Annotated in this window: 51 protein-coding genes, 1 tRNA gene and 1 other RNA gene; 23 read left to right on the top strand and 30 right to left on the bottom strand. The window is 62.8% G+C overall.

Translation table 11 applies throughout. The features are described 5' to 3' along the window. Positions 1-515: 515 nt before the first annotated feature. Together BN1969_RS05860 and BN1969_RS05855 are read left to right on the top strand one after the other, a co-directional pair. Complete coding sequence (locus BN1969_RS05860) at positions 516-1,013, top strand: hypothetical protein (protein ID WP_050623447.1); 498 nt, start codon at positions 516-518, stop codon at positions 1,011-1,013. Positions 1,014-1,085: 72 nt separating this feature from the next. Beyond that, positions 1,086-3,233, top strand: a complete 2,148-nt coding sequence (locus BN1969_RS05855) for a Tex family protein (RefSeq protein WP_050623446.1) — start codon at positions 1,086-1,088, stop codon at positions 3,231-3,233. Positions 3,234-3,277: 44 nt separating this feature from the next. Here BN1969_RS05855 and BN1969_RS05850 read toward each other — a convergent pair whose 3' ends face one another. After that, positions 3,278-3,757, bottom strand: a complete 480-nt coding sequence (locus tag BN1969_RS05850) for a hypothetical protein (protein ID WP_050623445.1) — start codon at positions 3,755-3,757, stop codon at positions 3,278-3,280. A gap of 215 nt (positions 3,758-3,972) precedes the next feature. Here BN1969_RS05850 and BN1969_RS05845 point away from each other — a divergent pair, with 215 nt between their 5' ends. From BN1969_RS05845 to sstT, 11 genes are all read left to right on the top strand, one after another. Next, the gene (locus BN1969_RS05845) at positions 3,973-5,955 is read left to right on the top strand and encodes a DNA gyrase/topoisomerase IV subunit B (RefSeq protein ID WP_050623444.1); all 1,983 of its coding nucleotides are present in this window, start codon (positions 3,973-3,975) and stop codon (positions 5,953-5,955) included. A 32-nt stretch (positions 5,956-5,987) separates the two neighbouring features. Continuing rightward, a complete protein-coding gene (locus tag BN1969_RS05840; protein WP_050623443.1) occupies positions 5,988-6,254 on the top strand; it encodes a hypothetical protein in 267 nt (88 codons plus the stop codon). Positions 6,255-6,277: 23 nt separating this feature from the next. Continuing rightward, positions 6,278-6,955 (top strand): L-serine ammonia-lyase, iron-sulfur-dependent subunit beta, encoded by a 678-nt coding sequence (gene sdaAB, locus BN1969_RS05835; RefSeq protein WP_050623442.1) that lies wholly within the window; start codon positions 6,278-6,280, stop codon positions 6,953-6,955. After that, a complete protein-coding gene (sdaAA, locus tag BN1969_RS05830; RefSeq protein WP_050625404.1) occupies positions 6,955-7,818 on the top strand; it encodes an L-serine ammonia-lyase, iron-sulfur-dependent, subunit alpha in 864 nt (287 codons plus the stop codon). Before sdaAB ends, sdaAA begins: the two co-directional genes overlap by 1 nt. Before the next feature lies 1 nt (position 7,819). Beyond that, entirely contained in the window at positions 7,820-8,197 is a 378-nt protein-coding gene (locus BN1969_RS05825; protein WP_050623441.1) for a hypothetical protein, read from the top strand. A 65-nt stretch (positions 8,198-8,262) separates the two neighbouring features. Next, positions 8,263-10,506, top strand: coding sequence for a DNA gyrase subunit A (locus BN1969_RS05820; protein WP_050623440.1), 2,244 nt, complete (start codon positions 8,263-8,265; stop codon positions 10,504-10,506). Positions 10,507-10,565: 59 nt separating this feature from the next. Beyond that, positions 10,566-11,438, top strand: coding sequence for a YitT family protein (locus tag BN1969_RS05815; protein ID WP_050623439.1), 873 nt, complete (start codon positions 10,566-10,568; stop codon positions 11,436-11,438). Between the two features lie 29 nt (positions 11,439-11,467). Then, on the top strand, positions 11,468-12,058 hold the full coding sequence (locus BN1969_RS05810; RefSeq protein WP_050623438.1) for a lactate utilization protein: 591 nt from the start codon (positions 11,468-11,470) through the stop codon (positions 12,056-12,058). Between the two features lie 31 nt (positions 12,059-12,089). After that, positions 12,090-13,250, top strand: a complete 1,161-nt coding sequence (locus BN1969_RS05805) for a hypothetical protein (protein ID WP_050623437.1) — start codon at positions 12,090-12,092, stop codon at positions 13,248-13,250. A gap of 69 nt (positions 13,251-13,319) precedes the next feature. Further along, positions 13,320-13,395 (top strand) — tRNA-Gly (locus BN1969_RS05800). A gap of 121 nt (positions 13,396-13,516) precedes the next feature. Further along, positions 13,517-14,728 (top strand): serine/threonine transporter SstT, encoded by a 1,212-nt coding sequence (gene sstT, locus BN1969_RS05795; protein ID WP_050623436.1) that lies wholly within the window; start codon positions 13,517-13,519, stop codon positions 14,726-14,728. A 52-nt stretch (positions 14,729-14,780) separates the two neighbouring features. On the opposite strand, the gene BN1969_RS05790 is transcribed toward sstT, so the two are convergent. From BN1969_RS05790 to BN1969_RS05780, 3 genes are all read right to left on the bottom strand, one after another. Further along, positions 14,781-15,599 carry a sugar phosphate isomerase/epimerase family protein gene (locus BN1969_RS05790; RefSeq protein ID WP_050623435.1) on the bottom strand — a complete coding sequence of 273 codons (819 nt, stop codon included), beginning with the start codon at positions 15,597-15,599 and terminating at the stop codon, positions 14,781-14,783. A 163-nt stretch (positions 15,600-15,762) separates the two neighbouring features. After that, entirely contained in the window at positions 15,763-16,881 is a 1,119-nt protein-coding gene (locus tag BN1969_RS05785; RefSeq protein ID WP_050623434.1) for a TRAP transporter substrate-binding protein, read from the bottom strand. A gap of 78 nt (positions 16,882-16,959) precedes the next feature. Beyond that, entirely contained in the window at positions 16,960-17,712 is a 753-nt protein-coding gene (locus tag BN1969_RS05780; protein WP_050623433.1) for an SDR family NAD(P)-dependent oxidoreductase, read from the bottom strand. A 245-nt stretch (positions 17,713-17,957) separates the two neighbouring features. Here BN1969_RS05780 and BN1969_RS05775 point away from each other — a divergent pair, with 245 nt between their 5' ends. Beyond that, on the top strand, positions 17,958-18,866 hold the full coding sequence (locus BN1969_RS05775) for a LysR family transcriptional regulator (RefSeq protein ID WP_050623432.1): 909 nt from the start codon (positions 17,958-17,960) through the stop codon (positions 18,864-18,866). 71 nt (positions 18,867-18,937) lie between these two features. On the opposite strand, the gene BN1969_RS05770 is transcribed toward BN1969_RS05775, so the two are convergent. From BN1969_RS05770 to BN1969_RS05725, 10 genes are all read right to left on the bottom strand, one after another. Then, a complete protein-coding gene (locus BN1969_RS05770; protein ID WP_050623431.1) occupies positions 18,938-19,651 on the bottom strand; it encodes a V-type ATP synthase subunit D in 714 nt (237 codons plus the stop codon). Positions 19,652-19,663: 12 nt separating this feature from the next. Then, positions 19,664-21,040: a V-type ATP synthase subunit B gene (locus BN1969_RS05765; protein ID WP_050623430.1), complete on the bottom strand. Its 1,377-nt coding sequence runs from the start codon at positions 21,038-21,040 to the stop codon at positions 19,664-19,666. Next, positions 21,037-22,812: a V-type ATP synthase subunit A gene (locus tag BN1969_RS05760; protein ID WP_050623429.1), complete on the bottom strand. Its 1,776-nt coding sequence runs from the start codon at positions 22,810-22,812 to the stop codon at positions 21,037-21,039. Before BN1969_RS05760 ends, BN1969_RS05765 begins: the two co-directional genes overlap by 4 nt. Before the next feature lie 44 nt (positions 22,813-22,856). After that, a complete protein-coding gene (locus BN1969_RS05755; RefSeq protein ID WP_050623428.1) occupies positions 22,857-23,369 on the bottom strand; it encodes a GNAT family N-acetyltransferase in 513 nt (170 codons plus the stop codon). Then, a complete protein-coding gene (locus BN1969_RS05750; protein ID WP_050623427.1) occupies positions 23,366-23,674 on the bottom strand; it encodes a V-type ATP synthase subunit F in 309 nt (102 codons plus the stop codon). The genes BN1969_RS05755 and BN1969_RS05750 overlap by 4 nt, the downstream gene beginning before the upstream one ends. 13 nt (positions 23,675-23,687) lie before the next feature. Continuing rightward, positions 23,688-24,686, bottom strand: a complete 999-nt coding sequence (locus BN1969_RS05745) for a V-type ATPase subunit (protein WP_050623426.1) — start codon at positions 24,684-24,686, stop codon at positions 23,688-23,690. 122 nt (positions 24,687-24,808) lie between these two features. Further along, positions 24,809-25,498 carry a V-type ATP synthase subunit E gene (locus BN1969_RS05740; protein ID WP_050623425.1) on the bottom strand — a complete coding sequence of 230 codons (690 nt, stop codon included), beginning with the start codon at positions 25,496-25,498 and terminating at the stop codon, positions 24,809-24,811. 19 nt (positions 25,499-25,517) lie between these two features. Beyond that, positions 25,518-26,042: a V-type ATP synthase subunit K gene (locus tag BN1969_RS05735; RefSeq protein ID WP_413464689.1), complete on the bottom strand. Its 525-nt coding sequence runs from the start codon at positions 26,040-26,042 to the stop codon at positions 25,518-25,520. A gap of 18 nt (positions 26,043-26,060) precedes the next feature. Beyond that, on the bottom strand, positions 26,061-28,001 hold the full coding sequence (locus BN1969_RS05730) for a V-type ATP synthase subunit I (RefSeq protein WP_050623424.1): 1,941 nt from the start codon (positions 27,999-28,001) through the stop codon (positions 26,061-26,063). Next, a complete protein-coding gene (locus BN1969_RS05725; RefSeq protein WP_133248297.1) occupies positions 28,001-28,309 on the bottom strand; it encodes a hypothetical protein in 309 nt (102 codons plus the stop codon). Before BN1969_RS05725 ends, BN1969_RS05730 begins: the two co-directional genes overlap by 1 nt. A gap of 376 nt (positions 28,310-28,685) precedes the next feature. On the opposite strand from BN1969_RS05725, the gene BN1969_RS05720 reads away from it, so the two are divergent. After that, positions 28,686-29,249, top strand: coding sequence for a GNAT family N-acetyltransferase (locus BN1969_RS05720; protein WP_050623422.1), 564 nt, complete (start codon positions 28,686-28,688; stop codon positions 29,247-29,249). A 38-nt stretch (positions 29,250-29,287) separates the two neighbouring features. Next, positions 29,288-30,622, top strand: coding sequence for an MATE family efflux transporter (locus tag BN1969_RS05715; RefSeq protein ID WP_050623421.1), 1,335 nt, complete (start codon positions 29,288-29,290; stop codon positions 30,620-30,622). Positions 30,623-31,024: 402 nt separating this feature from the next. On the opposite strand, the gene BN1969_RS05710 is transcribed toward BN1969_RS05715, so the two are convergent. Next, positions 31,025-31,447 carry an MFS transporter gene (locus BN1969_RS05710; RefSeq protein WP_050623420.1) on the bottom strand — a complete coding sequence of 141 codons (423 nt, stop codon included), beginning with the start codon at positions 31,445-31,447 and terminating at the stop codon, positions 31,025-31,027. 15 nt (positions 31,448-31,462) lie between these two features. Then, positions 31,463-32,794 (bottom strand): MATE family efflux transporter, encoded by a 1,332-nt coding sequence (locus tag BN1969_RS05705; protein ID WP_050623419.1) that lies wholly within the window; start codon positions 32,792-32,794, stop codon positions 31,463-31,465. An 85-nt stretch (positions 32,795-32,879) separates the two neighbouring features. Between BN1969_RS05705 and BN1969_RS05700 the strand changes: the two genes are divergently transcribed. Beyond that, positions 32,880-33,701 carry a MerR family transcriptional regulator gene (locus BN1969_RS05700; protein ID WP_050623418.1) on the top strand — a complete coding sequence of 274 codons (822 nt, stop codon included), beginning with the start codon at positions 32,880-32,882 and terminating at the stop codon, positions 33,699-33,701. A 309-nt stretch (positions 33,702-34,010) separates the two neighbouring features. Here the strand turns inward: BN1969_RS05700 and BN1969_RS05695 are convergent, their stop codons facing one another. The 5 genes from BN1969_RS05695 to BN1969_RS05675 form a co-directional block, all read right to left on the bottom strand. After that, the gene (locus BN1969_RS05695; protein WP_050623417.1) at positions 34,011-34,814 is read right to left on the bottom strand and encodes a hypothetical protein; all 804 of its coding nucleotides are present in this window, start codon (positions 34,812-34,814) and stop codon (positions 34,011-34,013) included. A gap of 289 nt (positions 34,815-35,103) precedes the next feature. Next, entirely contained in the window at positions 35,104-36,330 is a 1,227-nt protein-coding gene (locus BN1969_RS05690) for an aspartate kinase (protein ID WP_050623416.1), read from the bottom strand. A 77-nt stretch (positions 36,331-36,407) separates the two neighbouring features. Beyond that, positions 36,408-37,619 carry a homoserine dehydrogenase gene (locus tag BN1969_RS05685; protein ID WP_050623415.1) on the bottom strand — a complete coding sequence of 404 codons (1,212 nt, stop codon included), beginning with the start codon at positions 37,617-37,619 and terminating at the stop codon, positions 36,408-36,410. Positions 37,620-37,668: 49 nt separating this feature from the next. Next, entirely contained in the window at positions 37,669-38,109 is a 441-nt protein-coding gene (locus BN1969_RS05680; protein WP_077138704.1) for an ACT domain-containing protein, read from the bottom strand. A 248-nt stretch (positions 38,110-38,357) separates the two neighbouring features. After that, positions 38,358-38,528, bottom strand: coding sequence for a 4Fe-4S ferredoxin (locus BN1969_RS05675; RefSeq protein ID WP_050625401.1), 171 nt, complete (start codon positions 38,526-38,528; stop codon positions 38,358-38,360). A 115-nt stretch (positions 38,529-38,643) separates the two neighbouring features. Between BN1969_RS05675 and BN1969_RS05670 the strand changes: the two genes are divergently transcribed. The 3 genes from BN1969_RS05670 (at position 38,644) to BN1969_RS05660 (ending at position 43,778) form a co-directional block, all read left to right on the top strand. After that, entirely contained in the window at positions 38,644-41,076 is a 2,433-nt protein-coding gene (locus BN1969_RS05670) for an ATP-dependent Clp protease ATP-binding subunit (protein ID WP_050623414.1), read from the top strand. A 139-nt stretch (positions 41,077-41,215) separates the two neighbouring features. Next, positions 41,216-42,649, top strand: a complete 1,434-nt coding sequence (gene malQ / locus BN1969_RS05665; protein ID WP_050623413.1) for a 4-alpha-glucanotransferase — start codon at positions 41,216-41,218, stop codon at positions 42,647-42,649. A 115-nt stretch (positions 42,650-42,764) separates the two neighbouring features. After that, positions 42,765-43,778 carry an alpha-hydroxy-acid oxidizing protein gene (locus tag BN1969_RS05660; RefSeq protein WP_050623412.1) on the top strand — a complete coding sequence of 338 codons (1,014 nt, stop codon included), beginning with the start codon at positions 42,765-42,767 and terminating at the stop codon, positions 43,776-43,778. Positions 43,779-43,892: 114 nt separating this feature from the next. Here BN1969_RS05660 and BN1969_RS05655 read toward each other — a convergent pair whose 3' ends face one another. Then, positions 43,893-46,577, bottom strand: coding sequence for a transglycosylase domain-containing protein (locus BN1969_RS05655; protein ID WP_050623411.1), 2,685 nt, complete (start codon positions 46,575-46,577; stop codon positions 43,893-43,895). A gap of 251 nt (positions 46,578-46,828) precedes the next feature. Between BN1969_RS05655 and BN1969_RS05650 the strand changes: the two genes are divergently transcribed. From BN1969_RS05650 to BN1969_RS05645, 3 genes are all read left to right on the top strand, one after another. Beyond that, positions 46,829-47,146, top strand: a complete 318-nt coding sequence (locus BN1969_RS05650; RefSeq protein WP_050623410.1) for a DUF1292 domain-containing protein — start codon at positions 46,829-46,831, stop codon at positions 47,144-47,146. Between the two features lie 8 nt (positions 47,147-47,154). Further along, positions 47,155-47,352, top strand: a non-coding RNA gene (ssrS, locus tag BN1969_RS16980) — 6S RNA. A 214-nt stretch (positions 47,353-47,566) separates the two neighbouring features. Next, on the top strand, positions 47,567-49,129 hold the full coding sequence (locus tag BN1969_RS05645; protein WP_050623409.1) for a peptidylprolyl isomerase: 1,563 nt from the start codon (positions 47,567-47,569) through the stop codon (positions 49,127-49,129). 59 nt (positions 49,130-49,188) lie between these two features. Here the strand turns inward: BN1969_RS05645 and BN1969_RS05640 are convergent, their stop codons facing one another. The 8 genes from BN1969_RS05640 to BN1969_RS05610 form a co-directional block, all read right to left on the bottom strand. Continuing rightward, positions 49,189-50,151: a glycoside hydrolase family 25 protein gene (locus tag BN1969_RS05640; RefSeq protein WP_050623408.1), complete on the bottom strand. Its 963-nt coding sequence runs from the start codon at positions 50,149-50,151 to the stop codon at positions 49,189-49,191. 171 nt (positions 50,152-50,322) lie between these two features. Continuing rightward, complete coding sequence (locus tag BN1969_RS05635; protein WP_050623407.1) at positions 50,323-51,399, bottom strand: alpha/beta fold hydrolase; 1,077 nt, start codon at positions 51,397-51,399, stop codon at positions 50,323-50,325. Positions 51,400-51,546: 147 nt separating this feature from the next. Next, the gene (locus tag BN1969_RS19045) at positions 51,547-52,461 is read right to left on the bottom strand and encodes a cobalamin-dependent protein (protein ID WP_419185501.1); all 915 of its coding nucleotides are present in this window, start codon (positions 52,459-52,461) and stop codon (positions 51,547-51,549) included. Continuing rightward, the gene (locus BN1969_RS19040) at positions 52,458-53,909 is read right to left on the bottom strand and encodes a homocysteine S-methyltransferase family protein (RefSeq protein ID WP_423243657.1); all 1,452 of its coding nucleotides are present in this window, start codon (positions 53,907-53,909) and stop codon (positions 52,458-52,460) included. Before BN1969_RS19040 ends, BN1969_RS19045 begins: the two co-directional genes overlap by 4 nt. Before the next feature lie 73 nt (positions 53,910-53,982). After that, complete coding sequence (locus tag BN1969_RS05625) at positions 53,983-54,660, bottom strand: hypothetical protein (protein ID WP_050623406.1); 678 nt, start codon at positions 54,658-54,660, stop codon at positions 53,983-53,985. A 5-nt stretch (positions 54,661-54,665) separates the two neighbouring features. Further along, the gene (metF, locus tag BN1969_RS05620) at positions 54,666-55,532 is read right to left on the bottom strand and encodes a methylenetetrahydrofolate reductase [NAD(P)H] (protein WP_050623405.1); all 867 of its coding nucleotides are present in this window, start codon (positions 55,530-55,532) and stop codon (positions 54,666-54,668) included. Positions 55,533-55,564: 32 nt separating this feature from the next. Next, positions 55,565-56,080, bottom strand: coding sequence for a hypothetical protein (locus BN1969_RS05615; RefSeq protein WP_050623404.1), 516 nt, complete (start codon positions 56,078-56,080; stop codon positions 55,565-55,567). A gap of 18 nt (positions 56,081-56,098) precedes the next feature. Continuing rightward, a partial coding sequence (locus tag BN1969_RS05610) for a gamma-glutamyltransferase family protein (protein WP_050623403.1) occupies positions 56,099-57,671 on the bottom strand: 1,573 nt, incomplete at its 5' end.

Raw genomic sequence — 57,671 nt, 5'->3', positions numbered from 1 at the left:
CACTCGCGGCAGCAACGCGAACAGGGGGCCGCAACCCCTGCCAGGCCGGAAACACTAGGCGCAAAGCTGGCACAGCGCATGGACCCAAATGACGCAGGGCATCAGCGGCAGCGGCGCAAGGCGCTGGTCAGTGCGAAAGCATTGCCGCGCCGGTCAGGTTTCAGACAACTCCGCTCGGTGGCTCACGTGCCTGGGGGACCGGGGGAAAGCGGACTGTGGGACCCAGGCGGAACGCACGTGGAGCCGTGGTCCCGCCGGGAGTGTCCCCCGGCGATCCTTTGGTTCCTTTCCCATCGCTGGGAAAGGGACCCGCCCCGCAGGGCGGAACCCCTTTCGCCATCCCACGGCTGGGACACGGGAAGGAAGACCCCTCATCCGTCACGGCAAGCGCCGTGACACCTTCCCCCCAGAGGGGGAAGGCTTTGGGGAAAACGGCACGCCGCCCGACAGGGGCACCGGGCTCTGCAGGAGGGCGTGCTTTACAGAAAACTGTTGTCTTTGAGGGAGGAATCCGGATGAAAAAATTCAAGCCCACCAAATTCGACGTTATGGTCCTGGGGCTGACCGCGCTTTTCCTTCTGGTCACCGGCCTGTACTTCGTCGTGTCCAACGGTGCCTTCTGCCCCCTGTGCCAGGACTACTTCATCAGCAACGGCGAGACCTACATCTTGGACACCAGGGGCGGCTATCTGGAGCCCCTGTCCGTCTACCGCCACTGTCACTCCGACGGCGTCTCCATGCTGGACATCAGGACCGGCATGCACAGCGAGTGCTCCTCCACCGCCCGGACGGGCATCGTCCGCTTCGCGGATGACCCGGGCCCCCATCCTCTCTACTGCCTCCGCCACAGGCCGGACCAGTCTCTGGGCCGCTTCCAGATGCTGGACCAGAACCAGGACTACACGGTCGTCTGGGGGCTCCGGGAAGGGGAGGCCGTTCAGGCGGAGGACTGTTTTCTCACTCTCACCTGGGACGGGGAGTGGGACCAGTGGGAGATCCATATCACCTGGTGACCCTTTCCCCCTGGACTTTTTCTTCCAATTCGGTTACACTGGGAGGGATTTCTGAACCAAGGAGACTTTTGCATGGACGCCATCCTTCAAACGCTCGCCCGGGAGCTGGAACGCTCTCCGGAGCATGTACAAAATGTGGTGACCCTCATCGACGAGGGTGCCACCATCCCTTTTATCGCCCGCTACCGCAAGGAGCTCCACGGCTCCATGGACGACCAGCTGCTGCGCCGGCTGGCGGACCGCCTTCAGTACCTGCGGAACCTGGAGGCCCGGAAGGGGGAGGTCGCCGCCGCTATCGAGAACCAGGGCAAGCTCACCCAGGAGCTCTCCGACGCCATCGCTGCGGCCGCCACTCTGGCGGAGGTGGAGGACCTGTACCGCCCCTATAAGCAGAAGCGGCGCACCCGGGCCACCATCGCCCGGGAGAAGGGGCTGGAACCCCTGGCCCGGCTGCTCTCCGCTCAGGGCCCGGCGGTGGACCCCCGTCAGGCGGCCCTGGACTTTCTGGACCCGGACAAGGGGGTGGAGACGGCGGAGGACGCCCTCCAGGGGGCCAGTGACATCCTGGCCGAGGAGATCTCCGACGACGCTGACATCCGCAGGGAGCTGCGGCAGCTGTATCTGCGCCGGGGCATGCTGGCCTCCCGGGCTGCGGCCAAGGAGCCGGAGGACACGGTCTACCGCCTGTACTATGACTTCAAGGTCCCGGTGGGCCGGGCCCAGGGCCACCAGGTGCTGGCCGTCAACCGAGGTGAGCGGGAGGGGGTGCTCAAGGTCACGGTGGAGCTGGACCCGGAGACCGCCCACGTGGCGGTGCGCCGGGCCGTGGTGCCCGGCGCGGCCTGCATGGACTTTGTCCGGGCGGCGGCGGACGACGCCTATGACCGCCTGATCCAGCCCTCCATGGAGCGGGAGATCCGCGCCCACCTCACTGAGCAGGCGGACGAGGGTGCCATCCACAACTTCGCCCTGAACCTGAAGCCCCTGCTGATGCAGCCCCCGGTGAAGGGGCGGGTCACCATGGGGCTGGACCCGGGCTACCGCATGGGCTGCAAGGTGGCGGTGGTGGACGGCACCGGCAAGGTGCTGGACACGGCGGTAGTCTACCCCACCTATGGGGAGCGGCAGAAACAGGAGGCCATCGCCAAGCTGTCCCATCTGGTGAGAAAGCACGGCGTGGAGCACATCGCCATCGGCAACGGCACCGCCAGCCGGGAGACCGAGCAGATGGCGGTGGAGCTGATCCACAGACTGGGGGGCGGCCTGAGCTATATGATCGTCAGCGAGGCCGGGGCCTCGGTCTACTCCGCCTCCAAGCTGGCCGCCGAGGAGTTCCCTGAGTACGATGTGAACCTGCGCTCCGCCGTGTCCATCGCCCGGCGGCTCCAGGACCCTCTGGCTGAGCTGGTGAAGATCGACCCTAAGGCCATCGGCGTGGGCCAGTACCAGCACGACATGCCCCAGGCCCGGCTGGGCGAGGCCCTGGACGGCGTGGTGGAGGACTGCGTCAACGCGGTGGGCGTGGATGTGAACACCGCCTCCCCCTCCCTGCTCCAGCGGGTGTCCGGCCTCACCGCCGCCACTGCCAAAAACCTGGTGAAATACCGGGAGGAGAACGGGGCCTTCACCACCCGCAGGCAGGTCCTGAAGGTGCCCAAGCTGGGCCCCAAGGCCTTTGAGCAGTGCGCCGGCTTCCTGCGGGTGCCGGAGAGCGCCTCCGTTCTGGACAACACCGGTGTCCATCCGGAGAGCTACGCCGCCGCGGAGGCGCTGCTGGCCCAGTGCGGCTACACCCTGTCCGACGTCAGGGCGGGGGCCATGGGGGCCCTGAAGGAGAAGGCGGAGGCCATGGGCCTGGAGGCGCTGGCCCGGGTGTGCGGCGTGGGCGTCCCCACCCTGGCGGACATCATCAAGGAGCTGATGAAGCCCGGCCGGGACCCCCGGGACGAGCTGCCCGCCCCCATCCTGCGCACCGATGTGATGGAGGCCCGGGACCTGAAGCCCGGGATGGAGCTCCAGGGGACGGTGCGCAACGTCATCGACTTCGGGGCATTTGTGGACATCGGGGTCCATCAGGATGGGCTGGTCCACATCAGCAAGCTGCCCCAGCGGGTGAAGCACCCCTCCCAGCTGCTTTCCGTGGGAGATGTGGTCACGGTGTGGGTTCTGGAGGTGGACGAGAAGAAAAAGCGCATCAGCCTGACCATGAAAAAACCGTAACACGGGTGCGGCGGCCGGAGGGGACACCTCCGGCCGCCGGTCTTTCATCCCTTTCCGCCCCTGACCGCCCCGCGGTCCCGGCCCAGCTCCTCCGGGGGCACCCCCAGCAGCAGCAGGGCCCCCGCCGCCGCCAGTACAGACAGGGGAGACATGTGATCCGGCAGGCGGAGGGGCAGCTCCTGCCGCTCCACCACCCGTCCCTCCACCGTCACCAGCTCCCGCTGGATGGCGCACCACAGCTGCCGCCCCTCCCGGCTGGACAGGGTCAGGGTGTCCCTGGGCCCGGTGCCGTAGCTTACCGCCGCCGCGGGGTCCAGCCCGGAGAGCAGCCCCCCCGCTCCGCCGGGCAGAAGCACCGTCCGGCCCCCAGTGGGCAGCTGCCTCCTCCGCTCCGCTGCCCGGGGGGAGACCACCAGCAGCCAGGGTGATCCTCCCGCTGCCGTGCGCCGGTCCCGCTCCCCCAGCTGCCGGCGCACCGCCTCCCCGATGCCCTCGCTCTCCTCGGCTACCCAGAAATTCTCCAAAGATCCCGCCCCTTTCCTCCTCAGTCTGGGGCATTTCCCCTCTTTTTATTCCCGCCCCGTCCATTCTTTCCCTTTTTGTCTGTCTCCCAGCCTCTTTTTTCTGTCCCGGGCCGCTCCGCCCTTTTCTTGACTTTCTCCGCCCAAATGGGGTATTATTATAATTGTTATTTTGCGCGGTCCCGCGCCGCATTGTACTGTGAGGGATCTTTATTACTATGGCTCAGAAGAAACCCAGCTACGGCAACGAATCCATCTCCGCCCTAAAAGGGGCCGACCGGGTCCGCAAGCGCCCCGGCGTCATCTTCGGCTCCGACGGGCTGGAGGGCTGCGAGCATGCCGTGTTTGAGATCATGTCCAACGCCATCGACGAGGCCCGGGAGGGCCACGGCGATCTCATCATCGTCACCCGGTTCGAGGACAAGTCCATCCAGGTGGAGGACTTCGGCCGGGGCTGTCCGGTGGACTGGAACGAAAAGGAGCAGCGCTACAACTGGGAGCTGGTGTTCTGTGAGCTGTACGCCGGCGGCAAGTACGGCGGGGACGGCGACAACTATGAGTATTCCCTGGGCCTCAACGGCCTGGGCTCCTGCGCCACCCAGTACGCCAGCGAGTATTTCGACGCAACCATCTACCGGGACGGCTCCAAATACACCCTCCACTTTGAGAAGGGGGAGAATATCGGCGGGCTCCACAAAGAACCCACTGACCGGGGCAGAAAGACGGGCTCCACCTTCCGCTGGAAGCCCGACCTGGAGGTCTTTACCGACATCGACATCCCCGTGGAGTACTACCTGGACGTGATGAAGCGCCAGGCTGTGGTCAACTCCGGCGTCACCTTCCGCTTCCGCAACCAGACCGGTGGGAAGTTCGAGACCACCGACTTCCGCTATGACAACGGCATCCTGGACTATGTCACTGAACTGGCCGGGGAAAATCCCCTGACCCAGCCGGTGTTTTGGCAGACCGAGCGGAAGGGCCGGGACCGGGAGGACAAGCCGGAGTACAAGGTGAAGCTGTCGGTCTCCTTCTGCTTCTCCAACCGGGTGTCCATCGTGGAGCACTACCACAACTCCTCCTGGCTGGAGCACGGGGGCAGCCCGGAGAAGGCCATGAAATCCGCCCTCGTCTCCGCCATCGACGCCCGGCTCAAGCAGCTGGGCAAGTACCAGAAGTCGGAGGGCAAGATCAGCTTCAACGACATCCAGGACTGCCTGGTGCTGGTCTCCAACAACTTCTCCACCCAGACCAGCTACGAGAACCAGACTAAAAAGGCCATCAACAACAAATTCGTCCAGGAGGCTATGACCGATTTCCTCCGCGCCCAGCTGGAGGTCTATTTCATCGAGAACCCCTTCGACGCAGACAAGATCTGCGAGCAGGTGCTCATCAACAAGCGCAGCCGGGAGACCGCGGAAAAGACCCGCCTGAACATCAAAAAGAAGCTGTCCGGCTCCATGGACATCTCCAACCGGGTGCAGAAGTTCGTGGACTGCCGCACCAAGGACGTGTCCCGCCGGGAGCTCTACATCGTGGAGGGAGACTCCGCCATGGGGGCGGTGAAGCTCAGCCGGGACGCGGAGTACCAGGGCATTATGCCCGTCCGGGGCAAGATCCTCAACTGCCTCAAGGCGGATTACGCCAAGATCTTCAAAAACGAGATCATTACCGACCTGCTCAAGGTCATGGGCTGCGGAGTGGAGGTCCAGGACAAGCACGTGAAGGACCTGGCCTCCTTTGACCTGGACAGCCTGCGCTGGAACAAGGTGGTCATCTGCACCGATGCCGACGTGGACGGCTTCCAGATCCGCACCCTGATCCTCACCATGCTCTACCGTCTAACCCCCACCCTGATCCAGCAGGGCTATGTCTACATCGCGGAGTCCCCCCTGTACGAGATCACCTGTAAGGAAAAGACCTGGTTTGCCTACTCAGACAAGGAAAAAAACGACATCGTCGCCTCTCTGGAGGGAAAAAAGTGCGATGTGCAGCGCTCCAAGGGCCTGGGCGAGAACGAGCCCGATATGATGTGGCTGACCACCATGAACCCTGAGACCCGCCGGCTCATCAAGGTGATGCCGGAGGACGTGGAGCGCACCGCCCAGGTCTTTGACCTGCTGCTGGGGGATGACCTCCAGGGGCGCAAGAGCCACATCGCGGACAACGGCTACAAATATCTGGAGCTGGCGGACATCTCGTAATCATCTCATCACGAGCGGCAGGGAGAGGCCCAATGTCAGACGATTCCATTGTGATGTTTGGATTTTCCATCCTGTGTATCTTCTTTCTCCTGCTGGGCATCATCCTGTACAGGACTGACGCTGCAATTCAGGCCCTCTGCTATTTTAAGAACGGAGGCATCTATCTGGTCAAAAACGGCAGGCGACTTGCCGACGACACGCCGGAGGACCGCCGTCGGCTGGCCAGATGGCTGGGGCGCTTTGTGATCGGCCTTTCCTGCCTGATGTTTCTCTTTCTTTTATTGCTTTACTTCACATGAGATCGCAGCGGAGGAACACACCTATGAACCTGTTCGACATCCTGGGTCCCGTCATGGTGGGGCCCTCCAGCTCCCACACGGCGGGGGCGGTGCGCATCGGCCGCATGGCCCGGGCTCTGCTGGGGCAGGAGCCCGTCCGGGCCCAGCTGCTGCTCCACGGCTCCTTTGCCTCCACCGGAGAGGGCCACGGCACCCACCAGGCCCTGGTGGCCGGGCTGCTGGGCCTCTCCCCGGCCGACGGCCGGGTCCCAGACAGCTTCCGTCTGGCCCGGGAGCGGGGGCTGTCCTTCTCCTTCGGCACCTGCGTCCTGCGGGACGTCCACCCCAACAGCGCCCTCATCCGTCTTGAGGATGCCGGGGGCGGACAGCTGGAGGTGGGGGCCTCCTCCCCTGGGGGCGGGCGCATCCGGGTCTTTCAGGTGGATGGACTGCACACCTCCTTCAGCGGGGAGCTGCCCACCCTGGTGGTCCACAACACCGACCAGCCCGGCTGCGTCAGTCAGGTCACCGGCGTGCTGGCCGGGCGGGGCCTCAACGTGGCCACCCTCCAGCTCAATCGGGGCGGCCGGGGCGGCAGCGCCGTCATGGTCATCGAGTGCGACCAGCCCATCCCCGAGGACGCCGCCCGGGACGTGCGGGCCCTGCCCGGCATCCTGCGGGTCACCCGCTACACCCCGGAAGAACAGGAGGTGCCCCTTTGATCGCCTTTGACTCCATCGCCCAGATGCTCCAGGATACGGAACAGTCCGGCCTGCCCCTCTGGGAAAACATTCTGGAATCCGACTGCCGGCGGCAGGACCTGCCCCGCGCCCGCTCTCTGGAGCGGATGGGGGCCATGCTGGACGCCATGGTGCAGGCGGACGAGAGCTATCAGGCCCAGGACCGCTCCCACAGCGGCCTGTCTGGGGGTGACGGGGCCAAAATGACCCTGTACGCCGCCGGGGACCCCCTGTGCGGCCCCCTTCTCTCCCAGGTGATGGCCGGGGCTCTGCGGATGGGGGAGTGCAACGCCTGCATGAAGCGCATCGTGGCCGCCCCCACGGCGGGGGCCTGCGGCGTGCTGCCCGCGGTGCTCCTCCCCTGCGCCCGGCACTTCTCTCTCTCCAGGGAGCAGCTGGTCCAGGCCCTGTATGTGGCCTCCGGCTTCGGAATGGTCATCGCCGCCCGGGCCTCCATCTCCGGGGCCGAGGGCGGCTGTCAGGCGGAGATCGGCTCTGCCGCCGCCATGGCCGCCCCCGCCCTGGTCCACCTCCGGGGCGGCACTCCCTCCATGATGGCTCACGCCTGCGCCATGGCTGTGAAGAATCTGCTGGGGCTGGTGTGCGATCCTGTGGGCGGGCTGGTGGAGGTCCCCTGCGTCAAGCGCAACGTCATCGGGGCCATGGACGCCCTTTCGGCGGCCCAGATGGCTCTGGCCGGCATCGAGAGCCGGGTCCCCCCAGACCAGGTTCTGGAGGCCATGGCAGAGGTGGGCCGTTCCCTGCCCCCCTCCCTCCGGGAGACGGGAAAGGGCGGCCTGGCCGCAACGCCCTTTGGGATGGCGTACGCACCCAAGGAGGGGTGATATGAAACGGCTCACACATCTCTTTTTTTATACACTGGCATCCATCGCTTTTCTGAATGTCTTCTCACACAGTTTTCCCTCTCTCCCCGCTCTGTACGCCTGCATGACCATTTTCTCTCTGTTATTCGGTGTATCCTTTCTGACGGCCAGCGGAATGCCTTCCGCCTGGACAAGTCGGAAAGTTTCCTCCGCCGTATGGGATTACTGGAAAAAGATCCTCGGAGCTCTGTTTTTGCTCAATGGAACGCTCTGCCCCACAGGTTTTCTTCTGTGGTTTTTTCTGCGGTTCGACCAGGATCTTATTTTATGTACTCAAATCTTTGGATCTTTGAGCATTTGTTTTGCCAGCCTGATCCCTCTATATCGGGCAGATGCGTGATCTCTTTCAGTGTTTGATTGAAAATGTCCCCCTAAGCTGGGGCAGAAGATAGGACGGATATCCCTATGCCAAAGAAGAAAAACCCCGACGAGACCAAACCCAAGGTAACCAACCCCAACGTCATGGGCCTGCGGGCCGAGGTGCTGGAGCAGCCCATCACCGAGACGCTGGAGATCAACTATATGCCCTATGCCATGTCGGTCATCGTCTCCCGGGCCATCCCGGAGATCGACGGCTTCAAGCCCTCCCACCGGAAGCTGCTCTACACCATGTATCAGATGAAACTGCTGGGCGGGGCCCGTACCAAGAGCGCTAACGTAGTAGGCCAGACCATGAAGCTCAACCCTCACGGGGACGCCGCCATCTACGACACCTTGGTCCGCCTCTCCCGGGGCTACGGGGCCCTGCTCCACCCCCTTGTGGACTCCAAGGGCAACTTTGGAAAGGTGTACTCCCGAGACATGGCCTGGGCCGCCAGCCGATACACCGAGGTGCGGCTGGACCCCATCTGCGCCGAGCTGTTTCGGGACATCGACCAGGACACCGTGGACTTTGTGGACAACTACGACGGCAAGCTGAAGGAGCCCACCCTCCTGCCCACCACCTTTCCCAACGTGCTGGTCTCCGCCAACCAGGGCATCGCCGTTGGCATGGCCAGCAACCTGTGCGGCTTCAACCTGGGGGAGGTGTGCGACACCACCATCGCCTATCTGAAGGACCCGGACCACGATCTCATGTCCACCCTGAAGGCCCCCGACCTGCCCACCGGCGGTGAACTGCTCTACGACGCCTCGGAGCTGGCCTCCATCTACCGCACCGGACGGGGCTCCTTCAAGGTGCGCGCCAAGTGGCGCTACCTCAAGGCGGACAACATCATCGAGGTCTACGAGATCCCCTACTCCACCACCGTGGAGGCCATCATGGACAAGGTGGCTGAGCTCATCAAGTCGGGCAAGATCCGTGAGATCGCCGACATGCGGGACGAGACCGACCTGTCCGGCCTGAAGCTGACTATCGACCTGAAGCGGGGCACTGACCCGGACAAGCTGATGGCCAAGCTGTTCAAGTCCACCCCCCTGATGGACAGCCAGTCCTGCAACTTCAACATCCTCATCGCCGGGATGCCCCGGGTGATGGGGGTGCGGGAGATCCTGGAGGAGTGGACCGCCTGGCGCAGCGACTGCGTGCGCCGCCGCACATACTTCTCCCTGAAGAAGAAGCAGGAGAAGCTGCACCTGCTCAAGGGCCTCAAGCGCATCCTGCTGGACATCGACCGGGCCATCCGCATCATCCGGGAGACCGAGGAGGACGCGGAGGTAGTGCCCAACCTGATGATCGGCTTTGGCATTGACCAGATCCAGGCCGAGTTCGTAGCCGACATCCGCCTGCGGAACATCAACAAGGAGTACATCCTCAAGCGCACCCAGGAGGTGGACTCCCTGGAGGAGGAGATCGCTGACCTCCAGGACCTGGTGAACAGCCCCCGCCGTATCCGTCAGGTCATCATCGGTGAGCTGGAGCAAGTCAAGAAAAAGTACGCCCTCCCCCGCCGCACCGATATCGTCTATGACCACCAGACCGAGGAGCTGCTCACCGCTGAGGAGGAGGTCCCCGACTACCCGGTGAATCTCTTCCTGTCCCGGGAGGGATATCTGAAGAAAATCACCCCCCAGTCCCTGCGGATGTCCGGCGAGCAGAAGTATAAGGACGGCGACGGCCCCTTCCTTACCTGGGAGGCCTCCAACCGGGACGAGCTGCTGGTCTTTACCGACAGGCAGCAGTGCTATAAGACCCGGCTCAGCGAATTTGAGGACACCAAGGCCAGCGTGCTGGGGGACTACCTGCCCACCAAGCTTGCCATGGACCAGGAGGAGCGGGTGGTCTGGGCCTGCATCCCCGGGGACTACCGCCGCCAGCTGCTCTTCTTCTTTGACAACGGCAAGGCGGCCCGGGTGGAACTGTCCGCCTACCAGACCCAGACCCGCCGGAAAAAGCTCACCGGGGCCTATTCCGACAAGGCCCCCCTGGTCTCCGCCTTCCTGCTGGAGGAGGACCAGGAGATGGCGGTCTACTCCACCGAGGGGCGCTGCATGATCTTCCACACCTCCGCCCTCTCCCCCAAGACTACCCGCACCACCCAGGGGGTCAACGTCATGTCCCTCAAGCCTAAATACCGGGTGGAGAAGGCCCTGCCCCTGGCTCAGACCCCCATCCGCAACGCCGCCCGCTACCGGGCCCGCTCCCTGCCCATTGCGGGAGCCCTCCTTCGGGAGCCCGACCGGGGAGAGGAGCAGATGACCCTGCTGTAACACCACCGTCCCGGGCAGCCGCCGCGCCGCCCAACCAGAAAAGGAAAGGAAGTTTTTTTGTGCGCACCGGCAAGCTCTGGGCCGCCTTCCGGCCCTATCTGTGGATCACACTGGCCTCCGCTGTCTTTGCTCTGGGCTTTGACTGGTGCTATGTTCCCAACCAGATCACCTTGGGCGGGATGACTGGCCTGGGGCAGATCATCCATGCCATCGTCCCCGCCATCCCGGTGGGCAGTGCGGTCATCGCCCTCAACCTGCCCCTGTTCCTGCTGGGCTGGCGGCTGCTGGGGTGGAAGCTGCTGGCCTCCTCCCTCTTCGCCACCGCCGCCACCTCCCTGGGGGTGGACCTGCTGGCCGCCTGTTACTCCTTCCCGCCCATGGCCCCCATGCTGGCCTCCGTCTTCGGCGGCGCGCTGATCGGGCTGTCCCTTGGGATGGTGTTCCTCCAGGGAGCCACCACCGGCGGCACCGATCTCATCGCCCGGCTGCTGAAGCTCCGCTTCGGCCATCTGCCCATGGGCACCCTGGTCATGGCGGTGGACCTGGTGGTCATCGCCCTGGCCGCTCTGGCCTTCCACAGCCTGAGCAGCGCCCTGTACGGGCTGGTCTCCCTGTATATCTCCTCCCTGGTCATCGACCGGGTGCTCTACGGCCTGGACAACGCCAAGGTGGCCTATATCATCAGCGACCGCCCCCAGGAGATCATCCGCTCCATCAGTACGGAGCTGGACCGGGGCGTCACCATCCTCCGGGGGGCCGGGGCCTGGTCCGGGGAGGCAAAAGACGTGCTCATGTGCGCCTTCAAGCAGAAGCAGATCGTGGCCCTGAAGCGGGCGGTAAAGGAGACCGACCCCTCCGCCTTTCTCATCGTGTGCGATGCCCACGAGGTGCTGGGCCAGGGCTTCCACAGCTATCACCAGCATGACCTGTGATCCATTCATTTTTTCAGGGAGGTATCACCATGGCAGATCTGGAAAAACTCCGCGCCAACCTGGAGGCCCGCGGCTTCCGCACCACCTACTTCCCCACCGCAGATGAGGCGGCCGCCTATCTGGACGGCCAGATCGATGGAAAAACGGTGGGCATCGGCGGGTCCATGACGGTGAAGGAGATGGGGCTCTACCCCAGGCTGGCTGCCCACAACCAGGTGGTCTGGCACTGGGAGGGGGGCGCCCTGAGGGACGCCGTCCTCACCGATGTGTACATCACCTCCGCCAACGCGCTGGCGGAGACCGGGGAGATCGTCAACATCGATGGCAACGGCAACCGGGTCTCCTCCACCCTGTACGGCCACCAGAAGGTCTACTTCCTGGTGGGTGTCAACAAGGTCGCCCCCGACTTTGAGGCGGCACTGTGGCGGGCCCGGAACGTGGCCGCCCCCAAGCGGGCACAGTCCATGGGGTGCAGGACCCCCTGCGCCGCCAAGGCAGACCGGTGCTATGACTGCAAGAGCCCAGAGCGCATCTGCCGGGGGCTTGCGGTTCTTTGGGCTCGTCCCAATGCCACAGAGGAGATGGAAGTCGTACTGATCGGAGAGGCGCTGGGGATGTGAGCCCCGGCGTGAACATGGGAGGAGGGATCTGATGAAATGGAGGCTCTGCGCGGCCGTGGCCGCGCTGTCCCTGCTGCTGTCCGGGTGCTCCTCACTGCTCGCCCGCAGCTACACCAGCGTGACTCCCCACAGCGCCACGCCCCCTGCCGAGGGGGACTCCTCCATCCTTCGGGTGGAGAACTACCAGGAGCTGGTCAATGCCCTGATCTACCTCATCTCCCTGGGTGAGGAGGAGGGCACTGTCCGGATGTACAACTACGAGCAGGATGTGGAGCAGTCCCTGTCCAACGCCTGTCTGGAGGTGGTCCAGGAGGACCCTCTGGGAGCCTATTCAGTGGACTTCATCCGCTATGATGTGACCCCTATTGTCTCCTACTATGAGGCCGCTGTGGAGATCACCTACCGCCGCACCCGGGAGCAGGTCTCCGCCATCGTGGCCGCCACCGGTGCCACCGCCATCCGCTCCCAACTCAAGGACCTGCTCTCCTCCTTCGGCACCGAGGCCGCCCTGCGCATCAGCTACTTCGAGGGGGACGAGACCTACATCCAAACCCTCTTCCGGGAGGCCTACTATGCCAGTCCGGACACCGCCCTGGATCTGCCCGAGGCCCAGGTCTATATCTATCCCCAAGGGGAGGAGAGCGGCCGCCAGCGCATCGTGGAGGTCCTGCTTACCTACCACCTGGAGCAGAAAGAGCTCCAGCGCCGCCGGACTGCCCTGGCCCGGCGCGCCAATGAGATCGTGGTCTCCATCTGGGGGACCGAGGGGGACGAGGCCATCCAGACCGTATCTGCCGCCGTGCTGGACGCCGGACACTACGATCCGGAGGGGGGGGCCAGCGCTTATGACGCCCTGGTGGCGGGGGCAGCAGACAGCGAGGGACTTGCCCTGGCCGCCCTGCTGTTGGCCCAACGGCTGGAGCTGACCGGCATGGTGGTACCGGGCACTCTGGACGGGTCACCCCACTTCTGGAACGTCGTCCGCACCGAGAGCGGCTATCGCCATCTGGACCTCACCCGGGGGGCGGACAGCCGCGGGCAGTACCCCCTCCTCTCTGACCGGGAGATGGCCGCCCTGGGCTACCAGTGGGATACCCAGGCGGTCCCCCCCTGCGGGGAGCCGTCGGACAGCCAGGAGGGGACGGAGGAGGTTCCCGGCACCTCCTCCGCCTCCTCCGACGGGGCGGAATGAGATCATTCTCAATTTTTTCATTTTATGCTTGACAGCGACAAATTTTCTGCTATAATATGCTTTGTCGTTGCGAGTGTAGCTCATCTGGTAGAGCGCCACCTTGCCAAGGTGGAGGTAGCGGGTTCGAGCCCCGTCACTCGCTCCAAAAAGAAAGACACGCTTCTAAGCGTGTCTTTCTTTTTGGCCTCTTTGTCCGGACGGACAGATGTCCTCTTCCGGCGGAACACCCTCCATTCCCCGGCCTTTGGCCAGAAAGGAACCTCTTCATGGAACTGCTTTGCAAATGGAACCAGCTCAGCCTGGTCAAACGTATTCTGATCGGCCTGATCCTGGGCGCTGTCCTGGGCTTCCTCCTGCCCGGCGCCTCCTTCCTCAGCCTCCTGGGCACCCTGTTCGTAGGCGCGCTGAAGGCCCTGGCCCCCCTGCTTGTCTTTTTCCTGGTCTTGCACTCCCTGGCACAGCACAAGAAAGGGGCCAAGAGCAACATGAGCACCGTCATCGCGCTCTACCTCATCGGCACCCTTCTGGCTGCGCTGTGTGCGGTGGTTGCCAGCTTTCTGTTTCCCTCCACCCTGGCGCTGGCCCAGGAGGCCGCCTCCAGCGCCCCCGGCGGCATCGGCGAGATCCTCCAGACCCTGCTCAACAACGCGGTGAGCAACCCCATCTCCGCTATGGCGGAGGCCAACTATATCGGGGTGCTGCTGTGGGCTGTGGTCTTCGGCATCGCCCTGCGGGACGCCTCCGACCGCACCAAGCAGGTGCTGGGCGATCTGTCTGACGCCCTCTCCACCGCCATCCGCTGGGTCATCAGCTGCGCCCCCTTCGGCATCCTGGGTCTGGTGTTCACCACGGTATCGGAGACCGGCTTCTCCTCCTTCATGGACTACGGCCGCCTGCTCTGCGTCCTGGCGGGCTGCATGTTCTTCGTGGCCTTGATCGTCAACCCCATTCTGGTCTTCCTGTGCATCCGGCGCAACCCCTATCCTCTGGTGTTCCGCTGCCTGAAGGAGAGCGGCATCATGGCCTTCTTCACCCGCAGCTCCGCCGCTAATATCCCGGTCAACCTGCGGCTGTGCAAGGAGCTGGGCCTGGACGAGGAGAAGTACTCCGTCTCCATCCCCTTGGGAGCCACCATCAACATGGCTGGGGCCGCCATCACCATCTCGGTCCTCACCCTGGCCGCTGCCAACACCCTGGGCATCTCGGTGGACTTTCCTACCGCCTTCCTGCTCAGCGTGGTAGCCTCCATCGCCGCCTGCGGCTCCTCCGGTGTGGCGGGGGGCTCCCTGCTGCTGATTCCCATGGCGTGCAGCCTGTTCGGCATTCCCAACGACATCGCCATGCAGGTGGTGGGCATCGGCTTCATCATCGGCGTCGTCCAGGACTCCTGCGAGACGGCACTGAACTCCTCCTCCGACGTGCTGTTCACCGCGGCCGCCGAGTTCCGCAGCCGCCGCCTGGCCGCTCGTCAGGACTGACCAAACGCCAAAAAGAGGCCCGGGATCAGAAGATCCCGGGCCTCTTTTCTCTTCAGATCTGGTGCGCCGCGAAGAAGGTTTTGGCGGTCTCCAGGCAGCGTCTGGCGTGCTCCAGCTTGCCCCGGATCGCCACCTCCGCCGCGTTGGGCAGCTCGATGGAATAGTAGGGGGGATCAGGGATGTTCTTCAGCATCCCCGCCAGGTCGATGCCGCCCTCTCCCACGTACAGCCGTCCGCCCCGGGCCACGCCCACCATGTCCGGGTGGTCCACCGGCGGGATGAAGGCCGGACCGTCGCACAGGTGGACGAAGCCGAATCGCTCTGCCGCTACCTCCCGCAGCTGTTCTGGGGTGACCTTCACCCGGTGGGCGTGCAGAGTGTCCACCAGCACCTGCACATTGGGCCGGTCCATCAGGTCCATCCAGGCCAGGGCTTCGGTCAGGCCGGGGATGTTTGAGAAGGGGACGAACTCCAGATTGAGCTTCATGCCGTATTTGTCCGCCAGATCGCACATCTTCTCGAACTGCACCCGGGAGAAGTCCCGGTCCGCACTCCACACGCTGGCGATAGCGTATTTCGCCCCCAACTCGGCCCCCAGGGCGAACTCCTTCTCGTAGCTCATTACGTCCACCCCGTCCGCCACCCGGGCCAGTTCGATGTCCATCAGCCTCACGCCGGTGCGCTCCAGGGCAGCGCGGACCATCTGGAACATTCGGCCGTTGGCCAGGGCGTAGTCCGGCTCTCCGGGCAGGTGCTGGGAGATGGTCCGCAGGCCCACCCCCTCATAGCCGCACTGGGCGGCGATCTCGATCTGATCCACCGGGTGGGTGTTGGGCAGAGTCAGATAGGCCAGGGAAAAAAACTTGCTCATAAGAGAGACCTCCTTATTCTGTGGGGCGTTCGCCCGTCTGTTTGATTGCTGGAAGGGGAATGCCCCCTTACGGCCCGCTCTGACCAGCGGACCGCAAAGAGGCATTCGGTTTAAGAGGAGCAACAGGAAGAAACTGCTGCTAAGCGGAATATCGCGGGATAGATCAGCCCTGAGCGGCGGCAAGCTCCTCCTGAAGGGTGGTGCCCAGACCATTTACATCCGCATCGATCTTATCGTAGAGGGCCTGGACAGTATCCAGCGCCAGGATCTCCTGATAGAAGGAATCATCATATTCGATGAGAGTCATACCCCCGTCCACCAAAGCCTGCTTGCTGGTCTCATCAATATTCTTCATTTCAGGTTTCATTTCCTCAATGGCTTCCTCCACCGCCTGCACGATAGCCGCCTGATAGGCGGGGTCCAGAGAGTCATACTTCTCCTTGTTCATGGACAGCTGGTTGGCGTACAGGATGTGGTTGGTGCAGGCCAGGTACTTCTGCACCTCCTGAATATTGGCCCCGAGAACAGTATCCGCCGCATTTTCGTGGGCATCGATGGTCCCGTTCTGCAGGGCAATAAACACCTCAGCCCAGGCCAGAGGGGTGGGGGCGGCGCCGATGGCAGTCCAGAAGGCCATGTGGTTGCCGTTCTCCATGGTGCGGATCTGAAGCCCCTTAAAGTCTGCCAAGGTCTTCAAGTCCCGGTTGGCGGTGGTGAGGCGGTAGGTAGCGTACTGCTGGATGCCCAGCAGCTCCAGACCGGCGGTCTCATAGGCGGCGGACATGGCGGCGTGGGTCTGGCTGTCGCCGTTGAGCACCTGGTCGATGGTCTCGCCGTCATACTGGGCAAACACCATGGGCAGGTCGAAAATAGCCATCTCAGGGACAAAGTTTACGACCGCTGCGATCTGGGAGCCCACTAAATCAAGGTGTCCATCCTGCATCTGGGAAAGTATGTCCATGTCACTGCCCAGTTCTCCATTCTGATAGAGATAGACTGTCAGTTTTCCGCCAGTGATCTCCTCCACTTTCTCCGCAAACAGGCGGTCGAAAGTCTCTCCAGCCGCCCCCACCGCGGCAGCATCTGCCAGAGACAGCTCCACAGGCTCCAGATCCGCATAGGCCCCGGAAGCAGAACCGGAAGAGACCGTACCAGATGTGCTGCTACCGCCGGAAGCAGCCGGGGGATTGGAAGCGGCTCCGGAGCCGCTTCCACCGCCTGAGCAGGCGGCCAGGCTCAGGGACATGGCCAGGGTCAGAATCAGGGCAATCGCTTTTTTCATTGTCTTTCCTCCTCGTTTTATGTATCAGCTATGGATCAGCGCCGTTTTCGCGGCTTTTGCACAAAGGATCTGCAGGCCTCAATACTGGAGGCCGCCGTTCACATCCAGCACCTCGCCGGTGGTCCAGGCGGCGTCGTCGCTGCCCAGATAGGCGATGGCGGCGGCCACGTCGCTCAGTTCGCCCATCCTCTGGAGGCGGATACCGGCGGACAGGGATTCGATACGGTCCTGGGTCATGCCGGCGAACATCTTTCCCTTCAGGGGGCCGGGGGCCACGCTGTTCACCGTGATCTGCCAGGGCCCCAGCTCATAGCCCAGGCACATCACCAACCCGTTCACACCGGCCTTGGTGGCAGCGTAGTTGACACCCACGCCGGGACGGCCCGTCCGACCTCCAATGGAGGAGATGACCACGATATGTCCGTATTTCCGCTCCTTCATGGAGGGGACCACCGACTTCACCGCGTGGAACACGCCGGTGAGGTTGATGTCCACAACATCCTGCCACTGGGCTTCAGTCATCTCGTCGATGGGACAGTGACGGATGATGCCGGCGGTGGCTACCAGGGTGTCGATCTGCCCCCACCTGGCCAGGACGGCATTGACCGCCGCCTCGCACTCCTCATACTTCCGCACGTCGCACTTTATGCCCATAAGGCGCTCCCCGTCCCACCCCTCGGCCTTCAGCCCGGAGATGGCTGCGTCCAGCGCCTCCTGGGAGAAGTCAGAGAAAGCCACCTTTGCTCCCTCACACAGCAGCCGCTTGGCGGCTGCCTCGGCCACGTCGCCCGCACCGGTAATCAGCACCACTTTATCCTGATAACGCTCCATATCGATCCCTCATTTCTAAAGCTCTGCATTTGGGTATTATCACAAATCTAATCGGGTTTTCTTTTCCTCTTCATGTCTCTATTATCCAGCCAAGCCGGCAAAAAGTAAAATACCAATTCATTGCCTTTTTGATAGATTTAATTTTATCAATATTTGTTTATTTCTTGACAAATTTCTCAATCTTTAATAAAATGCAGGGGAATATATAGGATATTTTTCCGTGTTTTTTGGGAGGAGGCAGCAATTTGACATTGAATCAACTCTATTATTTTAGGGCAGCGGCCGGACAGTTGAACTTCCACCGGACCGCAGAGCAGCTGATGATCTCCCAGCCCTCCCTCAGCGCCGCCATCGCCAGCCTGGAACGGGAACTGGGAGTACCCCTCTTTCTCCGAAAGGGACGCCACCTGGAACTGAGCAAATACGGCCTGCTCTATTTCAAGGAGGTGGACGCCCTCCTGGGCCGCCTGGACTCTGTGAACGCCACCCTGAAGCGGGCCGCCCTCCCGGGGCAGGGCCACATCGACGTGGGCTACATCGCCCCCCTCTCCCCCAAATTCATGCCCGAGACGGTGCGGGCCTTTCTCCAGCAGCCAGGCTATGAGCAGGTCACCTTCGGCTTCCGGGAGCTGCCCACCCGGGAGCTGCTGGACGGGCTGAAGACCTTCCTCTATGACGTGGTCTTCTGTATCTACGAGGAGGGTGAGCCGGAGGTAGAGTTCGTCCCCCTGCTGGACCAGGAGCTGGTGGCCATCGTGCCGCCGGACCATGCGCTGGCTGCGGAGGACCAGATCCTGCTCAGTCAGCTCGCCCCCTACCCCTTTATCACCTATATGCCCCATGTCCAGATCTACCGGGATATCATGGCGTACATCTCCCAGAGCGGCTGGACGCCTCAGGTATTCTGCAATGCCACCGGAGAGGCCAGCATCTCCTCTCTGGTGGCCAGCGGCTTCGGAGTGTCCATTGTGGCCAAAACGGACGTGCTGGACAACAGCCAGGTGAAGCTCCTTCACCTGAAGGACCGCCTCTACAAGCGCACCATCTATATGGCCTATCGCCGGGATGAGGAGCAGCCCCCCTCTATGCAGGCCTTCCTGCGTTTCGTCCTCCAGCGGGCCCGGGCGCAGTCCGACTCTCAGCGGCACAGCTGAACGGGCTGCGAAAAGCCCGGATGGGACCCTATGGTCCCATCCGGGCTCTTTCATGCAGATCCTGCTGGGCGTCAAACGCCTGCCGACCCCTCCGGGTATCCGGCGAAGGCCTCCACCGCCTTGGCGTCGGCCTCTCTCCGCTCCTCAATGGCGTCTCTGAGCAGGAGCTCCTTCACCTTCATCAGGCGTATGGTGTTGGCCCGCTCGTTTTCGTCCAGCTTCATGGTGATATATTTGATATTTTCCTGCATCTCCGGGATCTTTACATACTCCAGGGCATTGACTCGGCGGCGGGTCTTTTCGATCTCCTCCGCCAGCAGCTGGGAGGTCTTTTCGATCTCGGCCAGCTTCAGCATATCCTGGAACACCTGGGACATGGCAGAGACCGCGTCATCCAGCTCTCCCGAGGTGTTGGCGAAGCCGTAGGGGTAGATCTCCCCCGGGTCCTGGCTGCGGGTCCTGAAGTGGTACTGAGGCACATCCACCGACATGATATTCTGAAAAGTCATGTCCAGTTCTACGCTCTGCTTGGGATAGAGCAGGGACTGCTCCAGCATCTCCGGGGACATGACGGCGGCAGCCACCGTGAAGGAGCTCTGGGCGCGCATCAGCTGCTCCTCCACCCGGCGGCGGAGGGCCCGGTTCTCCCGCACCACCTCCATGAACTGCTTCATCAGCTCATCCCGCTTGTCCTTGAGCAGCTTGTGGCCCCGCTGGGCGGTGCGCAGGCGGCCCTTCAGGCGGGTCAGCTCCATGCGGGTGGGATTTATGGTCGTGGAAGGCATTCTGGTCCCCCCTTAGCCCTTTTGGGGCAGATACTTCTCGATCAGCTCCGGCTTGATGCGCTTGAGCTCCGCGGTGGGCAGGATAGACAGCAGCTCCCAGCCCAGGTCCAGTGTCTCCTGGATAGAGCGGTTCTCCTCTGTTCCCTGGGAAACATAGCGCTTTTCAAACTCGTCCGCGAACTTGGCATACAGCAGGTCGGTGGGGCTGAGGGCGGCCTCGCCCAGGATGGACATCAGCTCCTTGTTCTCCTTACCGGTGGCATAGGCGGCGAAGAGCTGGTTCATGGTGCCCGAGTGGTCCTCCCGGGTCCTGCCCACGCCGATGCCCTTGTCCTTCAGGCGGGACAGGGAGGGCAGCACGTCCACCGGCGGATTGATGCCCCGGCGGAACAGCTCCCGGGAGAGGATGATCTGTCCCTCGGTGATATACCCCGTCAGATCGGGGATGGGGTGGGTCTTGTCGTCCTCCGGCATGGTCAGGATGGGGATGAGGGTGATAGAGCCCTCCTTGCCCAGCTGGCGGCCCGCCCGCTCGTAGATGGTGGCCAGGTTGGTGTACAGATAGCCGGGGTAGCCCCGGCGGCCCGGGACCTCCTTCTTGGCGGCGGAGATCTCCCGCAGGGCCTCGGCGTAGTTGGTGATGTCGGTCATGATGACCAGTACATGCATCCCCTTTTCAAAGGCCAGGTACTCCGCAGCGGTCAGGGCCATACGGGGGGTGGCAATGCGCTCCACCGCCGGGTCGTTGGCCAGGTTGGTGAAGAGCACCGTGCGGTCGATGGCGCCGGTGCGCTTAAACTCGCTGACAAAGAACTCCGACTCCTCAAAGGTGATGCCGATGGCGGCAAAGACCACCGCGAAGTTGGATTCCCCATCCAGCACTTTGGCCTGGCGGGCGATCTGAGCGGCCAGCGCGGCGTGGGGCAGGCCGGACCCGCTGAAAATTGGCAGCTTCTGGCCCCGGACCAGGGTGTTCAGTCCGTCGATGGTGGAGATGCCCGTCTGGATGAACTCGTTGGGGTAGTCCCGGCCGGCAGGGTTCATGGGCAGGCCGTTGATATCCCGGTACTCGTCAGCCAGGATGGCAGGTCCGCCGTCGATGGGCCGGCCCATGCCGTTAAAGACCCGGCCCAGCATGTCCTCCGACACCCCCAGCTGGAGGGGGTGCCCCAAAAAGCGGATCTTGGACTCCGCCAGATTGATGCCCGCAGAGCTCTCAAACAGCTGCACCACGGCGGAATCACCGTTGACCTCCAGCACCTGGCAGCGGCGGATGGTACCGTCAGACAGCTCGATCTCCCCCAGCTCGTCATAGGTGACGCCCTGCACATGGTCCACCACCATCAGGGGGCCGGAGATCTCCTGGATCGTCTTATATTCCCGAATCACAGCGCTTCCTCTCCCTTCTCAGCCACGGCGGAGATCTGCTCCTCCATCTGGCGGACCAGCTGGGCATAGGCCTCCACATACCGGTCGGCGGGGACAGACTTGGCCCGGCCGATGCCCTCCCGGGCGGGGATGGTGAACAGCTCGGCCAGCGCCCCGCCCTTCTCAGCGGCGGCCCGGCACTGCCGGTCATAGCTTCGGATCATGGCCAGCATCTTCTCCTGCCGGTCATACTCGGAGAAGGAATCGATGTCCACAAAGGAGTTCTGCTGGAGGAAATCCTCCCGGATCATCTTGGCCGTCTCCAGGGTGATCTGGTCCTTGGCGGACAGGGAATCCTTGCCCACCAGCTGGACGATCTCGTTCAGGCTGGCCTCCTCCTGGAGGACCGCCATAGCCCACTCCCGGTTCTGGAGGAACTCAGGGCCCAGGTGCTCGTCGTACCAGGGCTTCAGGGAGTCCAGATAGAGGGAGTAGGAGTTGAGCCAGTTGATGGCGGGGAAGTGGCGGCGGTAGGCCAGGGAGGAGTCCAGGGCCCAGAACACCTTGACGATGCGCATGGTGGCCTGGGACACGGGCTCGGACAGGTCGCCGCCAGGGGGCGAGACCGCGCCCACAGCGGTGAGGGAGCCTCTGCGGTCCTCCTCAGAGCCCAGACAGGACACCGAGCCCGCCCGCTCATAGAACTGGGCCAGGCGGGAGGACAGGTAGGCGGGGTAGCCCTCCTCGCCGGGCATCTCCTCCAGGCGGCCGGACATCTCCCGCAGCGCCTCCGCCCAGCGGGAGGTGGAGTCGGCGATGACGGCCACGGCGTAGCCCATGTCCCGGAAATACTCGGCGATGGTGATGCCAGTGTAGATGGACGCCTCCCGGGCGGCCACCGGCATGTCGGAGGTGTTGGCGATCAGCACAGTGCGCTTCATCAGGGTCTCGCCGGTGCGGGGGTCCACCAGCTCGGGGAATTCCCGCAGCACGTCGGTCATCTCGTTGCCCCGCTCGCCGCAGCCGATATACACCACCATGTCCACATCAGACCACTTGGCCAGGGCGTGCTGCATCACCGTCTTGCCCGAGCCGAAGGGACCGGGAATGGCGGCTGTGCCGCCCTTGGCCACCGGGAAGAAGGTGTCCACGATGCGCTGGCCGGAGGACAGTGGGACCACAGGGGGATATTTGTGCTTATAGGGCCGTCCCACGCGGACGGGCCACTTCTGCATCATGGGCAGCTCTACCCGGGAGCCGTCCTCCCGTTCCAGCACGGCCACTGTTTCGGTGACGGTGTAGGAGCCGGACTGGATGGAGACGATCTTCCCTTGCATCCTGGGCGGGATCATGATCTTGTGGAGGATGGAGGGGGTCTCCTGCACCGTGCCGATGATGTCGCCCCCCACTACCTGGGTGTCCGGCTCCACCACGGCCTGGAAATCCCACTTCTTCTCCCGGTCCAGGGCGGGCACCTCCACGCCTCTGGGGAGGTTATTTCCCTTCACCGTCTCCATGATGACCTCCAGCGGGCGCTGGATGCCGTCGTAGATGTTCTCGATCAGGCCGGGGCCCAGTTCCACGGACAGGGGGGCGCCGGTGGTGACCACCTCCGCCCCGGGACCCAGGCCGGAAGTCTCCTCATAGACCTGGATGGAGGCGGTGTCCCCATTCATGGTCAGCACTTCTCCGATCAGGCCCTGCTCGCCCACCCGGACCACGTCGGCCATGTTGGCCTCCTGGAGCCCGGTGGCCACCACCAGCGGGCCGGAGACCTTGACGATTTTTCCCATTGGCTCAAACCTTCTTTCTGATCCTTCCTGTGCCGCCGTCCCGCTCAGTCCCGGGACCTCAGGGGGTACTGAAGGAGATCCCCGAGATACCCCTGGTCCTCCACAGGCGCCACAAATCGGAAGCCAAAACGTTCATAATAATCATGCAAAACCGGGTTGTCCCGGGCGCAGTCCAGGCGGAGATAGTCCTGCCCCCGCTCCGCGGCCAGGGCCAGACAGCGTCTGAGCAGCTCCGTGCCCGCTCCGGAGAAGTGGAGGCTGGCCGCCAGATTATGCACATAGAGCGCTTTCCCGCCATAGCCGGTCCAGCGCGGGTCCTCCTCCAACACCACGGCCCCCGCGGCCAGAGCGCCGCACTCCGTCCACAGGGCGTAGAGCTGTCCCTCTTCAGCGCACTGCCGGAAATAGTCCAAGGGATACCGCCTGAGGTAGCCGGGGTGGTTCCACTGCTGGATGCCCCGCTCATCCATCCAGGCGATCCGCTGCCGGATCAGGTCAAAGACCTGCTCCGCCTCCCCAGCTGCTGCCCTGCGGAAGGTCCCGAATCCATCTCTCATAGGATATCCGCCCCCACCGCCCGCTCCACGGCGGTCTTCACATTGGCCATCCCGATCCCCAGGGAGCCCTCTTTGCCCGGGATCAGGATGATAGCGGGGGTGAGGGCGTCCTTATAGCGCTGAAGCTCACTCTGGAGCTGGACCGCCAGCTGCTCCGTGAGGTAGAGGATGGCACAGTTCTCTTTCGCCAGACGGTGGATGATCTCTCTGGCCTCGTCCGCGCTCTGGGCAGGGCAGACCTCCAGCCCCAGGGCCTTGAAGCCCAGCACGCTGTCTCGGTCGCCCACCACCGCGATCTTATACATGCTCCTCTCCCCCTTATACATAGGTGGCCCGCAGGCGGCTGCGGATGGTCTCCCCATCCAGGCCGGCCATGCGTCCCGCCATGATGATGCGCACAGCGGTGATCTCCGCCTCCCGGGCGTAGAGATAGCCGATCACCGTCTCCTCCCCGAAGGGGACCCGGCTGGCCGAGGCCAGATATCCCGTGACCGCATTATCACACAGGCGCTCAAATTCGGTGAGAGGACCAGAATCCGGCTGGGTCCGGGCCGCCCCCAGCGCCGCCGCCTGGGCCAGGGGCCCGCTGCGGAAGCGCTCTGCCAGTTCCTCCGGTCTCGCTCCGGCCAGGGCGCGCTCCGATACGTTCCCACCGGGGAGCAGGATCTGGTTCAAAAACTCGCTGCCCTTGCCCATCCGGGCTGCCCGGACAGCGGCGCGCAGATTAGCGGCGTCCACCGACAGGCGGACATAGCCCTGCAGGAAAGCGCTGCCGCATGCCCGTGCCAGGCTCTCCATCTCCTGAAAGCAGGCCCGGTCCAGCACCAGGTCGGCCTGCTGAGGATCTCCGGTGGCGGACAGCACCTCCCTGGCCCGGAGCACCGCCTGGCGGAACACCTCGCCCCAGTCCCGAAGGTCATCCCGAAGGAAATCCTCCCGCAGCCGCTGGGGATCGTACCGCCCGCCCTGGGAGAGCAGACGCGCCTCGTCCAGCCCCATGGCCTGGGCCTTGATCAGCACCTTGGCGTTGTGGTAGTCGTATTTCAGCTGAAAGACCTCCACCAGCCGCCGGTCAGGCACCGAGTCCGTCATGTCCCGGAAGGTGTTCCGCCGGGCATCGGCCAGCAGCTCTTCCAGCGCCGCCGAGGTCAGCTGGGTCAGCTCGCCGTACCCGCACTCGCTGAGCACCTTGGCTGCTTCGCCGCTGTCCTTGGCGTCGATCATCCGCTCCATCCGTTCCCGGGTCAGCATGCGGTTTTCCATCGCGTGGATGCGGGTGGAGACGGCTAAATAATCCGTATCTCGTTTCTGGGACAAAATACCACCCCTTTCGGGTCAGAGCAGAGCGCCGCGCGTATCTCTGCGGGCAGTCTTTGCTTCCTGCGGGATCTGGCAATGGGCACCCGGACCCTCCGTTCCCCCGCTCCGCTCCTCACTCTTCACTTTTGAAACAGGATCTCCGCCACCGGCTTTTCCAGCTGCTCCCGCTGGGCACGCACCATGGCCTCAAAGGCGCAGTTGACCTCCACCGGGCCGTCCACCATGATGAAGCCGCCCCGGATGGGCCTCGTCTCCTCGGACAGGGTCAAAAGCCCGGTGCCGGTGATCTGCGCCGCAGCGCTGTTGACCACCTTGCCCAGGAAGGCCCCCACCTTGGAGTCGGTGATGGCGTCGGGCAGCTCCGGGGCCACCTGCTTCACCAGAGCGTCGTTGGCCGCCATCACCACCGCCTTGCCGATGCGCGTCCGGTCCTTGGGGGAGAAGATCAGCTGCTCCCGGCCGGTGGAGGACGCCTGCACCGCCAGGCGGGCCAGCAGCTGGATGTACTGCTCCTCCGGCAGCGAGCACATCTCCTCCAGAGCCTGGCGGAACGCCTCGTCCAGCACCTCCTGCTTGGCAGCCAGGGACATCTTCCGCCCCTCCATCTGAGCGGCAGAGATCAGGCGGGCCTTCCGCTCCTCCGCGGACCGGCGGCCCCGGGCGAGCAGCTCGCCCTTCTCCTTCTCCGCCTGGGCCCTGGCCTGGGCCAGCAGTTCTTCCGCCTGGGCCTGGGCCTTGTCCCGAATGGCCTGGATCTCCGCGTCCGCGTCGGCGCTGATCCTGGCCGTGATCTTTTCAAGTCCGTCCATAGCTGTTCCTTTCCGGCGCTCAGGCGCTGATGTTGATGATCATCAGCATGGAGGCCAGCAGGGAGAGGATGGCGTAGAACTCCACAGTGATGCACAGCACCATGCCCTTGGACCAGTCATCCGGCTTTTTGGCCAGAATGTTGATGGAGCCGGCGGCCACACGGCCCTGGGCGATGGCGGAGAACAGGCCGCCCAGCGCCATAGGCAGGCAGGCCACGAAATACTGCATCCCCTGGGCGATGGTCAGCTGAGGCAGGGTCCCAGACAGCAGGCCCATACGGAAGATGGCGAAGAACCAGACTACCAGGCCGTACAGGCCCTGGGTGCCGGGGATGACCTGAAGGATCATCACCTTGCCGAACTTGGAGGGATCCTCACACAGCAGGCCGGTGCCCGCCTCGCCGGCCAGGCCGGTGCCCTTTGCGCTGCCGATGCCGCTGAGTACAGCCGCCAGTCCAGCCCCCAGCAGGGCCAGGGCCAGCCCGCCGATGCTGCCCAGGAAAGTCATGCTCTGTCCATACTCTACCACTTGTGACATATCCATTTTTGTATCCTCCTCAAATCATTGTTCTTTGATATCCACATACCGGGTGTTCACCGCCATAGGCCGGAAAGGCTTTCCGCCATCCTGATAGAACTTTCCAAAATACTCCAGGCACTGCAGACGCAGGTCATGCACATAGCAGCCCAGCAGATTCAAGGCAAAGTTCAAGGCATTGCCTGCCATGGAGATGATGAAAAAGATCACCAGGTTGCCCGGGATCGCGCCCAGAGTATTGAACACCTGGGCGATGACGCTGCCTGCCAGCATCAGGGCCATGAGACGAGAATAGGAGAGGATGTCCCCAAAGTACCCGGTCACATGGTTATACAGGGAGCCGAACACGGCGGTCACCTTACCGAAGCCCTTGGCGTTCCAGCCCGAGCCCACCAGCACCATGACGCCGCCCAGGATGATGACCACGTTAGTCACCCCCAGCACTGCCAGGGCCAGACCGGCAAAGACGATCCACCAGGTCAGCTCCTCCCATACCGCATCCAGGATCTGCCCCTCCCTGATCTTTTTGATGAAGCTGATGGCCATGCCCGTGACGATTTGAATCAAACCCAGGGCCATAGCCCCCACCAGGATCATCAGGGTGTCATCCAGGGGGGTGAACAGGGGCGGCCAGAACCAGACGAAGGTGCTCTCCGGATTCAGGATCTTCAGCACCTGAGGGATCATGTCACCGAAAAAGCCTCCCGTGACCGCCCCCATCAAAAAGGTACTGACGCCGCACAGTCCCAGCAGACCGAAGAAGTGGCTCATGGTGCCCTTGGGTCTCATCCGGCGCAGGACCACCACCGAGGCCAGCATCATCAGCAGGCCATAGCCCATGTCCGCCATCATGATGCCGTAAAACAGGATAAAGAAGGGGGCCATCAGGGGGTTTGGGTCCACGCTTCCGTAGGCAGGCAGGGAATACATCTCCGTGACCATGTTCAGCGGCCGGGTGAGCCAGTTGTTTTTCAGCTGCACCGGCACCTGGGGATATTCCTCCGGCTCTGGGTCCCGGACCTCCCAGGCACAGGGGTAGTCGGACAGGGCCTGCCGCAGCTGGTCCCAGCGCTCCTCCGGCACCCAGCCCTCCAGGAAGAAGGCCACCTGGGTCTCCACCAGGCGGCTCTTGCCCTCCTCACGGTCGATCTCCACCGAGGCTCGGTCCACCGCCCGCTTCAGCGCCTCCCGCTGGCCGGCCTGGGCGGCGATCCGCCGCTCCTGCTCCGCCCTGCGCTGAGACAGCTCCTCCATCTCCTGCTCCAGCCGGCGGTCGTTGTCTGCCGCCGTGCCTGTCAGATCCCGGAACACTGCCCGGGACCAGCCGTGTTCCTTCAGCTTCTCCAGCACCTCGTCCAAGGCGGAGCGGTGGCAGATCAGCAGCAGATACTGGTTTTCCCGGTCTGCGCTGGCCAGCGTCAACTGGGCCAGCTCACTCACTGCCTGCACCTCCCCCGCCAGCTGGGGGAAGGGGGTCTCCGCCGATACCGTGCCGAACTGCACCTCCACCTCCCGGGTGGAGGCCGTGTCAAGGGGGAGCTCCAGGGGGATCCACGGTGCCAGGGAGGCCCGCTGGGCAGCCCGCTTGTCCCGCTCCGCCTTCAGCGCCGCCAGCTCCCGCTCCCCATCATTGATGGCTCTGGCGGTCTCCAGGGCGCTTCGGTACGCCTGCTCCTCAAAAAACTGCTGGGGGGAGACCACCGGCCTGGGGCTCAGGAGGCCCCCCTTCACCTTTGCGTAGCGCTTGAGCACCTCCAGGGCGTGCTGGGCTGCGTTTTTCTCCTCCCGGGCGGCGGAGAGCGCCCCGCTGTCCGGGCTCTTCAGCCCGGCCCACTCCGGATCGCTCCAGTCCACCGACGGCTCTTCGATCTCCAAGCAGCCCATCCCCTGAAGCAGCCGCAGCAGGGCCTCCCGGTCCGACTGCATGGCCGCCAGGCGCAGATGCTTCATTTTGACGATCGCCATCAGCCCTTCACTACCCCTTCCACGATGCGCTTCGCCGCCTGATCCAGACGGGTCCGGGCGTTCTGCTTCAGCGCCTGGCAGCGCTGCTCCGCCTCCGCCAGGATGGTCTTCGTCTCCTCCGCGGCGTCCGCCTCCGCCCGGGCCAGCATCTGCCGGGTCTCAGCCCCCGCCTGGCGGCGGGCCTCCTCCAGCAGCTCTTCAGCTGCCTTCCGGGCCTCAGCCACGGTCCGCCGGCTCTCCGCCGCGGCCGCCTCCCGGCGCTCCTGGCTCTCCTGCTCTGCGCCGGCTACCTTTTGAATGGAGTCCATTTCCATATTCTCACCACCCGCTTCCCCCATCTCAACGCAGCGGACCTGCTGTGGGGGTATCTGCTCCAATACTATGTGAATTTGTCCAAAAAAGCAAGGGGAATTTTCCTTTTTTTCTTATTTCCCTCCCATTTCATTCTTCTTTCACCTCTCATTTTTTCCAAAAAGGTGGATATATTGTATGCCTTTTTCCCGTTCCACCCCTTTTTCAGGACTTTTTGTACAATTTCCACCTTCTGTCCAGTTTTTCTGCCTTCCGGGGCCGGCCTCCCCTTCGGCGGCGGGGGCCCAGCGGCGCTTTCCTCCTTGCCAACCGGGAATCGGACGGATATAATCGAAGACAGTAGAGCAGAACATTCTGAAAGGAGCGCTGTCCATGTCCCGCCTTCATTTTGAAGAGGCCCGCACAGAGGAGCAGTTCGCCGCCCTGTCCCTGATCCACGCCCTGGGCTGGCGGACCACCTACGCCGGCGCCATCCCCGCCGACTTCATGGCCCGGGAGATCACCGATGACCGCTGGGTCCCCACATTCCGGGAAAATCTGAAAACAAATCGCAATCAACTCCTTCTATTATACGATGAGGATATTCCCGTCTGCTGTGCCACCTTCGGCCCCGCCCGGATCGATGCAGGTCTCCAGGCAGGTACGGTGTGCAAGTTCAACTCCCGAGGATATGAGGGCTGGGGAGAGATCATCTCCTTTTATACCCACCCAGACCATAAAAGGAAGGGCTATGGCACCAAGCTCATGGAGGAAGTCCTCCGCCGCCTGAGCGGCCAGGGCTATCTTCAGGTCTTTCTCTTTGTCCTGCGGGAGAATGAAAACGCCCGCCGCTTCTACGAAAAAATGGGGTTTGCCTGGGACGGGACCCACGAGGACATCCCCTTCCCGCCGGACACCATCTGCGTGGACCTGCGCTACACCCGTTCCCTGCCATGATGCCGCCCCATATCGGTAAAACAGGAGGTGAGAGCTCTGTGCGGCAGTCCAATGACGGTATGCTGGGCGCCATGCCGGTGCCCCGTTTGGTGGTGACTATGTCCCTGCCCATCATGCTGTCCATGCTCATCAGCGCCGTCTACAATCTGGTGGACAGCGTCTATGTGGCCCAGTACAGCGACGAGGCCTTTCTGGCCCTCTCTTACGCCTACCCCATCCAGATGCTGCTGGTGGCCTTCTGCTCTGGCATCGGGGTGGGCTTCAGCGCCATTTTCTCCCGCCGGCTGGGGGAGGGAGACCAGGAACAGGCTGCTTCTGCGGTCTGTCACGGGTTTTTCCTTTACGGACTCTGCTGGCTCCTCTTCCTTCTTTTCGCCCTGACAGGGGCCTCCCCCTTCCTGCGCCTCTCCACAGAGGACCCCTCCGTCGCCCGGCAGGGGGCCCAGTACCTGCTGATCTGCTGCGGACTGTCCATCGGCACCTGCATGCAGTTTTTGACGGAGCGCATCCTTCAGGCCATGGGCCGCCCCGCCGGCTTCATGATCGTGCAGGGCTCGGGTGCCATCCTCAACCTGATCCTGGACCCTATCTTCATCTTCGTCCTGGACCTTGGAGTTGCGGGGGCCGCGGCAGCCACGGTCATCGGTCAGATCTCCGGCGCGTTGATCGGCTTCTGGCTGGTGTACCGCCTCCGGCACCAGCTCCCCATCCGCCTGCGGGGCTTCCGCCCCCGGGGGGAAATGCTGGCTGAGATGGGCCGCGTCTCCGCCCCCGCCGTGGTGATGCAGTCGCTGAACAGCTTCATGTCCCTGGGGCTGAACCAGCTGCTGACCCGGTGGTCCCAGTCCGCGGTCTTTGTACTGGGCGCCTACTTCAAGCTCCAGACCTTTATCTTCATGCCCATATTCGGCATCAGCAGCGGCCTGATCCCTATTTTGAGCTATAACTACGGGTCCGGGGCACTCCGGCGCGTGTCAGCCTCTGTCCGTTTTGGCCAGCAGTTCACCGCCGTCCTCTCCCTGTCCGGGGCCCTGCTGCTCTCCCTGCTGGCCTCCCCCCTGCTCCGCTCCGCCTTCCGGGCGAGCCCCGAGGCCCTGGCCATGGGGGCCCCCGCTCTGCGGATCATCGCCCTCTCCTTTTTCTTCTCCGGGACCAGCATTATCTTCTGCTCCGCCTTTCAATCCCTGGGCCGCAGCCGCTGGTCTCTTCTGGTGGCCCTGCTGCGCCAGATCCTGCTCCTGCTCCCCGCCGCTGCCCTTCTGCTGGCCCTGAAGCCGGCCCTGGTCTGGGCCGCCTTTCCCCTCTCGGAGCTGATCTCCTGCTTTGCCGCCGCACTCCTCTACCGCCGCACAATTCAAAAACAGCTCCTCTGAACGGCGCTCTCTGCAATCTCAATTTCCCCGTTAACATGTCACATATTAAAAATGGAACAGATAAGTGATGGTCTAAGAGTCTTTGTCCATTTTATCCACGGGGCAGGATACAGATCGGCCAGTTGGATCTCACACCTGGCAGGCGGCGAGGGCAGACGGGGCTGTCAGCGGTGAGCGCAGCCCCATTCACTTGCCGTGCTGACTGGCTCAGGCAGGTCCGCTGTTTACTGGGCTCTTTTGAGTTTAAGCTCCTGGGAAATACCAGACAAACTCATTCCTATTGCAACCAAGGCAAGCAAATATTCTTTCAAATATGCTGATCGAGCCGACGCCCGCATAACACCTTAGCTGCTATGCGCTTCAAGAACAGTCTGCTTTCTGATATTCCCTTCAGTAATCAGTTCACTCACTTTTTTCTATTTCCTCCGCTTCTTGCTTCTGTCTTTCAAGGATCGTGTCTGGTATTTCTCGATACCGTCTGAGCAGATAGTCCCTTTCTTTTGTATGCCATTTGCAGGCTGTGATCAGTACCCCAACTGCAAAGATCAATATCGCTATTCCAATGCTATTCCGGTATCCAGTCAACTCAAGAATGAAATAACTGATAAACGAAGAGAACATAGCAGCCACCAGATAGATACAGATAACATACTTTTGCAGCTTTCTTTCCGGAAGTGAAATGAAAAAGCTATCCCACTCGTCAGAGTTAAATCGGAGCTGTCTGCCTTTGATCCAAAACAGCAGCAGAAACCCTCCTAACGAAAATCCCTTGCATAAAAGCGCTTTCATGCCTGAAATCAAGACAATTCCAAAAATCCACATCATAAATGATCGTTCCTGTTAATATCCATATTTCTTTTGGTATCTGCCAAACATAATAAGAGATAGGCAGATCGCCGCAAACTCCGCAGCGGGTGTCGCAAACCACACACCTGTTACGCCGAAAAGTGCGGGAAGTATCAGCATAGCGATCACCATGAATACAAAGGAGCGTGAAAAAGCAAGCACCGCTGAGATCAGCCCGTTGGATAACGCCGTAAACATTCCGCTGGCAAAAACATTAAAGCCGATAAAGATAAGGGCAAAGGAACAGATACGGTTTCCTGTAACCGCCAAATCATATACTGGGTTATCTGGGCGGGCGAACACCGAGACAAGCGGCTCTGTAACGACCAGCGAAGCGATGAGGGTCACAGCAGCGATCACGCTGATGATCTTCAAGCTCATACGTATCAGCTTTTTTAATTTTCCATGATTTTGTTCGCCATAGTAAAAACTGATCATAGGCGCGACTCCGTAGGAATAGCCGGTATAGAGAGAAGTGGCGAACATCAGCACATACATAATGATGGTAATGGCTGCTACGCCGTTTTCCCCTACATATTTCAGCATTGTCCAGTTAAACATCATAGTAACGATACCTGTCACTAAGGCGGTCGCCATTTCCGAACTGCCATTTGTGGCAGCTTCCCACAAAGTTTTTCTCCGGCATACCGGCTTTACAAAATGAAGCAGGCTGTTTTTCTTGGAAAACAGCACAATTCCCACTACCGCCGTAACAGAATACCCCAAGCCGGTGGCAATCGCCGCCCCCGCAATCCCCATATCAAGTACAGCGATCAAAACATAGTCAAGGACCATATTCAACACGCCGCCTGTAATGGAGCAGACCATAGAAAGATCTGACTTCCCGGCGGCGATCATATAAAGGGTAAAGTTATTCATCAGCAGGATAGGGATTGTGAAAATCAAATAGCGGCTCAAATAATCGTGGCAGTGATCAAATACAACCGGCGAAAGGTTCATGCTTCCAAAGATGCCGTCCATGACAAGATAACCTAAAACGGACATGACAAGCCCTACGATCACATTCACAACAATTAGAAATGTGAAGTCCTCATTTGCTTCCGTTGCTTTTTGCTCTCCTACCTTTCTCATAATGACAGCGCTTCCACCCGTAGCAAGCATGGTAGAGATGGCAGTTACCAGTGAAATAATCGGGGCGGTCAAATTGACTGCGGACAGTGCATCTGTACCAATCAGATTGGATACAAACAGACCGTCCACCATGGTATAAAAGGACATGAATACCGTCATAACGATAGTCGGGACAGCAAATCTCAAAACATTTTTCAATGTTACCGGGCGGCTGTATGCGTTCTCGCTCAGCATAAATAAAGATCCTCCTTGTTTTTTCTCTGAACATTTTATATAATAAACCGTACAGTAACAGTACAGTCAAGGGGGATCTTCAAAAATGCTGAAAGAAAAAGCTGCACTGTTTACCATAGGGCAGTTTGCGGCGCTCCATGAAATCAACAAAAAAACTTTGATGTGGTATGATGAGATCGGTCTGCTGAAACCTGCCTGTATTAAGGAAAACGGCTATCGGTATTACAGCTACCAGCAGAGTGCGGCACTGGAAACAATTTTAATGCTGCGGGAGTTAAATGTATCTCTTGATGAAATCAAACAATTTATGGAAAACCGTACCATTGATAACTTCGCTTCTCTTTTGCAAGAAAAAATCACAGAATTAAATCAAACCATTTCCCATTTGAGATCTATCCAAAAAATTCTGATCAACCAGCAGCAGGATATGGATATGCTGCGCTCTTTGGATATTGCAGAAATCAGCCTTGTGGAAAAGCAGAGCCGCTATTTGGTGGCTGTTGATATGGCTGAAAACTTATCATTTGAACAAGAAATTGAACGGGTCATTGCCGAAACAAAAAAACACCAACTTCGCCGTCTGCATGACGCTTCCTATGGTGCCATGCTTCCAGTGGAGCATTTATATCAAGGAAAATTCAGCGAGTATAGTGCCATATATATTGAAATGCCTTTTCCTGTTTCCAAAAGAGGACTGCATCTGCAGCCTGCCGGAACATACCTAAGGGCTTTTTGTAAGGGAAATTGGGAAAATCTTCCCGAAAGATACAAAGAAATCCTTGCCTATGCAAAAAAGCAAGGGACAACTCTGTGTGGCTATGCTTATGAAACGGGGATCAATGAGTTGGTTATTGATAGTATAGACGATTATATCACTCAAATTGAAATTCCCATTAAGCCGGAATAGTGGGAGGCTGTCTGTCAAATCCTTATGTGCTGCTCTACCGCACATGAGCATTGACAAAAGAAATATCTTCCAAAAGGACAATGAAACGTCGTCTGCCAGGAGAAGCCTCCTTTGACAGCCGGCATTTCTTGTATTCCGGCTCTATCTGTGCCCAGTGCAGCACAAAAAGAGGGACTATCGGCTTTTCACCGATAGTCCCTCTTTAAATTTCCACATTTCACTTGCTGGCCGCACAGTATAGGCGTCTCCTGACACTTTTCTACGGAGGCGTCAAAGCACACCGCAGCCTTACTTTTCCTCAGGCCGCTCTTACATCATTTTGACAGTGTAATACACCAGCAGAGCGAAGAGCCAGGCCACCAGCACATAAATCAGATAGTAGCCCACATTTCCACCCATCACTGCGGCGGCGGCTACCGCCACCACATTGACGGCCAGGGTCAGGAAGATCAGGGAGTATCCAGCCTCTGCGGGAAGGACACGGACCTCACGGCCCGCCAGGCTCCACACGCCGCCGTTCTTCCTGGCCTGGAGCAGCATCACCAGCCCCAGCACCATCAGGATGGCCACGATGGCCAGGAACACGTACGTAGTCAGCCGGGAGGAGGAGGGGTCCACTGTGCTGTCCTTGTGGCGCAGCATCCACAGGAGCATGGTGCCCAGACCGGTATAGAAGGCGGAGTAAAAGAACTCCCGCTGATACAGGTAGTACACCAGCGCCAGGGCGGCCCAGGCAGGCACCAGCAGGAACAGCATGCGGACGCCGGCGTCCTTAAAACAGATCGTGATATGGGCGATGGCCGTCACCGCGCTGAAAGCGGCCACCAGGACCAGGGGCATGGTGCCGGTGCGCCCCTCCCGGGAGAAGCGCAGGAAGCACCACACTGCGGAGGCCGCCAGGGCTATCAGCGCCACGATGCGCACCGCCTTCAGGCCCGCGTCAAAGGCGTAGACCATATTGATGGACTCCACCGTGGAGTAGTAGTTGATATAGTATTTATTGACCAGCATCAAAAGCAGCTCCATCAGGATGGCCGCCCCGACCCAGAGCAAGCCCCGGTTCAGTGCGATATCCTCCTGACGGCGCCGCTCTTCTCTCTGATTCTTGTCCATTGCGATGATTCTCTCCTTACTTGCAGCAGGGGCGCCCTTGGGCGGCAACCCTGAGATTCTCGTTTTCAGTCAGCCCGGATCCCGTTCCGTCTGCCTCCCGGCGGGGGGATAAAACAGACTGGATGGGAAAAGAATATCCAGTCGAGTTATTATTTTACCAGACCGGCACAAATATTGCAAGCTAAAAAAGGATTTTTCCGGCAAAAACGGGCGAAAACCTGAAAACAGGGCACCCCCTCGCGGCCCGGGACCGGGCCATGAGGGGGGGCTGCATCGCTTTGACGCCTGTTCAGGCGTTGCCTCCAAATTCGTTGAAGAAGCGGTCGTGGATGGCCTGGACCGCCCGGTCTGCGTCCCGCTCATTCACCAGGACAGAGACCTTGATCTCGCTGGTGGAGATCATGTTGATGTTCACGCTGGCACCGTAGAGGGCCTCAAACATCCTGGCGGCCACACCGGGGTTGTTTACCATCCCGGCCCCCACGATGGAGACCTTGGCCACCTGCTCATTCACTTCGATCTCCCGGAAGCCGATGGCCTCCCTGTGCTCTTCCAGCAGCGCCTTGGCCCGTTCAGTGTCGCCCCGGGCCACGGTGAAGCTGATATCCTTGCTGCTGTCCCGTCCAATGGACTGGAGGATGATGTCTACGTTGATCCGGTTCTTTGCCAAGAGAGAGAAGATCTTAAAGGCGATCCCGGGCTCGTCGGCCAGGCCCACCAAGGCCAGCCGGGCCACATTTTTATCTTTCGCCACACCGCTGACGTGGGATTTTTCCATGTTTTTTACGACCTCCTTAACTTTCGTACCCGGATTCCCGGTGAAGCTGGAGAGAACCTCCAGATTGACGTTGTATCGCTTGGCCATTTCCACCGAGCGGTTGTGCAGCACCTGCGCCCCCAGGCTGGCCAGTTCCAGCATCTCGTCGTAGGTGATCTCTTCCAGCTTTCTCGCTCCGGTGACCGAGCGGGGATCGGCGGTGTACACGCCGTCCACATCGGTGTAGATCTGACACAGATCTGCATGGAGGGAGGCGGCCAGAGCCACCGCCGAGGTGTCGGAGCCGCCCCGTCCCAGGGTAGTGATGTCATCATACTTATTGATGCCCTGGAAGCCGGCCACCAGGACGATCTTCCGGGCGTCCAGCTCAGTCTGTATGCGGTCGGTGCGGATGCGCTTGATCCGGGCACTGCCGTAAGCGGAGTTGGTGAGCATCCCCGCCTGCCAGCCAGTGAGAGAGATCACAGGATACCCCAGAGCTTCGATGGCCATGGCGCACAGGGAGATGGAGATCTGTTCTCCAGTGGCCAGCAGCATGTCCATCTCCCGGCGGGAGGCTCCGGGGTTGATCTCTTCCGCCTTGGCAATCAGGTCATCGGTGGTGTCCCCCTGGGCGGACAGGACCACCACCACGTTGTTTCCTTTGCGATATGTCTCCGTGATGATCCGGGCCACATTCCGGATGCGGGCCGTGTCGGCGACGGAGCTGCCGCCGAATTTTTGTACGATCAATGCCATATATCTGTTTCCCCCTAAAGGTCAATTCTCGATCAGCGCGCAGGACTCTGCACACCATTCTATGCCGGCGGCGTTCCTCACTCCAGCACCCGGATAAGGGAGTGGAGCTCCATCCCCTCCAGCCTGGCCCGGACCTGGGGCTCCGTCATGGGTGCGGTCAGGAAAGCGGTCTCCCCGGCAGGCGCACCTCCCCTTGCCAGGGGGCTGATCTCCCCGAAGGCGGCCCGGACTTTGTCCATGGAGGCCGTCCCCCGGACATACCAGCGGGAGCTGAGGATGTCGGAACTGACCACCAGGTCCCGGGACCCGGGTCCCCAGACCGCACACCGGGCAGTCTTCAGATCCTTGGCGATGTCGATGACATCGGCCACCACGGCGGAAGCCGTGGGCAGCTTGCCCGCCCCCCGGCCATAAAACATCACGTCACCGATGGCGTTTCCGGTGACGGAAATGGCGTTGAACACGTCCTCCACCCCGGACAGGGGGTTGGAGGCGGGCACCAGATGGGGGGCCACAAAGGCGCAGAGCTTTCCCTCCCTCTCCCGGATGGCCCGGCCCAGCAGCTTGATCTTATAGCCGCAGGAGTCGGCATAGGCCACATCGGCCAGGGTGACGCCCCGGATGCCCTGGGTGGGCACCTGGTCAGGGTAGACGTGCTGCCCGAAGGCCAGGGCTGCCAGGATGCAGATCTTCCGGCAGGCGTCGTGTCCGTCTACGTCGGCGGAGGGGTCCCGCTCCGCGTAACCGTTCTCCTGTGCCTCCTTCAGCGCCTGCTCGAAGGTGAGGCCCGCCTTGATCATCCGGGTAAGGATATAGTTGGTGGTGCCGTTGAGGATGCCGGTGACCTGGCTGAGCTCGTTGGCTGCCAAGCAGGAGGTCAGGGGCCGCAGGATAGGGATGCCCCCGCCCACGCTGGCCTCGAACAGATAGCTGACCCCGTGCTCCCGGGCCAGCTGGAGCAGCTCATAGCCGTGGGTGGCCACCAGCTCCTTATTGGAGGAGACCACGCTCTTGCCCGCTTTCAGCGCCCGGGTGGTAAAGTCCAGCGCCACCGTGGCGCCGCCGATAGTCTCCACTACGATGTCCACCTCGGGGTCGCTCTCGATGACCCCAAAGTCCTTGACGAAGCAGTCCCGGTACGGGCTGTCCGGGAAATCCCGCACATCCAGGATATATTTCAGCCGCACCAGATTCTCCACCCGCTGGTCGATCAGCCCGCCGTTGGTGGTGAGCACCTCTGCCACGCCGGAGCCTACAGTGCCAAAGCCTAAGATCGCAACATTTACCATTCCGTTCACCTCATGAATCTCTTCCACGATAATCTAAAAACACGGCCCGTTATCCGGCCAGGATCTCACAGCGCAGCACGCCGGGGCTGCCCCCCGCGGCGGCCAGCAGCTCCTCCAGGGAGCGCCGCAGGGCGGAGGTCTCCGCCGTGATGGTCACCACCGCACAGCCGTTGACCGGGATGTTCTGATTGATGGTCAGAATATTGATGCCTGTACCGGCGAACACGTTCAACACGCCGGAGAGCACGCCGGGCTCATCCCGCAGTACGGTCTGGAGCGTGACGATCCTGCCGTGGAGCATATCCTGAAAGGGATGCACCGCGTCCTTATACTTATAGAACGCGCTCCGGCTGATGCCCACCTCCCGGGCCGCGCCGTTCACCGTGGTCTTCTCCCCGGTCTCTAACAGGCGCTTGGCCTCCGCCACTTTCCGAATGATCTCCGGCATGGCCTCTGCCTCCACGATAAAGTACTTCGCCCCTCCGCTCAACTGCGTCTCCCTCCAGACTATGCGTCATCCCCGCCCCGTGTCCGTGTTGCAAGGGCATTTGTTCTTGTGTTGTGGTCCATTGTAACACACCCGGCGGACCGCTTCAATGAAATCTTTGACGAAAAATAGAGATTTTCTTCCCATCCCACCGAAAATATCCGTCATATTACACAGTCTCCTGCTTTTCAGGCCCTTTTGAGCATAAAAAAACAGCGCCGCACACGCCGGCGCTGTTTTTTTGTTGCCAATCAGCCCTGGGAAATGGCACCCACAGGGCAGGTGTCAGAGCAAGCGCCGCAGTCGATGCAGGCATCCTCGCTGATGACATACTGGGAATCGCCCTGAGAAATCGCACCCACAGGGCAGCCGTCGGCGCAGGAGCCGCAGCTGATGCAGGCATCGCTAATCTTGTAAGCCATGGGAAACACCTCCATAAAAATCTAGTCTCATTTTATCACAAGTTTTGAAAAATGCAATGATAATTTTTTTGAAATTGGAAATACTGAGAGGAAAACCTATCCAGAGGTGATATGTATGCCAGAATGCCGCTTTACCTCCACCGCCCTGGGCGCCCTGCGGCTGGCCCAGGAGAACGCCGCCCGACTGGGGCACAGCTATGTGGGCAGCGAGCACCTGCTGCTGGGTCTGGCCAGCCAGGAGTACAGCGCCGCCGCCCGGTCCCTTCAGAGCAGCGGGGTGGACAGCCGCTCCCTGCGCTCCGCCATCTCCCAGCTGGTGGGCACCGGCGTGCCCGCTCGGTCCCTCCACCAGGGCCTGACCCCCAAGTGCTGCCTGGCCATCCAGCAGGCAGCGGCCGCCTCCCGCCGCCTGGGGCAGAACGCTGTCAGCGCGGAGCACCTGCTGCTGGGTCTGCTCCAGGACCGTGAGTGCGCCGCCTGCCGCCTTATGGCGGAGCAGGGGGCGGATCTGGACCAGCTCTCCCAGGGACTGGCAGCCTTTCTGGGGGGCGAGGAACTCCCCACCCGCTCCGTCCGACCCCGGGAACCGGAGCGCAGCACCGATACCCGCCTGCTGGACCAGTGCGCCCGGGACTTGACCCGGATGGCTGCCGACGGACAGCTGGACCCGGTGATCGGCCGGGAGGAGGAACTGACCCGGGTGATCCAGATCCTGTCCCGGCGGACCAAGAACAACCCCGCCCTCATCGGGGAACCAGGCGTGGGAAAGACTGCCATTGTGGAGGGGCTGGCCCTGGCCATCGCTGATGGCACCGCCCCCTCCCACCTGCTGGGCAGGCGTGTGTGCGCTCTGGACCTATGCGCCATGGTGGCGGGCACCAAGTACCGTGGGGAGTTCGAGGAGAAGCTCAAACACGTGCTGGAGGAGGTCCGCCGGGCAGGCAACATCATCCTCTTCATCGATGAGCTGCACACCATCGTGGGGGCGGGGAGCGCGGAGGGGGCCATCGACGCCGCCAACATCCTGAAGCCCGCTCTGTCCCGTGGGGAGCTCCAGGTGCTGGGGGCCACCACACTGGACGAGTATCAGCGCTATATCGAGAAGGACGCCGCCCTGGAGCGCCGCTTCCAGCCCGTCACAGTCCGGGAGCCCACCCGTGACCAGGCCCTGGCCATCCTCCAGGGCCTTCGGGGCCGATACGAGGGGCACCACCACCTCTCCATCTCCGATGAGGCCCTGGAGGCGGCGGTGGACCTGTCCTGCCGCTATCTGCCCCAGCGCTTTCTCCCGGACAAGGCCATCGACCTGGTGGACGAGGCGGCCAGCCGGGCCCGGCTGGCCGGGCGCTCCCTCCCCCCGGAGCTCCAAGCCCTGGAGCTCCGGGCCGTCCAGACCGGCCGCCAGCTGCGGGAGGCCATCCGGGCCCAGGACTTCGAGCAGGCAGCCATGCTCCGGGACGCGGAGGAGGATTTTCGGGAGGAGCTGAATCACTCCCGCCGGGCCTGGCAGGCCAGCCAGGAGCGGCGCTCGGTGGAGCCCTGCCACATCCGGGAGGTCCTCTCCCAATGGACCGGGGTGCCGGTCACCGATCTGGACGATGGGGACCGCCGGGCCCTTTTGGAGCTGGAGGACCATCTGCGCGGGCAGCTGCTGGGCCAAGATGCCGCAGTGGAACAGGTGGCCCGAGCCATCCGACGGGGACGGCTGGGACTAAAAGACGGCCGCCGGCCCACCGGCTGCTTCCTCCTCCTGGGTCCCAGCGGCGTGGGCAAGACCCAGCTGTGCCGGGCCCTGGCCGCTGTCCTCTTCGGCAGTCAGGACGCCCTGATCCGCTTCGACATGTCGGAGTATATGGAACCCCACTCCGTCTCCCGCCTCATCGGCTCCCCCCCGGGCTATGTGGGCCATGAGGACGGCGGACAGCTCACCGAGGCGGTGCGCCGCTCCCCCTGGTCCGTGGTGCTGCTGGACGAGCTGGAGAAGGCCCATCGGGATATCTGGTCCATCCTGCTCCAGGTGATGGAGGAGGGGGTGCTTACCGACAGCCGGGGCCGCAAAACGGATTTCCGCAACACCGTGCTGGTCATGACCTCCAACCTGGGTTCCCAACGCTTCGTGCGGGGACCCGGCCTGGGCTTCTCCCCCGGCCCTGAGGGGGACCGGACCGCCCTGGAGCGGGAGGTGCTGGCCGACGCACGGAAGTCCTTTCCCCCGGAGTTCCTCAACCGTCTGGACGCCGCCCTTGTCTTCCACCCACTGGACCACACTTCCTTGGTCTCCATCACCCGGCAGCTGCTGGACCAGGCGGGGGCTCGCCTGGCGGAGCTGGGCGTCTCTCTGTCTGCGGAGGAGGGTGCGGTGGAACTGCTGGCCCGCAGCGGCGGGGACCGGGAGTACGGCGCCCGCCCTCTGCGCCGCGCGGTCTCCTCTCTGGTGGAGGACCCCGCCGCAGACCTGGTGCTGCGGGGTGCCCTGGTACCCGGAGACACGCTCCAGGTCTCCGTCTCCCAAGGCAAGGTCACAGTTCGCCCAGTTTCCCCGAAATGAACGGAAATATTGCACAATTTTCTCTTTCCTTTCCTTTTCTTTTGTGGTATAATGCCCATAAGGCGACCCCTCAGCACATGCACGGCCCCGCTGGTCACCAGCGGGGCTTGACATATTCCCGTTTAGGAGGCATCGTTTCATGGAAGATCATCGTTCCAGCGGCATCCTGCTGGCCGTGTCCTCTCTGCCCGGCCCCTACGGCATCGGCTCCCTGGGCGGACCCTCCCGGCGGTTCGTGGATTTTCTCGCCGAGGCCGGGCAGCACTACTGGCAGATCCTGCCCCTTGTCCCACCGGGGGACGGCTCCTCCCCCTATATGTCCCCCTCCGCTTTTGCCGGCAACCCCTATCTCATCGACCTGGATGAACTGGCGGCCGAGGGGCTCCTCACCCCCCAGGAGCTGGACGGGGCCCGCTGGCCCGACCCGGACCGGGTGGATTACGACCATCTGGCCCAGACCCGTATCCCCCTGCTGCGGAAGGCCTGGGAACGCTCCCAAACCGCCCACCTCCAGTCTGACGCCCCAGACCTGCCCTGGCTGGAGGATTACTGCACCTTCGCCGCCCTCCACGACCGGTATCAAGCCCCTTTCTGGCAGTGGCCTGAGGACGCCCCTCCGCCGGAGCCGGAGGAGATTGATTTTCACCGTTTCCTCCAGGAGACCTTCTACCGCCAGTGGATGGCTCTGAAGAAATATGCCAGCCGGCGCTGCATCCGCATCATGGGTGACATCCCCTTCTACCTCTCCCCAGACAGCGTTCAGATGTGGCGCCAGCCCGAGCTCTTTCAGCTGGATGGGAAGGGCCATCTGGCCGCCTCGGCCGGCGTTCCCCCCGACGCATTTTCTGACCAGGGCCAGCTGTGGGGCAACCCCCTCTATGACTGGAAGGGAAACAAGCAGGGGGTCTTTGACTTCTGGAAGCGGCGCATCCAGTGGTGCGCCGCCATCTATGACGCCGTGCGCATCGACCACTTCCGGGCTTTCCACAGCTACTGGTCCGTCCCCACTGGCGCGGAGAATGCCCGGGAGGGCCATTGGGAGGATGGACCGGGGATGGAGCTCCTCCATGCCCTGCAAAAATCCGCCCCCCAGCTGGAGCTCATTGCGGAGGACCTGGGGGACCTGGGGCCCGAAGCCCTGCAGTTCGTCCGTACCTGCGGCATCCCCGGCATGAAGGTGATGGTGTTCGCCTTCGACCCCGTGGGGGAGAGCGCCTACCTCCCCCACAACTGCCAGCGGGACTCCGTCATCTATACTGGCACCCATGACACCCCGACCTTCCTCCAGTGGCTGAGAGAGACCGACCCCGACTCCCGCCTGTTCGCCAGCCGCTATCTCCGGCTCCGGCAGGACGAGGGGCTGGGCTGGGGCGTGATCTCCGGCGCCTGGGCCGCTCCCAGCCGCCTGGCTATCGCCCCCCTCCAGGATGTACTGGGGCTGGGCAGCGACGCTCGGATGAACACCCCCGGCACTATGGGCAGCCAGAATTGGAGCTGGCGGGTCCGTCAGGAGGCCTTCAACCCCTACGTCTCCGGTAAGCTGCGTGAGATCACCCGCACCTACCGCCGCTGAAACAGCAGAGCAGCCCGCCGTGCCCCTTGGAGGGCTCGGCGGGCTGTCCTATTCTTCTTGACGTGCCGCCTCCCAGCCGATACAATAACGAGAGAAAACGTGAGGAGGAAGATCCATGACCTATTCTGAAGTCTTGCAGGCCGCCAGGGGATGCAGCGGCCCTTACTGCAAAGCCTGCCCGGTATGCAATGGCCGGGCCTGCGGCAGCTCCATGCCCGGCCCGGGAGCAAAGGGCACCGGCACCGTCGCCGTCCGGAATTATGAGGCGTGGCAGAGCATCCGGCTGGATCTGGACACCATCTGCGAAAACAAGCCTGTGGACACCCGTTACACCTTCTTCGGGCAGCAGTACGATCTGCCCGTCTTTGCCGGCCCGGTGGGCGCCACCAAGCTGCACTACGGCGAAAAATATGACGACCAGGCCTACAACAGCATCCTGGTCCCGGCGTGTGCCCAGGCCGGCATCGCCGCCTTCACCGGCGACGGGACCGACCCCGCAGTCTTCACCGCCGCAGCCAGGGCCATCGGTGCCTCCGGCGGGAAGGGCATTCCTACCGTAAAGCCCTGGGACCGCAACACACTCTTCCCCAAGCTGGACGAGGCCAAGGCGGCCGGCGCCCAGGTCATCGCCATGGACATCGACGCCGCCGGCCTCCCCTTCCTGAAGGGGCTCCAGCCCCCGGCGGGCAGCAAGACGGTGGCGGAGCTGCGGGAGATCGTGGAGTACGCCGAAGTCCCCTTCCTGATCAAAGGCGTTATGACCGTGAAGGGGGCCCGCAAGGCTCTGGAGGCCGGCGCGGCGGGCATCGTGGTATCCAACCATGGGGGCCGGGTGCTGGACGGTGTCCCCGCCACGGCCGAAGCCCTTCCCGCCATTGCCGACGCGGTGAGGGACCAGATGGTCATCCTGGTGGACGGCGGCATCCGCAGCGGCGTGGACGTGTGTAAGGCACTGGCGCTGGGTGCTGACGCCGTTCTGCTGGCCCGCCCCTATGTCACAGCGGTGTACGGCGGAGGAGCAGAGGGCGTGGCCCTGCTGACCCAGAAGCTGAAGGGGGAGCTGGAGGACACCATGGCTATGTGCGGGGTCCACAGTCTGAAAGAGATCACCAGAGAGATCCTTTTCTAAGTAAAATATAGAGATAACAAGCGGCTCCCACGTGTCTTCGGCATATGGGAGCCGCTCTGTTTGCAGAACGAAAAACGGGCCCGCGGAGCGATGCTCCGCGGGCCCGTTTTTTGTTCAATATCCGTAGGGCCTCCCTGTCTCCGGGTTGATGATGGGGTCCGTCCCGCTGGGGTCCTCCGTCTCTCCGCCCTGAGGCGCGTCCGGGTCCTCCTGTCCAGGGTCGGCGGCACCCCCGCCGCCCTGCCCTGTGGGGTCCAGGGGGTTTGTGTTGGGATTCCACGGATCGCTGGGGTCCCATGGCTGGTTGGGATCAAAGGGCAGATCCGGGTCGGGCTGGGCCGTGGTGTGGACCGTGCAGGGCCCGGCCTCCTGGGTCACACCCAGAAAATACTTGGCGTCCTCTGCGCTGGCGCCTCCCACGTCCTCCCGCTGGTAGCCCAGCAGGCTCACTTCCTGCCGGCTCTCTTCCGGGCAGAACTCCCCGGCCAGGTGGTACAGACCGGTCTCCTCGCCGTTTCCATCCAGGATGGGGCAGTCCAGGCATACTGTAACAGTGGTCTCCGCCGTGTGGCTGGTGCAGAATTCGGTCGGCGCATCGCCCTGGAAGACGGTTCCTCTGGCTGTACGGTCCCCCCGCGGGTCCATCCGGCAGTAATCGGTGGCCAGCAGGCCGCTGTCCAGGCAGTAGGTGACGGTGGTCAGCCCGGCGGGCTCAGAGAACTTCCGGTCTTCCAGCCCCTCGTGGACACCGGACATGACCAGAGTCCACATCTTCAGGGCCGGGTTCCCGGAGGCAGGCACCCGCTCGTTTTGCTCAAAGCCCACCCAGACCGCCGCGGTGTAGTAGGGGGTGTAGCCCACGAACCAGCGGTCGTACTTGTCATCGGTAGTACCGGTCTTGCCGGCGATGGCCATGCCGCTGTCAAAGTTGCCCGACGTATTGACCCGGGTGACCACTTCCCGCAGGATGGAGTTGACATAGTAGGCGGTCTCCGACTTGAGCACGGCCTCGGACTCAGGCTGGTTTTCCAGCAGTACGGTCTCCACGCCGTCCACCTCCCGGGTCACCTTGGTGTAGGTGCGGGACTTCTGATAGAGGCCGCCGTTGGGGAACACCGCGAAAGCCTCCGCCATGTCCCGGGTGTTGACGCCGTAGGTCAGGCCGCCCATGGAAAGGGGGGCCACCCCGATGTCGCTCTTCATCTGGCCGCCTATCTCCACACCATCCTCCAAATCGAGGTGGAAGTGCTCCTCCACAAAGTTGAAGCTGTTCTCCGGGGTGACCAAGTCGGCCAGCACCCGCACGGACACGGTGTTATAGGAGTTGGACAGGGCCTGACGCACGGTGACCAGTCCCCGGTAGCGGCCGTCCACGTTCACCGGCCAGGGCCGGCCGCCCATCACCTCGTGGGGATAGTCATCCAGCACGGAGATGGGGCTGATGAGGCCCATCTCAAAGGCGGGGGCGTACACCGACAGAGGCTTGATGGAGGAGCCGGGCTGACGCTTGCTGTCGGTGGCGAAGTTCATCCACAGGTTGCCCGTCTTCTCCCCCACCCGGCCGGCGATGCCCACTAGGTTGCCCGTCTCGTTGTCGATGACGGTGATGGCGGACTGGAGCTGCTGACCGCTGCTGGAAGTGTAGTCCAGGTTGGTGCGGTCGCTGTATATCTGCTCCACCTGGGCCTGGACATCCGGGTCCACACAGGTATAGATAGACAGGCCGCCTCTGGTCAGCAGCAGGGAGACCGCCTCATCGCTGTATCCGTACTGGGCCTTCAGGTCGTCCTTCACATCGGAGATGACCTGCTCCTCATACCAGGAGTAGATGGTAGAGGGAGTGGACTCCCCCGCCGCCCGGTCGAAGACCAGCTCCTGGGCCACGGCCTCATCATACTCCTCCTGAGTGATATAGCCCTGGTCCAGCATGCTCCACAGCACCAGTTCCTGACGCTCCTTGTTCTTGTCCCGGGCAGTCTTCTGCTCCCCGGTCTCCGAGTTGGTGAAGACAGCATCGGAGTAAGGGCCATAGATGGTGGGGTTATTGGTGATGGAGATCAGGCTGGCGCACTCCGCCAGGGTGAGCTCCTGCACGGGCTTGCCAAAGTAGTTCATGGCCGCCGCCCCTACACCCCGACAGCGGTCCCCCAGCCAGATGAAGTTGAGGTACCACTCCAGAGTGGTCTCTTTGGTGTAGTCCTTGTCGAACTGGAGGGCTCGGAAGATCTCGATGACCTTCCGCTTGACGGTGACATCGTCGTACTGGGTCAGGTTTTTGATGAGCTGCTGGGTGATGGTGGAGCCGCCCTGGATATCCTGACCAGTGAACATGTAGAGGATGGCCGCAGCGGTGCGTTTCCAGTCCACACCGTTGTGCTCCCAGAACCGCCGGTCCTCGATGGCCACGGTGGCGTTGATCAGGTCTTCGGGGATGTCCTCATAGTTCACCCACTCGGCGTTCTCCTCTGCCGCCAGAGTGACCAGCTCCCGGTAGTTCCCGGTGTCCTGGTCCATGTAGTACATCACGCTGTTTTCTCCCACCGCGAACTGGCTCAGGTCCACGGCTCCGGCCTCCGGGATGATGACCGTCTTGATATAGACAGCGGCGAAGCAGCACAGGATTGCCCCCGTACACAGCCCCACAAGCAGCAGGGTGCCCAGCACCTGAAGGATGCGCCTGCCCACATGGCCGCCGCTCTCCTTCCGCTTCTTCTTTTTTCCGGGCTTGCGGGGGGCGTAATCCCGCTCCCCGTAATCGTTGTTCTCGTTATATAAACGACTGTTCTGTTCTTCTGACACGTTACTTCCTCCGTTGGGGACAGGCCCCCGGGCAGTTGATAGATCCTCCGCTCCGGCAGCCGCCCCGGACGGGGCGGGACACCGGATATCTAGCATATTATATCATAATATTCCCGTTTGTCCACCTTTATGATTTCCACCGGGCAAAAGGTCGCTTTTCTCCCCTGTGAAAATTTGGGGCCTCCGGGCCTTGCTTTTTTCTTCAAGTCGGGGTACAATAGGTCCAGAACAAAACAGCAGGAGGGATCTCCATGAGTGAAGAATTCGGCCCTGACTTTATTACCGTCACCGACGAGGACGGCAATGACTTCGAGCTGGAGCACCTGGACACCCTGGAGTACAACAACGAAGTCTACATGGCCTTTTTCCCCGCCGTCTCAGAGGATGCCCAGGAGGGCGAGCCCGCTGACATCGACCTGGATGACGAGGAGTACGGCCTGATCATCATGAAGGTGGTGGAGGAGGACGGCGAGGAGCTGCTGTCCACCCTGGACAGCGATGAAGAGCTGGACCTGATCTACAACCAGTTTATGGAACGTCTCTTTGCGGACGAAGAGATGGAGGATTGACCGAACTGGATCTCCTGCTCGGTGCGTGATGGGCTCTTTTAAACCCACATTTCTAAAACGGGACACCCCCTCACAGCGTGGCTTGCAGGCCTCCCGGCTGCCCCTGCGGCATGCTGGAAGTTGGAAGCAGTAAAGCGCTGTGGAGGTGACCCACCTGCCAGTCGTGCAGGTTTTAAACGGGCCCACACGGCCAGAGCGGGGTATAAATGATCCATTTGGAACTGGGGCCGCGGCTTTGCCGCGGCTCTTTTTTACGCCTGCTCCCTCCCCGGAAACATGAATAAAATGTAAAAGCTGCCCCCGCCCAGAGGAAAACCCGCTTCTCCTCTTGAAAGTTGGGGTCATTTCTTATATAATATCAAGAAATGTGCGGTCGTGAACCACGCGCATTGCCAACTGAACGAGAGGACTGAACAAACTGTGAGTGCATCCCGAGAGAAGAAGACCCGCCAGGACCCGAGCGGTCAGGGTCTCAGTGAAAAGAAGCTCAAGCAGCAGCAGGAGGAGCGTCAGACCCATGTCCACCACATCGTCTACACGGTGCTTGCCGTTCTGGTGGTCCTGTTCGGCGTCGGCCTTCTGATCTGGAACAGCAATTTCTTCCAGAGCCGCGCCGCCGCCGTCACCATCGATGGGCAGGACTACACCGCCGCCGATGTGCAGTACTACTACAACGGCGCCCTTCAGCAGGAGATCTACAACAGCTACAGCGGCGCCAGCACCATGGACTACACCCTCGATCCCGAGGACCAGATCTACGACGAGTCCACCGGCGAGACCTGGCGCGACCATCTGCTGGACGTGGCCATCCAGACCCTGACTCAGCAGGCGGCCATTGCCAACGAGGCCCAGGCCAGCGGATACACCATGTCCGCCCAGGCCCAGGAGAGCCTGCAGAACACCCTGGACTCCATTCAGGCCGGCACCATCACCTCCGGCTACGGCAGCAAGGACGCCTATGTCCGCGCCAACTACGGCCCCACCATGAGCTATGACAAATTCGTCCAGATCATGGAGCGCTACTATCTGGCCGCTGACTACGCCCAGAGCCAGGTGGACTCCTACACCTACGACGACAGCCAGCTGGATGCCTACTATGAGGAGCACGCCGACGAGCTGGACACCTTCACTCTGTCCCAGTTCGTTTTCCAGGCCCGAGTGAACACCGTGGACGACGAGGGCAACACCATTGAAATGACCGATGAGGAGAAGGCCGCCGCCCTGGAGGAGGAGAAGGCCGCCGTTAAGGAGCAGGCCGAGGCGCTCCAGGCCCGCCTGGAGGCCGGGGAGGACCCGGAGGCCCTGGCGGAGGAGTTCAGTGACTCCCTTTACTCCTCCGAGGTGGCGCTGGAACAGATGGGCTCCACCGTCAATTCGGAATACAGCGAGTGGGCCTATGACAGCGCCCGCCGGCCCGGCGACATCACCTTGGTGGAGTATGCCGGCGGCAGCAGCGAGAGCTATAACTACTGCGTAGCCCTCTTCCACGACCGTGTACGGGATGACGCCCCCACCGCCGATGTGCGCCACATCCTGATCGGCGCCGCCGACGCCAACATCACCCCCACCGAAGAGCAGTATGAGCAGGCAAAGGCCAAGGCGGAGGAACTGCTGGCCCAGTGGGAGGCCGGCGATGCCACTGAGGACTCCTTTGCCCAGCTGGCCCAGGAGAACAGCGCTGACACCAGCTCTGCTTCCAACGGCGGGCTGCTCCAGTATGTCTCTCCTTACTCCGGCTATGTGGACACCTTTACCCAGTGGTCCCTGGACCCCAGCCGCCAGCCCGGAGACACCGGCATCATCCAGAACACCGGCAGTTCCGTCAAGGGTTATCATATCATGTACTTTGCAGGCTGGGACGACCCCGTCTGGGCCGTCAGCGCCAAAAACGCCCTGAACAACGAGCAGTACAGCCAGTGGGCCGAAAAACTGGCCAGTGCCTGCACTGTCACCCGGGGCAGCGGTCTGAAATATGTGGAGTGATCCTCCCAATCAATACGAGCGGCGCCCGGTGCTTCAAGCACCGGGCGCCGTCTCTTTCTCTATTCTTCCCCATGCTGAGGCTTTTCGTCAAACTCCCGGAAGGCCAGATTCATGTCCACATTTCCCTCGATCCCGGGCACCGAGGCGGTGTGGGTGTACTGCCACAGGTCGAAGTGGTAGAAGAAGCTGGGGCGGGCGTTATACTCCGCCAGCCAGAAGGTATAGTCGGTGAGCCGATCCAGCTGGTAGGACAGATAACCCAGGTCCTGGTTAAAGTAGACCACCGGGTGGTAGCCCGCCTCCCGGATCATATCACAGAAGGCCCCGGCGCAGCGTGTGATGGCCTCCGGCTCCATGCCGTCCGTCCGGGCGGTGTCCCCGGCAATGAACTCCCAGTCAAAGGCCACGGGGTAGGTCACATCGTACCCCTGAATGGCGTCCAGGACGTACTGCGCCTCCTCCTCCGCCTCCCAGACGCTGACGGCCTGGGAGAAAAAATAGACCCCCACCTCCAGGCCAGCGTCCAGCGCCCCCCGGAGGTTCTGCTCAAAATTCTTGTCCGGCATGATGACCCCCTGGGAGTATCCCCGGTACCCCAGCCGGATCATGGCAAATTCCACTCCCGAATCCGCTACCTGCTGCCAGTCGATCTCCCCCTGATAAGCGGACACATCGATGCCGATGGCCGCCTGCTTTCCATCCTGCTCATAGGTGAGCCAGCCCCGATCATTGACGGAGAAGCCGTCTGACACATAGCTGTTCACCGCCACCCCTTCCAGGACGGGGAGCTCCCGGTCCCGGTAGGAGATGGTAGGGGACTCTGCTCTCTCCCCTGGCTCCTGTGGGTCATCCTCCCCCGGCGGCAGTGTCCGATACAGCGCCAGACAGGCCACCGCCAGGGCGAAGACCGCCAGCACCAGGGCCAGCTTCCCCACCCAGCCCCCGCTCCGGCGGGGCGGCTCCACCCGGGACGGGCGCCGCTCCTCCTCCCGCTCCTCCAATGGGATCAAGGTCTCTGCCATAATGAACTCCTTTCCGGCTCCGCACGCGGATTCGACTTTTTTCTGTTCCGATTATAGCAGACGGGACAGGAGGGCACAAGGGGCTTTCCCTTTCAGCCGCGGGCTCCTCCTCCGGGCCCCGGAGTCCGGAAAAAAGCGGGAGCCGGAGAGGCCCGCTCTCCGGCTCCTGTTCTATCGTCCCAGCCCCTGGCACAGCTCAAAGAGATCGGTGAGGGCGGGGGGCAGTTCCCCGGTGGCCAGATACTGCTCAAAGCCCAGGGCGTGTCCTGCGTCAGGGTAGATGTGGACGGCGAGGTTGTCCTTCCCCAGCCTCCGGAAGGTCTCCTGGATGGCCAGGGCGTCCTCCGCAGGGGTGTTGGCGTCCCACCTCCCCTGGAGGATATGGATGGGCAGGTCCAGACGGGGCAGGGTCTCCCGGTTGGGGGGAAACCTCCGGTGGCCCCGGAACCAGTTGGTGGTGAGGGGGACTGGGTAGTGTTCCCAAAGCCACTCGTCGTCCCCCGCCTCGATGGCCCGGAAGATCTCCGCCCGGCTCCCGGCATACACCGCCTCCAGGTCCGCCGGGGTGATCCGGCCGTCCCCGTCCAGGTCCAGCCCGGAGAAGGTCGCCTCCAGGGCCTCCCGCACCGCTCCCGGCCCCGTCTCAAACTCCTCCCGGGAGATGCTCCCATCTCCGTCGGCGTCAAAATACTGGCAGAGCATGGTGTACAGCCCCAGCCCCCGCTGCTGCCAGTCCAGGGCCTCCTCCATGGTCCCGTTGGCGTAGCCCGCCAGCAGCAGTCCGGCCAGGGGTACCGCTCCCCCTGCAGCCACAGCCGGAGCGATCATGGTCCCCTCGCTCCACCCCAGCAGCAGGAGCTCCGCCCCAGCACAGCGGGGGTGGGCCTGAAGGAGGGCGGTCCAGTCCTCCAGGTCGGCCACACAGGTCTGAGGGGTGTAGGAGCGGTAGACTGCCCGGTCCACTCGGCAGTAGAGTGGACCCTGATCCCCATCGGTGCACCCGCGGGTGCTGTAACAGAAGAAGCCCAGTCCCCGGCCGGCAAGCTCCTCCCCAAAGAAGCCGCAGAAGCTGTACGTAGTCCCGTCTCCCCGGTCCCGGAAGGTGTTGCAGGTCTGGGGGCCGGAGCCGTTGACCTGGACCACCAGCCGGGAGACGACGCCATCCCGGGGCAGATACAGCTTTCCCTCCAGTTCCTGCCCGTCCCGGGCCCGGAGCCTCATGTCCTCTGTGACAATGTGTGGTTTCATGGCCTTCGCCTCCTCTCTGTCCGGAGGATAGCAGATCCCTGGCTCACACGCAAGGGGATGGGAGCTGTCAGGCCTTTTTCCGCCGGTAAGCGGCACAGAAAGGCCGGGAGGACGGCTTGACAGCCCCTCCCGGCCCCATTGCGGTCGTTACCCGATGACCCGCTTAGCGATGTCCACGCTCTCCTTGGCATCCCGGGCGTAGAAGTCCGCCTGGATCTGGGACGCATACTCCGGGGTGAGCACCGCCCCCCCCACCATGATCTTACAGGGCAGGCCCTCCAGATGGAGCAGGGTGATGGTGTCCGCCATGCTCTTCAGGGTGGTGGTCATCAGGGCGGACAGCCCCACCAGAGGGGCCCGGTGCTTCCGCACCGCCTCCGCCACGGCGGCTGGGTCCACGTCCTTCCCCAGGTCCACCACGGTGTAGCCGTAGTTTTCCAGCAGCACCTTGACGATGTTCTTGCCGATGTCGTGGATGTCCCCTTTCACGGTGGCCAGCACGATGGTCCCCCGGTCCTCCCCCTGGCCCGGCTGGCCGGACAGGCGTTCCCGGATGACCTCGAAGGCGGCCTGGGCCGCCCCTGCAGACTGGATCAGCTGGGGCAGGAACACCTTTCCCGCCTCGAAGGCCGCCCCTACTCGGTCCAGGGCGGGGATGAGGACGTTGTCCACCACGTCCAGGGGGGCCCGACTCTCCAGCAGGGCCCGGGTGGCCTCCCCCGCCTCCCCCTTCAGGCCGGCCTCCACGATCTCCTCCAGGCCCCGCTTTTCCCCCGCTGCGGGGGCGGCGGTCATCCCGGCCGCGCTGGTGATAGAGGTGGAGACGGTGGCGTTCCCGTAAGCGGCGATGAATTCCCGGGCGTCGGTGTCGATGTTCATCAGCAGGTGGTAGCACCGCACTGCCGCCATCATGGCGTCTACATTGGGGTTGAGGATGGGCAGGTCCAGGCCGGCGGCCATGGCCATGGTAAGGAAATTCTGGTTGATCAGGGGCCGGGCGGGCAGTCCAAAGGAGATGTTGGACACCCCAAGCACCGTCTTCAGGCCCAGCTCTCCCTTCACCCGCCGCAGGCCCTCCANCCCCCCCCAACCCCCGCCGCCGCCCCCGCCCCCCCCTCCCCCCGCCGCAGGCCCTCCAGGGTCTGGGCGGCAGCCTCCTGCTCAGCGGAGACGGTGAGGGTCAGGCAGTCGATGTACACATCCTCCCGCCGGATGCCATAGGACAGGGCCCGGTCCAGGATACGGCGGGCCACCGAGAGCCGGGCGTCTACCGTCTTTGGGATGCCGGTGTGGTCAAGGGTCAAGCCCACCACCGCAGCGCCGTACTTCTTCACCAGGGGGAGGATGGCGTTCAGGGTCTCCTCGTCCCCGTTCACCGAGTTGACAATGGCCTTGCCGCAGTAGACCCGCAGGGCTCCCTCCAGCACCCGGGGGTCGGTGGAGTCCAACTGGAGGGGGGCGTCGGTGACCCCCTGGAGGGCCTTCACCGTGCGCACCATCATCTCCGCCTCGTCGATCTCGGGCAGACCCACGTTCACATCCAGGATGTCGGCCCCCGCCTCGGTCTGGGCCAGGGCCTGGTTCAGCATGTAGTCCACATCCCCCCGGCGCAGGGCCTCTTTCATCAGCTTTTTGCCGGTGGGATTGATCCGCTCCCCGATGACCCGCACCCGGTCGATGGGCACGGTGCGGGTGCCGCTGCACACCGCCGCGGGCACCTGCCGGGGCACCTGGACGATGGTGCGGCCCGCCAGTTTCTCCCGCAGCAGTGCGATATACTCCGGCGTAGTGCCGCAGCAGCCGCCGTACAGCTTAACGCCCAGCCCGGTCAGCTCTGCCATGCTCCCGGCAAACTCCTCCGCCGTAATGTCATACCCCGCGCCCCCTGGGTCGGGCAGGCCCGCATTGGGCTTGATGGCGATAGGCAGGGTGGACCACCGGGTCAGCTCCCGCACCAGCGGGGGCATCTCCCGGGGGCCCAGGGAGCAGTTCACTCCGATGGCATCTGCCCCCATCCCCTCCAGGGTCAGGGCCGCAGAGGCCGGGTCGCAGCCCAGGAAGGTGCGGCCCCGCTCCTCATAGGTCATGGTGACGATGACGGGCAGGCTGCTGTTCTCCTTAGCGGCCAGCAGGGCGGCCCGGGCCTCCTGGAGGTCGGTCATGGTCTCGATCAGGATCAGGTCCGCCCCGGCCTGGACACCGGTGCGCACCGTCTGGGCAAAGATATCCACCGCCTCCTCAAAGCGGAGGGTGCCAGTGGGCTCCAGCAGCTGGCCGGTGGGCCCCACGTCCAGGGCCACTAAGGCCCTCCCCCTGGCCGCCCGGCGGGCGATCTCCACTGAGGGAGGGACCACCTCCTCCACGGTGCGGCCGGTGCGGCCGAGCTTCTCCCGGTTGGCGCCGAAGGTGTTGGCGCACAGGATCTGGGCCCCCGCCTCCACATAGGCCCGGTGGATGTCCTCCAGCCAGTCCGGGTGTTCCAGGGCGGCCAGCTCGGGCCACTCCCCCATGGACAGGCCCCTGGCCTGCAGCATGGTGCCCATGCCGCCGTCCAGCAGGACGGGGCCCGGCGTATTCAGCAATTCACGAAATTCCACAGTGTCCACCTGACTTTCGATACTGGCAGCTCTCCCGGGCGGGACAGCCCAGACAGCTGCGCACAGTTGGTTGGATGGGTCCGTCGGCCGCCCCCAAGATAGCGGTCACCGACTTGCGGGGGGTGAGGATGTGGCTGGCGCTGGCGCACAGCCCCACCCGCCGTGGGGCGTCCAGCAGGTCCAGCAGGGGGTTCTGGAGCTCCAGGGGCAGGTCCCCATACCCTGGGCTGTACCGGAAAGGGAAGGAGCAGCCGGGGAAGTGCCCCTGGAGCTCCAGTTCGATCTGGTCGCACATCTGCTCCACCGCGGCGGCGGCGGAGCAGTCCAGGGCCAGGGCCCGCAGCATGTCCCCGCTCTCCCAGCGGCGGATCAGGGCGTCCACCTGGGCGGACAGGGTGGCGCAGAACACCGCCGCCCGGCCGCACCCCCTCAGGTGGCGCTTCAGGTCCTGCCCCGGCAGCAGCAGGCCGCAGGACAGACGCACCCCACCCTCCTCCTCCGCGATGTCAAAGGCCCTCCAGGCCCAGCGGGGCCGGGCGGCGGCGCATACGGCCCGCCCGCACTCCTCCACCAGGGCCCGCAGTTCCGGCCCGGCCTGGCTGGGCGGGGTCCCCATGTAGCGGAGCACCTCGTCCAGGTCCAGCTCCCCCAGGGCGATTGGCATGGCGCTCACACCCGCCGGATGGCGGAGACGCTGTCGCTGATCTGCCTGGCCACCGCAGGGTTGTTCATGGTGTAAAGGTGGATGCCGTCCACCCCGGCGGCCACCAGGTCGGAGATCTGGTCGATGGCATAGGCGATGCCCGCCTCCCGCAGGGCCTCCGGGTGGTCGCCGTACCGGGCCAGGATGCGGGAGAGCTTCCGGGGGATGGAAGCCCCGCACAGGGATACCATCCGCTCGATGGACTTCTGGTTCAGCACGGGCATGATGCCCGCCTCGATGGGCACCGTGATGCCCGCGATGCGGGCCCGCTCCAGGAAGCGGAGGAAGTCCTCGTTATCAAAGAAGAGCTGACTCACCAGATGCTGGGCGCCGGCGTCCACCTTCTGCTTGAGGTAGCGCAGGTCGCTTACCGCGTCGGGGCTCTCCGGGTGCCCCTCAGGGTAACAGGCGGCGGACACACCGAAGTCCCCCCGCCGGCGGATGAAGGCCACCAGCTCGTCGGCGTGGAGGAACTCCGTCTTTGGGGGATAGTCCGGGTTCCGGTCCCCCCGCAGGGCCAGCACGTTCTCTACGCCGTCTGCCTTCAGGTCATAGAGCAGCTCGGTCACCTCCCCCCTGGTGGCGGTAATGCAGGTCAGGTGGGCCATGGCGGGGATGTGGTACTGCTTCTGGATGATGGCCGCGATCTCCCGGGTGGACTGGTTCACCTGGGAGCCACCGGCTCCGAAGGTAACGCTGATAAAGTCGGGTTTAATATCCTTCAGCCCGTCCAGGGTCTGATAGATAGTGTCCACGGGGCTGTCCTTCTTGGGGGGAAACACCTCACAGGAAAAGACGGTCTTCCCCTTTCCGAATAATTCTGCTATTTTCATGGCTGCTGCCTCCTTGATCAAAATTGAGATTTTCAGGGATGGACCATACACAAGGTCCCCTCCTGGGGCATTCGGTCATCCCACTCGTAGGTGACCAGGTACTCCGTTCCCGGCTGAAGGAGCTCCCATGCCAGCTGGGGGCACCACAGTGTGATCTCATACCCCTCCGGATGCCGGATCACCGCCTGCAGCCCCTGCGCCGGCACAAGGACCGTCTCTGTGACCTGGGCCAGAACGGTGGCGGTGGAGCGGTGGGAGCGCTCGATCAGATAGCCCCACTGCACCGCCAGCAGGGCAGCCAGGACCCCACAGAACGCCAGCTCCCGGCGCAGTGTCTTTCCCCGGGCCCCTTTCACCAGCGTAATGGCCAGCCAGACCACGGTGGCCAGGGCAGACACATAGGGGAGCATAGACAACAGCTCATGGGCCCCATAGCCGATCACCTCATAGATAGCGTATCGGGAACAGACCGCATCAAACAGGTAGGCCACCCACAGCAGGGCGCCGGAGAGGAGAATAATGATCCGGATCAGGCCGCGCTCTTTCACAAGATCTCTCCTCTCTCTTCACCAGGCCGCTACCGTGCCGTCGCACCGGGGCTCGGTGCCGCCGGCCAGGGTGCCGTCCTCCATCCGCCAGATGATCTGCCCCCGTCCCATGTCCAGGTTGGAGTTGCAGATCTCCACCTGGTGGCCCATCTCCGCCAGGCGCAGGCCGATGTGGGCGGGCACCTCCCGCTCCAGCTGGATGCGCTTCCCACCGGTCCACTGCATCCGGGGAGCGTCCAGGCACTCCTGGGGGTTCATGTGGTAATCCACCGTGTTCACCACCACCTGCACGTGGCCCTGGGGCTGCATGAAGGCCCCCATCACGCCGAAAGGACCCACCGCCGTCCCTTCCTTCATCAGGAAGCCGGGGATGATGGTGTGGTAAGACTTCTTGCCGCCGGCCAGGCAGTTATCGCTGCCCTCATCCAGGGAGAAGTTGGCCCCCCGGTTCTGGAGGCAGATACCGGTGCCCGGGATGCGGATGCCCGCACCGAAGGTGGTGTAGTTGCTCTGGATGAAGGAGACCATGTTGCCCTGGGGGTCCGCGGTGCACAGGTAGATGGTTCCGCCGCAGGAGGGGTCCCCCGCCTGTGGCAGCAGGGCCCGTTCTCCGATCAGGGCCCGCCGCCGGGCAGCATAGTCCTCCGAGAGCAGGTCGGCCACCCGGGTCCGCATGTACCGGGGGTCCGCCACATAGGTCCTGGTGTCCGCGAAAGCCAGCTTGATGGCCTCCAAAATCTTATGGTAGGTGTCGGCGCTGTCCCGCTCCTGGGAGAGGGGCAGGCCCTTCAGGATATTCAGCGCCATCAGCACGGTGATCCCATGGCCGTTGGGCGGGATCTCGCACACGGTGTAGCCCTTGTAGTCCGCGGTGATGGGCTCCACCCACTCCGGGCGGTAGTCCTGGAGATCCCGCTCCTGGAAAAAGCCCCCCGTCTCCCGGCTGAAGGAGACCATCCGCTCCATCAGGCTCCCCCGGTAGAAGCTCTCACAGCTGGTGGCTGCCAGCTCCTCCAGAGTGTCAGCGTACTCCGGCCAGCGGAAGATCTCTCCCGCCCGGTATGGGGTGCCGTCCGCCTTCATCATCCGCTCCCACCAGGGGCGGTGGGGGGCCGGGTCCCGCTCCATAGCCCGGCCGATACGGGGGCCGTCCAGTGCCCACTGGACCGCCACGTTCACCGGCACAGCCACCCCCTCCCGGGCGTAGGAGGCCGCGGGGGCGAACAGCTCTTCAAGGGGGCGGGTCCCGAAGCGCCGGTTGAGCTCTGCCCATCCCCCGGGGGCGCCGGGCACCATGGTGGGCAGCCAGCCCTCTTTAGGCATCTCCCCGAAGCCCCGCTCCCGCACCAGGGCGGCGGACAGAGCTGCTGGGGACACGCCGCTGGCGTTCAGGCCGTACAGCTTTTTCTCCCGCTCCACCCAAACCAGGGCGAAGCAGTCCCCCCCGATGCCGTTTCCTGTGGGCTCCAGCAGGGGCATGGCGGCGGCCATGGCCACCGCCGCATCCACGGCATTTCCCCCGGCCTTCATCACATCCAGGCCGACCTGGGCCCCCAGGGGGACGGAGGTACAGGCCATGGCCCGGCGGGCG

It is taken from the genome of Clostridium phoceensis (assembly GCF_001244495.1).
GTDB lineage: Bacteria > Bacillota > Clostridia > Oscillospirales > Oscillospiraceae > Lawsonibacter > Lawsonibacter asaccharolyticus.
This window is presented reverse-complemented; position numbering and strand designations above follow the sequence as displayed.

Bases quoted from the DNA above. Each gene is read 5' to 3' on its own strand.
- BN1969_RS05730 (WP_050623424.1), bottom strand. From the start codon at position 28,001: ATGGCGATCGTCAAAATGAAGCATCTGCGCCTGGCGGCCATGCAGTCG.
- BN1969_RS05755 (WP_050623428.1), bottom strand. From the start codon at position 23,369: ATGAGAGATGGATTCGGGACCTTCCGCAGGGCAGCAGCTGGGGAGGCG.
- BN1969_RS05790 (WP_050623435.1), bottom strand. From the start codon at position 15,599: ATGAGCAAGTTTTTTTCCCTGGCCTATCTGACTCTGCCCAACACCCAC.
- BN1969_RS05685 (WP_050623415.1), bottom strand. From the start codon at position 37,619: ATGGTAAATGTTGCGATCTTAGGCTTTGGCACTGTAGGCTCCGGCGTG.
- BN1969_RS05860 (WP_050623447.1), top strand. From the start codon at position 516: ATGAAAAAATTCAAGCCCACCAAATTCGACGTTATGGTCCTGGGGCTG.
- BN1969_RS05660 (WP_050623412.1), top strand. From the start codon at position 42,765: ATGACCTATTCTGAAGTCTTGCAGGCCGCCAGGGGATGCAGCGGCCCT.
- metF (WP_050623405.1), bottom strand. From the start codon at position 55,532: ATGAAAATAGCAGAATTATTCGGAAAGGGGAAGACCGTCTTTTCCTGT.
- BN1969_RS05840 (WP_050623443.1), top strand. From the start codon at position 5,988: ATGTCAGACGATTCCATTGTGATGTTTGGATTTTCCATCCTGTGTATC.
- BN1969_RS05785 (WP_050623434.1), bottom strand. From the start codon at position 16,881: ATGAAAAAAGCGATTGCCCTGATTCTGACCCTGGCCATGTCCCTGAGC.
- BN1969_RS05845 (WP_050623444.1), top strand. From the start codon at position 3,973: ATGGCTCAGAAGAAACCCAGCTACGGCAACGAATCCATCTCCGCCCTA.
- BN1969_RS05700 (WP_050623418.1), top strand. From the start codon at position 32,880: ATGCTGAAAGAAAAAGCTGCACTGTTTACCATAGGGCAGTTTGCGGCG.
- BN1969_RS05825 (WP_050623441.1), top strand. From the start codon at position 7,820: ATGAAACGGCTCACACATCTCTTTTTTTATACACTGGCATCCATCGCT.
- BN1969_RS05855 (WP_050623446.1), top strand. From the start codon at position 1,086: ATGGACGCCATCCTTCAAACGCTCGCCCGGGAGCTGGAACGCTCTCCG.
- BN1969_RS05640 (WP_050623408.1), bottom strand. From the start codon at position 50,151: ATGGCAGAGACCTTGATCCCATTGGAGGAGCGGGAGGAGGAGCGGCGC.
- BN1969_RS05725 (WP_133248297.1), bottom strand. From the start codon at position 28,309: ATGGACTCCATTCAAAAGGTAGCCGGCGCAGAGCAGGAGAGCCAGGAG.
- BN1969_RS05735 (WP_413464689.1), bottom strand. From the start codon at position 26,042: ATGGATATGTCACAAGTGGTAGAGTATGGACAGAGCATGACTTTCCTG.
- BN1969_RS05780 (WP_050623433.1), bottom strand. From the start codon at position 17,712: ATGGAGCGTTATCAGGATAAAGTGGTGCTGATTACCGGTGCGGGCGAC.
- BN1969_RS05740 (WP_050623425.1), bottom strand. From the start codon at position 25,498: ATGGACGGACTTGAAAAGATCACGGCCAGGATCAGCGCCGACGCGGAC.
- BN1969_RS05720 (WP_050623422.1), top strand. From the start codon at position 28,686: ATGTCCCGCCTTCATTTTGAAGAGGCCCGCACAGAGGAGCAGTTCGCC.
- BN1969_RS05760 (WP_050623429.1), bottom strand. From the start codon at position 22,812: ATGGGAAAAATCGTCAAGGTCTCCGGCCCGCTGGTGGTGGCCACCGGG.
- BN1969_RS05770 (WP_050623431.1), bottom strand. From the start codon at position 19,651: ATGCCTTCCACGACCATAAATCCCACCCGCATGGAGCTGACCCGCCTG.
- sstT (WP_050623436.1), top strand. From the start codon at position 13,517: ATGGAACTGCTTTGCAAATGGAACCAGCTCAGCCTGGTCAAACGTATT.
- BN1969_RS05805 (WP_050623437.1), top strand. From the start codon at position 12,090: ATGAAATGGAGGCTCTGCGCGGCCGTGGCCGCGCTGTCCCTGCTGCTG.
- BN1969_RS05705 (WP_050623419.1), bottom strand. From the start codon at position 32,794: ATGCTGAGCGAGAACGCATACAGCCGCCCGGTAACATTGAAAAATGTT.
- BN1969_RS05695 (WP_050623417.1), bottom strand. From the start codon at position 34,814: ATGGACAAGAATCAGAGAGAAGAGCGGCGCCGTCAGGAGGATATCGCA.
- malQ (WP_050623413.1), top strand. From the start codon at position 41,216: ATGGAAGATCATCGTTCCAGCGGCATCCTGCTGGCCGTGTCCTCTCTG.
- sdaAB (WP_050623442.1), top strand. From the start codon at position 6,278: ATGAACCTGTTCGACATCCTGGGTCCCGTCATGGTGGGGCCCTCCAGC.
- BN1969_RS05650 (WP_050623410.1), top strand. From the start codon at position 46,829: ATGAGTGAAGAATTCGGCCCTGACTTTATTACCGTCACCGACGAGGAC.
- BN1969_RS05625 (WP_050623406.1), bottom strand. From the start codon at position 54,660: ATGCCAATCGCCCTGGGGGAGCTGGACCTGGACGAGGTGCTCCGCTAC.
- BN1969_RS05820 (WP_050623440.1), top strand. From the start codon at position 8,263: ATGCCAAAGAAGAAAAACCCCGACGAGACCAAACCCAAGGTAACCAAC.
- BN1969_RS05670 (WP_050623414.1), top strand. From the start codon at position 38,644: ATGCCAGAATGCCGCTTTACCTCCACCGCCCTGGGCGCCCTGCGGCTG.
- BN1969_RS05675 (WP_050625401.1), bottom strand. From the start codon at position 38,528: ATGGCTTACAAGATTAGCGATGCCTGCATCAGCTGCGGCTCCTGCGCC.
- BN1969_RS05635 (WP_050623407.1), bottom strand. From the start codon at position 51,399: ATGAAACCACACATTGTCACAGAGGACATGAGGCTCCGGGCCCGGGAC.
- BN1969_RS05750 (WP_050623427.1), bottom strand. From the start codon at position 23,674: ATGTATAAGATCGCGGTGGTGGGCGACCGAGACAGCGTGCTGGGCTTC.
- BN1969_RS05710 (WP_050623420.1), bottom strand. From the start codon at position 31,447: ATGATGTGGATTTTTGGAATTGTCTTGATTTCAGGCATGAAAGCGCTT.
- BN1969_RS05810 (WP_050623438.1), top strand. From the start codon at position 11,468: ATGGCAGATCTGGAAAAACTCCGCGCCAACCTGGAGGCCCGCGGCTTC.
- BN1969_RS05690 (WP_050623416.1), bottom strand. From the start codon at position 36,330: ATGGCATTGATCGTACAAAAATTCGGCGGCAGCTCCGTCGCCGACACG.